Annotated in this window: 51 protein-coding genes and 2 pseudogenes (1 of these 53 running past the window's edge); 29 read left to right on the top strand and 24 right to left on the bottom strand. The window is 61.8% G+C overall.

All coding sequences use genetic code 11. From position 1 onward, the window contains the following. The 9 genes and pseudogenes from EAH75_RS09635 to EAH75_RS09595 all read left to right on the top strand — a co-directional run. Positions 1-257 carry the end of an electron transfer flavoprotein subunit alpha/FixB family protein gene (locus EAH75_RS09635; protein WP_140805297.1) on the top strand. Its footprint begins 685 nt before the window's first position, so the window shows 257 of its 942 coding nt (coding positions 686-942); the start codon falls outside the window, past its left edge; it ends in the stop codon at positions 255-257. Between the two features lie 136 nt (positions 258-393). Beyond that, positions 394-534 (top strand): annotated as a pseudogene (locus EAH75_RS19930) (phosphomannomutase); the annotation flags it as partial. 181 nt (positions 535-715) lie between these two features. Beyond that, on the top strand, positions 716-1,501 hold the full coding sequence (locus EAH75_RS09625; RefSeq protein ID WP_140805293.1) for a transketolase: 786 nt from the start codon (positions 716-718) through the stop codon (positions 1,499-1,501). Further along, a complete protein-coding gene (locus EAH75_RS09620) occupies positions 1,498-2,406 on the top strand; it encodes a transketolase (RefSeq protein ID WP_140805291.1) in 909 nt (302 codons plus the stop codon). Before EAH75_RS09625 ends, EAH75_RS09620 begins: the two co-directional genes overlap by 4 nt. Position 2,407: 1 nt before the next feature. Further along, a complete protein-coding gene (locus EAH75_RS09615; RefSeq protein ID WP_140805289.1) occupies positions 2,408-4,372 on the top strand; it encodes an NAD-dependent epimerase/dehydratase family protein in 1,965 nt (654 codons plus the stop codon). Beyond that, a complete protein-coding gene (locus EAH75_RS09610) occupies positions 4,373-5,197 on the top strand; it encodes a class I SAM-dependent methyltransferase (RefSeq protein ID WP_140805287.1) in 825 nt (274 codons plus the stop codon). A gap of 178 nt (positions 5,198-5,375) precedes the next feature. Next, entirely contained in the window at positions 5,376-6,281 is a 906-nt protein-coding gene (locus EAH75_RS09605) for a class I SAM-dependent methyltransferase (RefSeq protein ID WP_140805285.1), read from the top strand. Further along, positions 6,274-6,735, top strand: a complete 462-nt coding sequence (locus EAH75_RS09600; RefSeq protein WP_161596298.1) for a GtrA family protein — start codon at positions 6,274-6,276, stop codon at positions 6,733-6,735. The genes EAH75_RS09605 and EAH75_RS09600 overlap by 8 nt, the downstream gene beginning before the upstream one ends. A 135-nt stretch (positions 6,736-6,870) precedes the next feature. Further along, positions 6,871-8,442, top strand: coding sequence for a hypothetical protein (locus EAH75_RS09595; RefSeq protein WP_140805281.1), 1,572 nt, complete (start codon positions 6,871-6,873; stop codon positions 8,440-8,442). Positions 8,443-8,648: 206 nt separating this feature from the next. On the opposite strand, the gene EAH75_RS09590 is transcribed toward EAH75_RS09595, so the two are convergent. The 9 genes and pseudogenes from EAH75_RS09590 to EAH75_RS09550 form a co-directional block, all read right to left on the bottom strand. Further along, entirely contained in the window at positions 8,649-10,556 is a 1,908-nt protein-coding gene (locus tag EAH75_RS09590; RefSeq protein WP_140805279.1) for a hypothetical protein, read from the bottom strand. Between the two features lie 174 nt (positions 10,557-10,730). Next, a pseudogene (gene tnpA / locus EAH75_RS09585) lies at positions 10,731-11,118 on the bottom strand (IS200/IS605 family transposase). A gap of 442 nt (positions 11,119-11,560) precedes the next feature. Then, positions 11,561-12,034, bottom strand: coding sequence for a hypothetical protein (locus EAH75_RS09580; protein ID WP_140805277.1), 474 nt, complete (start codon positions 12,032-12,034; stop codon positions 11,561-11,563). A gap of 154 nt (positions 12,035-12,188) precedes the next feature. Further along, on the bottom strand, positions 12,189-13,028 hold the full coding sequence (locus EAH75_RS09575) for a glycosyltransferase family 2 protein (protein ID WP_161596297.1): 840 nt from the start codon (positions 13,026-13,028) through the stop codon (positions 12,189-12,191). Between the two features lie 2 nt (positions 13,029-13,030). Beyond that, positions 13,031-14,173 (bottom strand): hypothetical protein, encoded by a 1,143-nt coding sequence (locus EAH75_RS09570; RefSeq protein ID WP_140805274.1) that lies wholly within the window; start codon positions 14,171-14,173, stop codon positions 13,031-13,033. A gap of 102 nt (positions 14,174-14,275) precedes the next feature. Continuing rightward, entirely contained in the window at positions 14,276-15,544 is a 1,269-nt protein-coding gene (locus EAH75_RS09565) for a hypothetical protein (protein WP_140805272.1), read from the bottom strand. Further along, positions 15,541-16,917 carry an ABC transporter ATP-binding protein gene (locus EAH75_RS09560; protein WP_140805270.1) on the bottom strand — a complete coding sequence of 459 codons (1,377 nt, stop codon included), beginning with the start codon at positions 16,915-16,917 and terminating at the stop codon, positions 15,541-15,543. The genes EAH75_RS09565 and EAH75_RS09560 overlap by 4 nt, the downstream gene beginning before the upstream one ends. Continuing rightward, entirely contained in the window at positions 16,907-17,755 is an 849-nt protein-coding gene (locus tag EAH75_RS09555; protein WP_241668925.1) for an ABC transporter permease, read from the bottom strand. The genes EAH75_RS09560 and EAH75_RS09555 overlap by 11 nt, the downstream gene beginning before the upstream one ends. A gap of 118 nt (positions 17,756-17,873) precedes the next feature. Then, on the bottom strand, positions 17,874-19,037 hold the full coding sequence (locus EAH75_RS09550) for a trans-sulfuration enzyme family protein (protein ID WP_140805268.1): 1,164 nt from the start codon (positions 19,035-19,037) through the stop codon (positions 17,874-17,876). 268 nt (positions 19,038-19,305) lie between these two features. Between EAH75_RS09550 and rfbB the strand changes: the two genes are divergently transcribed. The 6 genes from rfbB to EAH75_RS09520 all read left to right on the top strand — a co-directional run bounded on the left by rfbB (position 19,306) and on the right by EAH75_RS09520 (position 27,627). Continuing rightward, a complete protein-coding gene (gene rfbB / locus EAH75_RS09545; protein ID WP_140805266.1) occupies positions 19,306-20,376 on the top strand; it encodes a dTDP-glucose 4,6-dehydratase in 1,071 nt (356 codons plus the stop codon). After that, positions 20,373-21,260 carry a glucose-1-phosphate thymidylyltransferase RfbA gene (gene rfbA / locus EAH75_RS09540; protein ID WP_140805264.1) on the top strand — a complete coding sequence of 296 codons (888 nt, stop codon included), beginning with the start codon at positions 20,373-20,375 and terminating at the stop codon, positions 21,258-21,260. The genes rfbB and rfbA overlap by 4 nt, the downstream gene beginning before the upstream one ends. Further along, a complete protein-coding gene (rfbC, locus tag EAH75_RS09535; RefSeq protein WP_140805262.1) occupies positions 21,257-21,814 on the top strand; it encodes a dTDP-4-dehydrorhamnose 3,5-epimerase in 558 nt (185 codons plus the stop codon). Before rfbA ends, rfbC begins: the two co-directional genes overlap by 4 nt. Beyond that, positions 21,811-22,746, top strand: a complete 936-nt coding sequence (gene rfbD / locus EAH75_RS09530; RefSeq protein ID WP_140805260.1) for a dTDP-4-dehydrorhamnose reductase — start codon at positions 21,811-21,813, stop codon at positions 22,744-22,746. The genes rfbC and rfbD overlap by 4 nt, the downstream gene beginning before the upstream one ends. An 18-nt stretch (positions 22,747-22,764) precedes the next feature. Then, positions 22,765-24,177, top strand: a complete 1,413-nt coding sequence (locus tag EAH75_RS09525) for a mannose-1-phosphate guanylyltransferase/mannose-6-phosphate isomerase (RefSeq protein ID WP_140805258.1) — start codon at positions 22,765-22,767, stop codon at positions 24,175-24,177. A gap of 492 nt (positions 24,178-24,669) precedes the next feature. Continuing rightward, complete coding sequence (locus EAH75_RS09520) at positions 24,670-27,627, top strand: bifunctional diguanylate cyclase/phosphodiesterase (RefSeq protein ID WP_140805256.1); 2,958 nt, start codon at positions 24,670-24,672, stop codon at positions 27,625-27,627. A 24-nt stretch (positions 27,628-27,651) separates the two neighbouring features. Here the strand turns inward: EAH75_RS09520 and glmS are convergent, their stop codons facing one another. From glmS to EAH75_RS09495, 5 genes are all read right to left on the bottom strand, one after another. Next, positions 27,652-29,481 (bottom strand): glutamine--fructose-6-phosphate transaminase (isomerizing), encoded by a 1,830-nt coding sequence (gene glmS, locus EAH75_RS09515; RefSeq protein WP_140805254.1) that lies wholly within the window; start codon positions 29,479-29,481, stop codon positions 27,652-27,654. 136 nt (positions 29,482-29,617) lie between these two features. Then, positions 29,618-30,988 (bottom strand): pyridoxal-phosphate dependent enzyme, encoded by a 1,371-nt coding sequence (locus tag EAH75_RS09510; protein ID WP_140648391.1) that lies wholly within the window; start codon positions 30,986-30,988, stop codon positions 29,618-29,620. A gap of 160 nt (positions 30,989-31,148) precedes the next feature. After that, positions 31,149-31,376 carry a YdcH family protein gene (locus EAH75_RS09505; RefSeq protein WP_140648390.1) on the bottom strand — a complete coding sequence of 76 codons (228 nt, stop codon included), beginning with the start codon at positions 31,374-31,376 and terminating at the stop codon, positions 31,149-31,151. A gap of 366 nt (positions 31,377-31,742) precedes the next feature. Continuing rightward, positions 31,743-32,402, bottom strand: coding sequence for a hypothetical protein (locus tag EAH75_RS09500; protein ID WP_140648389.1), 660 nt, complete (start codon positions 32,400-32,402; stop codon positions 31,743-31,745). Further along, the gene (locus EAH75_RS09495) at positions 32,399-32,965 is read right to left on the bottom strand and encodes a DUF4398 domain-containing protein (RefSeq protein ID WP_140648388.1); all 567 of its coding nucleotides are present in this window, start codon (positions 32,963-32,965) and stop codon (positions 32,399-32,401) included. The genes EAH75_RS09500 and EAH75_RS09495 overlap by 4 nt, the downstream gene beginning before the upstream one ends. Before the next feature lie 81 nt (positions 32,966-33,046). On the opposite strand from EAH75_RS09495, the gene EAH75_RS09490 reads away from it, so the two are divergent. Further along, positions 33,047-34,159 (top strand): PilT/PilU family type 4a pilus ATPase, encoded by a 1,113-nt coding sequence (locus EAH75_RS09490; RefSeq protein ID WP_170212207.1) that lies wholly within the window; start codon positions 33,047-33,049, stop codon positions 34,157-34,159. A 167-nt stretch (positions 34,160-34,326) separates the two neighbouring features. Here EAH75_RS09490 and maiA read toward each other — a convergent pair whose 3' ends face one another. Next, complete coding sequence (gene maiA / locus EAH75_RS09485) at positions 34,327-34,998, bottom strand: maleylacetoacetate isomerase (protein WP_140805252.1); 672 nt, start codon at positions 34,996-34,998, stop codon at positions 34,327-34,329. Between the two features lie 186 nt (positions 34,999-35,184). On the opposite strand from maiA, the gene EAH75_RS09480 reads away from it, so the two are divergent. After that, a complete protein-coding gene (locus EAH75_RS09480) occupies positions 35,185-36,366 on the top strand; it encodes a phosphoglycerate kinase (RefSeq protein ID WP_140648386.1) in 1,182 nt (393 codons plus the stop codon). Next, entirely contained in the window at positions 36,366-37,004 is a 639-nt protein-coding gene (locus tag EAH75_RS09475) for an HAD hydrolase-like protein (protein WP_140805250.1), read from the top strand. The genes EAH75_RS09480 and EAH75_RS09475 overlap by 1 nt, the downstream gene beginning before the upstream one ends. A gap of 62 nt (positions 37,005-37,066) precedes the next feature. Here the strand turns inward: EAH75_RS09475 and tkt are convergent, their stop codons facing one another. Further along, positions 37,067-39,076, bottom strand: a complete 2,010-nt coding sequence (gene tkt, locus EAH75_RS09470; protein WP_140805248.1) for a transketolase — start codon at positions 39,074-39,076, stop codon at positions 37,067-37,069. 228 nt (positions 39,077-39,304) lie between these two features. Here tkt and EAH75_RS09465 point away from each other — a divergent pair, with 228 nt between their 5' ends. Both EAH75_RS09465 and EAH75_RS09460 read left to right on the top strand, forming a co-directional pair. Next, on the top strand, positions 39,305-39,958 hold the full coding sequence (locus tag EAH75_RS09465) for an outer membrane beta-barrel protein (protein WP_140648383.1): 654 nt from the start codon (positions 39,305-39,307) through the stop codon (positions 39,956-39,958). A gap of 206 nt (positions 39,959-40,164) precedes the next feature. Next, complete coding sequence (locus EAH75_RS09460) at positions 40,165-40,764, top strand: porin family protein (protein WP_140648382.1); 600 nt, start codon at positions 40,165-40,167, stop codon at positions 40,762-40,764. Between the two features lie 92 nt (positions 40,765-40,856). Here the strand turns inward: EAH75_RS09460 and EAH75_RS09455 are convergent, their stop codons facing one another. The 4 genes from EAH75_RS09455 to EAH75_RS09440 form a co-directional block, all read right to left on the bottom strand. Further along, positions 40,857-41,861, bottom strand: a complete 1,005-nt coding sequence (locus EAH75_RS09455; RefSeq protein WP_140648381.1) for a class I fructose-bisphosphate aldolase — start codon at positions 41,859-41,861, stop codon at positions 40,857-40,859. A gap of 145 nt (positions 41,862-42,006) precedes the next feature. Beyond that, positions 42,007-42,447 carry an energy transducer TonB gene (locus EAH75_RS09450; protein WP_140805246.1) on the bottom strand — a complete coding sequence of 147 codons (441 nt, stop codon included), beginning with the start codon at positions 42,445-42,447 and terminating at the stop codon, positions 42,007-42,009. Positions 42,448-42,544: 97 nt separating this feature from the next. Further along, positions 42,545-44,014 carry a pyruvate kinase gene (gene pyk / locus EAH75_RS09445; protein ID WP_140648379.1) on the bottom strand — a complete coding sequence of 490 codons (1,470 nt, stop codon included), beginning with the start codon at positions 44,012-44,014 and terminating at the stop codon, positions 42,545-42,547. A 117-nt stretch (positions 44,015-44,131) separates the two neighbouring features. Next, entirely contained in the window at positions 44,132-44,950 is an 819-nt protein-coding gene (locus EAH75_RS09440) for a S1/P1 nuclease (RefSeq protein ID WP_140648378.1), read from the bottom strand. Positions 44,951-45,109: 159 nt separating this feature from the next. Here EAH75_RS09440 and gap point away from each other — a divergent pair, with 159 nt between their 5' ends. Continuing rightward, positions 45,110-46,111 (top strand): type I glyceraldehyde-3-phosphate dehydrogenase, encoded by a 1,002-nt coding sequence (gene gap / locus EAH75_RS09435; protein WP_140648377.1) that lies wholly within the window; start codon positions 45,110-45,112, stop codon positions 46,109-46,111. A 140-nt stretch (positions 46,112-46,251) separates the two neighbouring features. Here gap and fdxA read toward each other — a convergent pair whose 3' ends face one another. Next, the gene (fdxA, locus tag EAH75_RS09430) at positions 46,252-46,575 is read right to left on the bottom strand and encodes a ferredoxin FdxA (RefSeq protein ID WP_140649572.1); all 324 of its coding nucleotides are present in this window, start codon (positions 46,573-46,575) and stop codon (positions 46,252-46,254) included. A gap of 149 nt (positions 46,576-46,724) precedes the next feature. Here fdxA and azu point away from each other — a divergent pair, with 149 nt between their 5' ends. Both azu and EAH75_RS09420 read left to right on the top strand, forming a co-directional pair. Then, positions 46,725-47,171, top strand: a complete 447-nt coding sequence (gene azu / locus EAH75_RS09425; protein WP_140648376.1) for an azurin — start codon at positions 46,725-46,727, stop codon at positions 47,169-47,171. Between the two features lie 84 nt (positions 47,172-47,255). Beyond that, a complete protein-coding gene (locus EAH75_RS09420) occupies positions 47,256-47,675 on the top strand; it encodes a group III truncated hemoglobin (protein ID WP_140648375.1) in 420 nt (139 codons plus the stop codon). A 7-nt stretch (positions 47,676-47,682) separates the two neighbouring features. On the opposite strand, the gene tpx is transcribed toward EAH75_RS09420, so the two are convergent. Together tpx and EAH75_RS09410 are read right to left on the bottom strand one after the other, a co-directional pair. Continuing rightward, entirely contained in the window at positions 47,683-48,183 is a 501-nt protein-coding gene (gene tpx, locus EAH75_RS09415; protein ID WP_140648374.1) for a thiol peroxidase, read from the bottom strand. A gap of 27 nt (positions 48,184-48,210) precedes the next feature. Then, positions 48,211-48,648 carry a CopD family copper resistance protein gene (locus EAH75_RS09410; RefSeq protein WP_140648373.1) on the bottom strand — a complete coding sequence of 146 codons (438 nt, stop codon included), beginning with the start codon at positions 48,646-48,648 and terminating at the stop codon, positions 48,211-48,213. Between the two features lie 256 nt (positions 48,649-48,904). Between EAH75_RS09410 and EAH75_RS09405 the strand changes: the two genes are divergently transcribed. The 6 genes from EAH75_RS09405 (at position 48,905) to EAH75_RS09380 (ending at position 57,101) form a co-directional block, all read left to right on the top strand. Continuing rightward, positions 48,905-51,223: a nitric-oxide reductase large subunit gene (locus EAH75_RS09405; protein ID WP_140648372.1), complete on the top strand. Its 2,319-nt coding sequence runs from the start codon at positions 48,905-48,907 to the stop codon at positions 51,221-51,223. An 80-nt stretch (positions 51,224-51,303) separates the two neighbouring features. Beyond that, positions 51,304-51,708, top strand: a complete 405-nt coding sequence (locus tag EAH75_RS09400; protein WP_140649570.1) for a SirB2 family protein — start codon at positions 51,304-51,306, stop codon at positions 51,706-51,708. After that, a complete protein-coding gene (locus EAH75_RS09395) occupies positions 51,705-53,669 on the top strand; it encodes a pyridoxal phosphate-dependent decarboxylase family protein (RefSeq protein WP_140648371.1) in 1,965 nt (654 codons plus the stop codon). Before EAH75_RS09400 ends, EAH75_RS09395 begins: the two co-directional genes overlap by 4 nt. 17 nt (positions 53,670-53,686) lie before the next feature. Beyond that, on the top strand, positions 53,687-54,805 hold the full coding sequence (locus EAH75_RS09390) for a PLP-dependent cysteine synthase family protein (protein WP_140805244.1): 1,119 nt from the start codon (positions 53,687-53,689) through the stop codon (positions 54,803-54,805). Beyond that, on the top strand, positions 54,802-55,617 hold the full coding sequence (locus EAH75_RS09385) for a prephenate dehydrogenase/arogenate dehydrogenase family protein (RefSeq protein ID WP_241668924.1): 816 nt from the start codon (positions 54,802-54,804) through the stop codon (positions 55,615-55,617). The genes EAH75_RS09390 and EAH75_RS09385 overlap by 4 nt, the downstream gene beginning before the upstream one ends. Further along, positions 55,614-57,101 (top strand): UbiD family decarboxylase, encoded by a 1,488-nt coding sequence (locus tag EAH75_RS09380; protein WP_140805240.1) that lies wholly within the window; start codon positions 55,614-55,616, stop codon positions 57,099-57,101. The genes EAH75_RS09385 and EAH75_RS09380 overlap by 4 nt, the downstream gene beginning before the upstream one ends. Positions 57,102-57,134: 33 nt before the next feature. Here EAH75_RS09380 and EAH75_RS09375 read toward each other — a convergent pair whose 3' ends face one another. Beyond that, positions 57,135-57,632 (bottom strand): DnrO protein, encoded by a 498-nt coding sequence (locus EAH75_RS09375; RefSeq protein WP_140648367.1) that lies wholly within the window; start codon positions 57,630-57,632, stop codon positions 57,135-57,137. Positions 57,633-57,671 lie beyond the last annotated feature (39 nt).

Below are 57,671 nucleotides of genomic sequence, written 5' to 3'. Positions count from 1 at the left end.
GTGCCTCACGCGCTGCCGTCGACGCCGGCTACGTGCCCAGTGAGATGCAGGTCGGCCAGACCGGCAAGATCATCGCCCCCGAGCTGTATATGGCTATCGGCATCTCCGGCGCCATCCAGCACCTCACCGGCATCAAGGATGCCGGCACCATCGTGGCGATCAACAAGGATGGCGAGGCACCGATCTTCGAGATCGCCGATTTTGGGCTAGTCGGCGATCTGTTCAAGATCATTCCGGAGCTCGAACAGGCGCTCTAGATGCCCGTCAAGTCTGATTTGAGAAGCTCTACAGGACGAGGCTCTTCCCCTCGCCATGAAATACACTCAAACCTTCGATGAAGACGATATCGTCCTCAACCGAAATTGAACAAGAACGATCCAGAGCAACTGAGCAATGCAACTTCCCTGCTTCAAAGGTTATGACATTCGCGGTCGTGTTCCCCACGAACTTGACGAGGCACTAGCCCGCAAGATCGGCTTCGCGATGTCGAGCTTGTTTGGATCTGGACCCGTGGTGTTGGGCAGGGATGTCAGGTGTATGGATGATCTGACGTACATTCCGATACATCGACCTCTTTGGCATGTGGCCGAAGCCGTGACCGCGGCACATGCAACGGAAAAGTATGCAACGACACTTGGAACTTGAATTCAGGGAAGCCCGAACGTAAAGACAAAGTATAAGCGTTTTGGCCATCTGAAGATTAGAAGGAATTATCATGAAAACGAGAACTACCTTGGCATTCAACGACTTTTCGAATGCACGGAAACGTCTCCTTCAAATGCACTTCGAAAGTGGCGTCGGGCATATTGGAGGAAATCTGTCGGCGCTTGACGCCATGCTAATTGTCTTCCACGAATATCTTGGTGCGAAGGACAAGTTCATATTATCAAAGGGGCACTCTGCTGGTGCGCTCTACATTGCCCTGTGGAGTGTCGGACGCCTCCAAGATCAGGACCTGAAGTTATTCCACAAAGACAATACGTTGCTGGCGGGCCATCCCCCAGCCAAGGGGATCACGGACATACCTTTCGCCACAGGCAGTTTGGGACATGGCCTGTCGCTAGCCGCGGGCACCGCGCTTGGCTTCAAACTGAAAGACAACGACGCGAAGGTCATCTGCATGACCTCGGACGGGGAATGGCAGGAAGGGGCAACGTGGGAGGCCCTCATATTTGCCAGCCACCATCAATTGACAAATCTCACTGTTCTGGTGGATCACAATAATTTCCAAGGATTCGGCTCCACCGCTGACGTTGCCTCAATGTCGCCCCTATGGGACAGGCTCAAAGGGTTCGACGTTGATCTGCAAGTAATCGATGGCCATGATCCCGATGCCATTCGTACCGCGCTTTCAGGTGAGAGGCCGCGTCTCAGGATCATCATGTTGCGTACAGTAAAAGGTCGAGGTGTCAGTTTTATGGAGAACCGCATGGATTCGCATTACCTGCCGCTCACCGAAGACAAGTTTCTCAAAGCCATCAAGGAGATTGATTCGCTATGAGGAAACAACTTTGTGATGCTCTGGTGGCGCGGTCTAAAAACCCCGAAATGGTATTCCTGACGGGTGATCTGGGATTCATGGCACTGGAACCTCTGCAGGCGGTTATGGGATCACGATTCATCAATGCCGGCGTAGCAGAACAGAATATGATCTCGGTAGCTGCTGCGCTTGCGCAACAAGATCTTGAGGTCTGGGTTTACAGTATCGCGCCATTTGTATACGCACGACCTTTCGAACAGATCCGAAACGACATTACCTTTCATAACCTGCCAGTAAAGCTAATTGGCAACGGTGGCGGTTATGGTTACGGAGTGATGGGACCTACGCACCACGCCATCGACGATTACGGCGTACTGCTGACCTTGCCCAACATATCTGTCTATACCCCAGTGTTTGACGAGGATATGGATGCCGTCATTGCACGCGCTGGTTCCTCCAGCCACCCGGTATACATAAGGATGGGGCGAGGCGAGCCGCCAAAGGGTTACGTTGTGCCGACGTATGCACCATGGCGGCAACTGACCCATGGAAATGGTCCGGTGGTGATCGCCGTGGGGCCGCTGGCGGGGACTTATATTGAAGCTTTCGAACGTCTGCTCGTAGAACGCCGCCCCAATCTCTGGGCGGTCTCCGAGCTGCCTATCGAGCAGTCTCCGCTACCAGATGAATTGTTGGCACAGATCGAGGCATCTCCCAGTTTGTGCGTTGCCGAAGAGCACGTACGCTGTGGTGGATTCGGTTCCCAACTACTGCTCCACTTAGCCGATCGGGGCACTGCAGTGCGTCGCTTCCACCATCTCTACGCCCGTGCACACCATTTTGAACGGTACGGCTCACAGACATTTTTGCGACGACAGTCCGCGCTTGATGCCGACAGCATGCTCGTTGCTCTGGAAGGCGCCTAACATGCCGGACATTCAAGCTTATATTCGTGCTCTGCACGGGCCGATCTTGGTCACTGGTGCCGCAGGTTTCGTCGGTGCCAACTTGTTCAAGACTCTCGCGTCCGTCCGTGACGATGTCTACGCAGTTGTGCGCCGCGACAAAGGCTGGCGCCTCACTGAGGTTAAGGACGATCGCGTTATTGCGGTAGACCTCAACGACTATGCTGCAACAAAGAACCTCATTACCAGTGTTAGTCCTCAAACAATATTCGATTGCATGGCTTATGGTGCTTACTCATTCGAGAAAAACGCCAGTCTGATTTATCAGACGAATTTTCAGTCCATCGTCAATCTTGTCGAGCTGCTTGCAGAACAACCTTTTGCAGCCTTTATTCATGCAGGAAGCTCGTCTGAGTATGGTACGAATTGCGCCGCACCCATCGAAGACAGCCCGTGCGAGCCTAACAGCCCCTATGCGGTATCCAAGGTCGCAGTAGCAAGTTATCTACGTTTCATGGGTAAGCAGCGCAGCTTCCCTTGCGTGAATCTCCGTCTGTATTCCGTTTATGGTCAGTTGGAAGACACCTCGCGGTTGTTTCCAAATCTTCTGCGACAGGCGCTTGCAGGAAAGTTGCCCCCATTAGTCGATCCGCGCACATCACGCGACTTCATTCATGTGGATGACGTTTGTGCCGCTTTCATCATGGCCGCAGCAAAGATGCATCCAGGCTTGTACGGCGAAAATTTCAATATTGGCACCGGTACTAAAACCACCATAGCCGAACTCGCTGATACTACCCGACGCGTGTTCGATGTCGCCGCTGAACCCCAGTTCGGCACCATGGAAGGGCGTGCCTGGGACTTGGCAGACTGGTATTCCAATCCACGCAAGGCGACCGAGCAACTTGGCTGGAAACCTCTCGTCAAGTTGGAGGATGGACTGCGCTCCATGGCCAAGTGGATAACGCAATTGACCGATAGCGAATTGGTTGCGGCCTCCAAGAAGAACATCTACACACACAAAGGCAGCGTCTCCGCGATCATCGCCTGCTACAAGGACGGTGAAGCAATCCCCGTCATGCACCGTCGTCTAACCGATACTTTCAAAAAGATCGGAATAGATTATGAGATAATTTTCGTGAATGATGGCAGCCCGGATGACAGCGCGGACGTGATTCGTGGCATTAGTGCCAAAGACCCCTGTGTAATCGGCATTTCCCATTCGCGTAATTTTGGCTCACAGATGGCCTTTCGCAGCGGCATGGAACTCTCCACCAAGGACAGCGTTGTCCTGCTTGACGGCGATCTTCAAGACCCTCCAGAGTTGATCGAATCGTTCTACGCTCAGTGGGAAGAAGGCTACGACGTCATTTATGGTCGTCGTGTCAAACGTGATATGCCTTGGCATTGGGGCATCATGTACAAGTTGTTTTACCGCGTCTTCGCGATGTTTAGCTACGTCAACATACCCCTCGATGCCGGCGATTTTTCGTTAATGGATCGACGTGTAGTTGGTTGGTTGCTCAATTGTCCCGAACGAGACCTTTTCGTACGCGGCCTGCGTGCCTATGTCGGGTTCAAACAAACTGGTGTCGATTACGTTCGACCTGAACGCATGTTTGGCCGTACTACCAACAGCTTCTTCAAGAATATTGATTGGGCAAAGAAGGGCATTTTCTCCTTTAGTAATGTGCCACTCACCATGCTTACAACCGCAGGTGTGATTTCGCTTGCGCTTTCCACATTAGCTGCCATCGTGGTGGCCTTGCTGCGGGTATTCACGCCAGATATTGCTCCGCGCGGTGTCACAACCTTGCTGATCACGATTCTGATGTTCGGCTCGTTCAATCTCTTTGCTATTGGGCTCGTAGGGGAATATGTCGCTAAGATCATGGCAGAGGTCAAGCGAAGGCCGCGTTTGATACGCGCCGCCTTGATCAGGAATGGCGAATCCACTCAGTTGCTCCCAGATGGGAAGGCCGTCTAAATGAATGACAAGAGGCTTGCAGATACGATTGACAGCGAGTTTAGGCGGGAAGGCTTTCAACCCATTTCGGTCAAACCTGCTGCCGATCATCCATATTTGTTCTGGCTGCGCTGTGTTGTTGATCTTCAGCTGGGAACCATTGTAAAGAATCTTCGTCCGGCACTTGCACAGTTGACGGGTAGAGTCCTTGACGTGGGTGCTGGCCAGTCGCCTTGGCGCGCTTGGCTGCCAAGGGCAACCAGCTACCAAGGTCTCGATGTTGGCAACGCCCATGAGTTTGGCATGGATCACGACCGACCGGACATCGTCTATTACGACGGGAAACTGATGCCGTTCGACGACTCCACATTCGATAGCGCGCTCTGCATCGAGGTACTGGAGCACTCGGAAGATCCACAGCTTCTTATCGCTGAAATTGCGCGAGTAATCAAGTCCAAAGGGACGCTGCTTTTGACTGTGCCATGGTCAGCAAGGCTGCACCATCTACCCCATGACTACCATCGATTCGCGCGTGGACGTCTGCAAGCCCTTCTTATGCAAGCCGGTTTCGATAACATCGAGATTCGTGAGCGCGGCAACGACGTCGGGGCAATCGCTAATAAATTGACGGTTCTGACGATAAGGCTGTTTCGACCCGATCGGGCAATACACATGTTGTGGGGATTCCCTCTCGGTCTCATCTGCGCAGTGCTCGCAGCTGCATTTATCGTCGCAGCCCATTGCTCCGACGCGCTAGCAATGGGCTCAAGAGAAGACCCGCTTGGATATTTCGTGCGAGCCACACGGAACCGCGATTTGAACCCTTTTCGCCCCACTCCCTCATGAGCCGAATGGCAGTCTGCGTTGTCACCGGTGGTATTTTTTTGCGTCATGCCGGCAAGCATGAGGCAACGGGGCCTGCGTCCGATTGCCGTCAGAACACGGCAACACAATGGAACCAAGTCCGCCTTAGGTCGTTAATATGTGAGGCGCAACGTTTCACGGTACTCAAGGACTCTCCACCATGATTGAGACCAGATCCTGTCCGGTCTGCCACACTGATTCAGCGATAGCAAAACTGTTTCTTGAAAAAAATATCGATTCGACCAAACTATCCGAGTTCAGTTTTGCGTCGCGCAAGACTCCGGAATTCATGTGTCATCGGCTGGTCCGGTGCCCCGCCTGCGACTTGGTATATGCCAATCAACCACCGGGTGAGAATGAGCTTGCACATGCCTACCACGTAGCCGAATACGATAGTTCGGAAGAAGCTAACGACGCAGCAATGGCCTACATTCGCGCCATTCGGCCAGTGTTGAGCAAGCTTGCTCACCGCCGAAGCGCACTGGAAATCGGAACCGGTACGGGAATCTTCCTCGAGCACCTGTCGCACGAAGGCTTCGCCGGGGTTGTCGGCGTCGAGCCGTCATCGGCCGCGATTGCGGCTGCTCCAGAGCATCGTCGGACATGGATACGCGAAGGCATGTTTGAGGAGAGCTGCTTCGCACCATCATCATTCGATCTGATTTGCTGCTTCATGACAATGGAGCATGTGCGTGATCCCAACGTCATCGCCCAAGCTGCCCTTCGATTGCTACGCCCTGGCGGTGCATTCGTCACAGTGACCCATGACTACCGAGGACTGATCAATCGAATGCTGGGCAAGCTGTCGCCCATTATCGATATCGAGCACCTTCAGCTATTTTCCGAACGCAGTTTGCGGCATCTTTTTGAGAGCGTTGGTTACGCGGACATCATGATCAGTCCGTTCGTCAATACGTATTCACTGCAATACTGGACCCGCCTGTCACCATTGCCCGCGGGTATCAAGAAGCCTCTAGCGGGATTGATGGCGAAGACGGGATTAAATAATGTCAAACTTGGGGTGAATGTCGGCAATCTCATCACTGCCGGCTTCAAAAATGCCTAGCTTGTATCGCCGGTTTGTGACCGCGGTGACCGGCTACGATAGGGCAACCCACTGTGTCAATCTCAATCCGCGCACAAACACATTCCTACGCTTCCTGATCGCAGGAGGCCTCAACACGCTCTTTGGCTTTGCGATCTTTAGCGCCGTGATCGCCGTCGGGGCAGTCGCATGGCTTGCCTTGTTGATCGGTACAGTTGCTGGAACCTTATTCAATTTCTTTACCACGGGTGGTTACGTCTTCCGCGAGTTATCATCTGCCCGCTTCCCCCGCTTCATCTTTTGCTACTTTTTTGTTTACGGTATCAATCTAGTGATGCTTGAGACACTATCAATATGGGTAAGCAACAAGACGCTCTCACAATTCATCCTCACACTCCCAATAGCCGTCTTGTCCTACTTTCTCATGGCCCGGTTCGTTTTTGCGCCAAAGAAGAAACCGGAAGATTGGGCATGAGACAAATCGCATTCCTCGGGGTAATCCCGGGCCCGTTAGTGCATAGTGGCCCCTGTTTCTTTCCCCCCGTTTTTCGCGTCACCAAGCAGTTAGCGCACGAAAGGCCAACAAAAAAATAGCGGCAGGAGTCGGCTTTTGAAAGATTTCCACATGTATGCAAGATACCCGCCGATAAAATCCACATGTGCCGCTGTCATTGGCATCATCTCGGTTGCAATTTCCTTCATTTGGGAAAGACGGCAAGGATTTAGCCTAGCGGACGAAGGTTATCTCTGGTATGGCATTCAGCGTGTTCTGAGCGGTGAAGTCCCGATTCGAGATTTTCAAGCCTACGACCCCGGCCGCTACTACTGGAGTGCGTTCCTGATGTGGCTCTCTGGCACAAATGGAATCGTTGCGGTTCGCGATACCTTGGCGATACTGCAGGGGTTTTCTCTCGCGGTAGTGCTGTGGTGGCTCGCCATAACAGACACTCGACAAAAAAGCGTCGGCGTCGGCGTCGGCTTCATCATCATCGCCGCGCTAGTTCTGGTCGCCTGGATGGGTCCACGTCACAAGCTGTACGACATTTCAATCTCGATCGGCCTGATTTGCGTGCTCGCGAACCTGGTTCGTTGTTCTTCACGAATCAACTATTTTTCTGCTGGTCTATTTACGGGGCTAGCGGCCTACTTTGGTCGGAACCATGGAGTCTATGGTGCCGTCGCTGCCTGTGGTGTCTTTTTCTACTTGTCCATTGGCTGCATCGATTGGCGAAGTTGGCGTCAAGGGATAGCCCTCTACGTGGTCGGCATTATCGTCGGTTACCTGCCGATGCTGGCTACCATGCTTCTTGCTCACGGCTTCACTACTGCATTCATCGGCAGCATCGAATTCATATTCAAGGTCAAGGAAACCAACCTGCCGTTACCAGTGCCGTGGCCATGGCTGGCCTCATTTGGAACAGCTCCGCCAGCTGAGGCACTGCGTGCACTGTTGCTTGGACTGTTCTTTGTGGCCATCGCTTTCTTTGCTTGCTTGTCGATCTGCTATGTACTGTGGGCTCGCAAGAAGGGGCGTGCCATACCGCCATTACTGGTCGCCTGCGCGTTTTGCGCCGTTCCCTACCTGCATTACGCGTATTCGCGGGCGGATATGTCGCACCTCGCGCAGGGCGTGTTCCCGGCGTTGATCGGCACGCTTGCGCTGATCGTGTCGGTTCCATCTAAGCCACGTGTTCTGGCAGCAGGGGCGCTATGTATCGCCAGTTGGTTCACAACCGCGCAAATGCACCCTGGTCTGCAGTGCCTGGAAAGAGGGGCGTGCGTGCGGGTCACTGTTGGTAACGACGCGTTACGTATGGACCAATCGACCGCGCGCAACGTCGAGTTGCTGCGCCAGTTGGCGAACCAATTTGCCCCTGTTGGGCAGAGTTTTTTCGTAGCTCCATTCATGCCTGGCGCATACGCCCTATTCCGGGCGAGATCACCGACATGGGAAATATATACGGCTTGGCCACGCAGTGATGCATTCCAGAGGGAAGAAATTGCACGAATCGCAGCGTCAAAACCTGGATTTATCCTTATCGACGATGACTCGTTGGACGGGCGGGACGCTCTTCGCTACCGCAATACCCACCCGTTGATCTACCAATACATACAAACGAATTGTGAGCGCGTCAGAAATTTTTCTGACGAAACTGTCTATCATATATATCGACCACGGTGAAAGTAGGCTAAGTGCTAGCTCCATTTTTTCTGCTTGCTGAAATTGCGAGCCACCACCAGCTCTACTCCCTAGCGATGGCTCGCAGTGAAAACTCACCCTGTATTTAGCACCTAATTCGGTAGCGATCATCTTGGCTCAAGTGTGCGTCACTCATGGGCAGTTCCATTTTCCATTGAAGCTGCACAGGCTAACGGACTTGCGCTTCTTCAGGTGCTCAGGTGTTGCACGTCGGCATTGAATCCGCCTACGGACTTCGGCGGCCTCCTCCAACGATGTCTCTGAACTGTCGTCATAAGAACTACCAGGTTTACGAAATTGGTATACAGAAAAAGCCGGGTGTCTGCGGCGTTAGCAAATAGGAATAAGCCACCCGCATAGAAAACTCCAGAAACGAAAAGGGCCAAACAACCAATTTCAATGCGACGCTCGCGATACGACAGAAATATCAGTAAAAATACTGCCAAGATGTATATAAACCACGGTCTAAATAAAAACAAATTGGACGCATCTCTAATATAATTTTCTAAATAAGTTCTTATCGAACTTGCGGGCAAATAGTATCCAAATTGATTCGAGTCAACTTGTGGCGATAAGAGTAAAAACTGATCCCCGCGGTTTGCACCAAGCATGTAGGTTGCTACTTGAACTTTATTATTCCAGAAGCATATCGGATGCTCTTTCAGCGCGTTCCACCAGGCTTTATCTATATCCGCAGTCGGCGGAATTTTCTTCAAGACGCTTAACGAATCATTTGAGTGACGAGCATCATAGCCCGCTTTCATATCGCCGAGTGTCAATCCGGGCGCAACGCCTTTAAGGAGGTTCTCATTAGCGCAAATAGAAGCGCCGATAATATCCATCCTTCGCACGACTGGTTCAATGCTTGACACTCCGGCTATCGGTTCAAATCCAGGAAGTGCGTATCTGTCGAGCAGAATCTTGATTCCGAAAATGCACGCAATGGAGGTGATCCCCATAATCATGGTACCGAAAATCTTGCGCTTAAAACCAAGTGCCTGAGTAGTCAACCAAGCGAGATAAAAAGCAAGCGGTACAGTTGCCGTGACAGCATTATGGCGCGCGGCAGTCCCAAAAAATAGCGACGCAAGTGCTAAGGTTGCATATACAATTACTCTGCGTTTTGTTTGAGCCTTCTCGATCTGCAGCATCGTAGCAAACGAGAAGAGGAAAAAAGATGCCATCAGCACATCCTTCCAAATCGCCGCAACCGTTCCGAGCACGACAGGAACCAGCAATATAGCACACAGCGAAAATGCAACAGAACGCGCGCTCCCCACGTAGTGGAAGAGAATTGCGGATGTCGACACGAACAATAACAAGAGTTGCGAAAATAACATCGCGGACGGATGTGAATCTACTTGGTCCACGACGCGCCAAACATAGCTAACCATAGGTGGCCACGCAGAATCAGTAACGCCGTCCCGGGCCCCAATCAGCGCATGAAAAGAGTCATAGGTCATATATCCGGGATAGAAGACCCATGTAATGAATATCGTGATTGCAAGTGGTATAACAAAGACCGCCAATCTGCGTCGTAGCGCAAGGGATAGCCGAGCCCCGAAAAGGCAGTACCCGCCAGCGGCAATTAAAATGACGAATGCAATGTAACTCAATATGTCATATTGAAATGCCAAGCCTGTAAGGTCCATTGCCATGATTGGATCCACGCCATTGGCGTGGATGAATAGCTTCCCTTCCGACATGTCGATACGGTCGATATTCTGTTTTGCGCTCAGCCTTGACTTCACATCCTCAGGCCGCAGCACCGCCTTCGAGAACAAACCCGTGATCTCAATATCTCTCAGCTTCATGCTACCCGCCTGGTCGAATGGATCAATTCTGACCAGACTCGGCACAGGGCTCGGAAGAAGAAAAGCAACGCTGTGAATGCCCCCAGCGTCGTAAGCATGTCGTTCGGTTTTTTCCGCCGTGAACTCGAAATTTTTATTAACAGGGTAGTAAACCTGCAAAAATTCAGTTTGCGCTGCATCGAAAGAGATAACGAGATTTTTCCCCTGAACCATACTCGCGAGCTGCACGATCAACAACGCAGTAATAATCCAAACAAAAAATATTACAATCTGCTTCAACATACTCATTCCATGAAAGCTAGTAAGAATCCCGGCAAAGCCGGGTGGCTTTAGTTATGTGAGCCACTCGAAGCGGCTTGGGTGGGGTCGCTGGTGCGACCCCTCTCATATGGCCACCCTACGGTGACCGGCCTATCTCTGTAGTTGAAGCTGCTCCAGCCGTCGACCCTCTACTTCTTAATAACGGATGTACGCTCGGACCATTTTTTCGTCTCGCCCCACGGTCGAGACGAAATACCCTCGCGTCCAGAAGCTCTGTCCCTCGAAGTTGCGTTTGCGTTCCCAGTACACACGCGCCAGGTAGATCGCGCTCATTCCCTCGATGAAACCCGCGGCCTCCGACACGACGTACTTCGGCGGAATGCGCAGCATCATATGTACGTGATCCGGCATCAAATGGCCTTCCTCGACCTGGCTTTCCCTTGCTCCGCCAACCGGCGAAACACCTCTCACAGATACTTCCGCAGCTAAACGTACAACGTGCGGCGACGACACTTCTGGATGAACACCACATGGCACAGGAACTCCACTGCGTGTGGTCTAAGCTTTGATGATACTCGTCCATCGGAGATTCTCCTTTGTGTGCTTGGCGGCTCACGAGTGGAGCTTCCCGATGGACCCAGTAAACGTCAAACTTCTACTGTCTCCCTGGCAGAACCGAGGGAGGTCTCGATTGGTTTAGGCAGGAATGCAGCGAAAAATATCAATCCCCAGCCAACCGCTACATCTGTCATGTCTCATATAGTGCCGTCACTGAATCTACCGACAATTGTTCGAGGTGTAAAACGCCGCCAAGGTCACGGCAATCACCGCGAATAGTTCAAAATTTAACCTACGGCAGAGCCGAATACACAATCTCACTTGATAACTATGTAACGGTTTCTCGACACGCTAAACTCAAGAAAGTCCGCGGATTGTCATTCAATCGTCAGTGTTTTACCTGTGTCGCAAAAAATATGTATGACCGGAATTCTTGGTCATATATATATGACGTGATATTCCCCCGCCTATACCGGAGCAAGAATCAATGAGAAATTGAAGCCAGCATCACTCAACGTCGGATCCTTGAAAAACTCGCCCACATCTGCGCGGGCAGCACCCGTTGACACTAGGATCGCAAAATTCTTTGCATCTTTCAGCACTAGACTGAACTGTCCCGCAGGATGTTTGGCTTCATCCAGCAACCATCGCTGAAATACTTGTAACTTTCCTTTGGGCAATTTCAGCTGACCCTTCAAGTAGTTTCCATCAACCAAATCAAGCGAACATGTACCGCCCGTTCGCTGCACGGCAGCAAGTACATCCGCGCCAATCGACTGGATCTTGTCTTCGGCTACAACCGATGTCACCTCACGTGCTGTAGCGCTCGCTGAAGCTGCAGTACTCTTCGCTCCAGCCGCAGTCTGTTGATCATTATTTCCACCTCCCCCAAGCGTGAGCATGCCGATCAAGATGAAGGCCACGAATACCTTCATAGTCATGCTTTTCTCCTGAAGTAAATACCAGTGGTGCAAATAATGAATGTGTTTCCAAAGCAATCGGTTTTAATCGAGAAGTGCAGCCATGCTTGGGTAACTTACACTTACATTTGACCCGTGCGCTCGAAGCGAGCACAAAATCATAATCCTGATGTCGTCAATATCTGCAAATCCTTTTCAGCTGCCTGCCGATTTTCAATAGCGTTGGATGGCGGTTGAAGAATGCGTCCAGCCTTCCATAACGCGAGCGCCAATACCCCAATTCGTCATATAGCCCGAACCTGTGCTCGTAGATAACTTCTGCATGCTCAGCGTAGAAGGCGATATTTGAACGAAAGATCTCGGCGTAGGTCTCCACGACGGCCGCTCTACCGTCCTGAAAAGAAGTGGTTCTTGATTTCTGTTGAATGCGGTAATTGAAAAGGTTTTCATCGAGTTGCACGACCTCTCGACCCAAGTGAACGATCTTCACCCAGAACTCGTAGTCCTCGACGCCATGGCGCAGCTTTTCGTTGTAGCCACCCACGGCTACCCAGTCCGCCCTGCGATAAAGAGCAGTCACGAAGATCACGTTGTCGATCACCAGCTCCTGCAGCGAGTAGGTCGGCAGGTTCCACGGCCCCTCCTCCGCCCCGAACTTTCTCGCCTTGCAATAGACAATGCCCACCTCCGGGTGTGCGTTGAGTATGGCCACTGCCTTGGCAACATATTCCGGTTCAATGGTGTCGTCCGCGTCCAGCGGCAGGATGTATTGGCCCGTCGCTATCTCGATTGCGCGGTTGCGTGCGGCGGAGGGCCCTGCGTTGGCTTGGCGAACTATCCGGGTCCGCGGCCACGATGCCTGCTCGATGATCTTCTGCGTGACCGGATCGGTCGAACCGTCGTCGACGATCACGACCTCCAGATCTTGCCAGGTCTGGGCAAGCGCGGATTGCACTGCCTCGGTCAGCAGCTCACCCGCGTTGTAACACGGGATGATGATCGAGACCTGTGGCACGGTCAGGCCCCGTTGCCCGAACGGGTGATCTTGCGGAATGCCTTGAGCATGGTCGGGCCCAGCCCGATCTGCCGGCTCGATCGGGCGAACCGATCGAGGATGCCGTCGGACACCGTCGGCGCCGCCGCATCCGCTTCGGCGATCGCGCGCTCACCGCCTGCGGCCTGCAGGATCTGCACGTCGTCAACTTCGAACGGTGACGGGAACGCCTGCCAGAGCGCGCTATTTCGGTAGGCAATGCGTGCCGCCTTTGCCACCGGGCGGCCGTCTGCGTAGGTGGAATAGCTCCAGGGCAGCTTGCCAAGCTTTTCCTGCCCATGCTGCGCCAGCAGGCCCAGGTACTCCTTGTACAGCGCGACAAACGTGCCCTTGTTGTCATCGGTCAACCACCAGCCGATGGCCTTGTCGATGGTGCCCGAGTCCAGCCCGGAAAAGTGGATGAAGCGCAGCGGATCGCCATTGATCATGTAACGGCCATCTACCTGACGCATGTCGCTGCCGAGCAGCGACCAGGTTGCGAAATCGTAACCGTGATGTTTGAGGATGTACGCGTCGAAGAAACTCGGCACCAGATCGATCCACTTCTGGTCGGTGAAGATGCCACGGCTCTTGTCGTCATAGCAGAAGAGGAACAAGCGCTCCGCCCACCAGTCCAGGAAATCGATCGCATTCTGCGCCCGGCTCACCGCGAGGAAGCCGAGGTTGTAGCTGCCGTGGGCCAGCGAGCTGATCTCCATGTCGATGTTGCCCGGACGCAGCAGGTGCGGGCAGAGCACGATGGACTGATGGTCGAGCAACGCCTCAAGTTCCGTCAGGTCGCTGTAGACGAGCACATCGGGATCCAGATACACGAACTTGGACTCTGCCTGGTATCGCTCCACCAGATGCTGCATGAAACGTGGTTTGACTGCCGTGGAGGCCTCCACGATGGAATGACGGAACATGAAGCTGTCGAAGTTTTCCCAACCCGCATCTTTCGCAAGAATGATCTCGTCAAAATGCGGATACGCTGCGGCCACCTCGGGCACCTGCCTCTCGACCAGACAGAGCACGAAGTATGCATTAGGACAGTGACGCTTCACCGATTCCGCCAGCGCCATCGCCTTGGGCAGGTAGTTGGAACAAATCGAGGTATAGAAGATCACGAGGACACCCTGAGTCAGAATTCTGTTGCGCGGCCCCACACCGGAGCCACCATGATAGCGATGATGTTCAAATGCCGTGCAGGGATCTGAGCCCGCGCGGGTTCAACGGGGGCCGGTCTTGGGGGTGAGGAATCTCGCCAGCGCGCGCATGGGTCTGGTGACCTTCCATGAGCGGGACTGCAGCATTTCTTCGATCGTGGCCGCAAACGAGCGCGCTTCGGCCTGCGAATCCTGTAATTGCTTCGTCACTCGCGCCGATTCGACTTGAGCAATGGACAACTGGGAATGCGTTTGCGCCAACTCCCCCATCACCTGCCGAAGCTCGGCGGAAAGTCCATCACGTTCGAGTGAGATGTGCTGCGCCTTGACGGCCAGTTCGTCGTGACTCGCCTGCAGGGCCGAGCGTATTTGTACGGCCTCTTCCGACCACCGGATTTGCGCATTCAGGTCACTGGCGAGCCGGCTAGCTTCGATGCCTGCGGCGACCTCGTTGGCGCTGAAGCGATGCGCCATCTCGGCCACCGCTTCTATGCCCGGACCGCAGTGCTGCCATTCCACCTCGAATCGAGCTGCACATTCCCGCAACTGATGCCAGCCATCACCGCCGTGCGCAATTCCAGTCAGCGAGGCATAAGCCGTGTCGGCTATCAGTGTCAGCGCACTGGAGGCGCCTTCGGCGACCGGATGCGCATGATGCCGGTCAGCGCTGTCCACGAACTTTGCAAGGGCGTCCTGCACTCCCCCGGTAGGCCGCGAAATCACCACATCGAGTCGTGCCAGCGCGGTGGCGACGGTTGCGGCCGGGTCTGCCAGAAGATCGTCATAAATGACTGCTGTACGTGGCATCGACCGACTGGCAGTTTCCGCTTCAAACACATGTCGCAGCCACAACATTTCGCTGACAGGTGCGGACCAGTGGTTTCGGGCAGCTATCGATGCCGACACCTCACTTGGCTTGCGGGCAGCAAACAAAACCACCGGCCGAATGCCTCGGGCCTGCAATGCCTCGATCCAGAGCGGTAGAAACCTGCATATCCGCGGGTCTTTCACTGCCCATACTGGCGCCGCCACAAATTCCCGCGAAATCAGATCATCAATTTCCGCCAGCGCCGTCCGTGCGGCATCGCTGGCAAGCCATGCGTCCGGTAGTGGCCTAACGTCGTCCCAACGCCGATCCAGCGTCACCAGCAGTCGTTCGTGAATCTCGACAGCGCCCTGATGCTCCCAGTATCCCTTGGGGTTGTCACCGCCGGGGGCGAGCAGATGGTCACCCAGCGATATGCCAAGCACTTTCAACGCACCCGTCAGCGCCGAAGTGCCACTGCGATGCATGCCTGCAACAAGAATGGCGGTGGAGGTACCTGCGTTCATGGGGCAACGGACAACTGCGGCACAACGTCGAGGTCGACAAAGCCGGTGGCAAGCCGATCTGCGGCAGGCATCACCCGAAACATGGCTACGTCAATCTGGCGGTCAATGTATTCCTCGCCTTCGCCAAGCGTCGCGAGCACCCCTGCACTCAGAAAATAGCTGCCGGGTGTCAGCAGGCACCTGAAGCGGAAACGGACATTGAGCATTTTGCCCGCCTCGACTACCGGCACGCCGCCCTGCGGCGTCGAGGTGGCTGCGCCGCCTACTTCGATGCCTGTAATGGAACGGATCATCATTCCGCATCGCACGTTCACCAGTGCACGCTCCAGCCGAACCTTATAGGCATAGACGTAGGTGCCTCCGGGAACCAGCACATTGACCTTATTTCCGTCGAGCGTCTGCAGATGCGGATCCTCGATCACCGCGCCACGATTTTCGTAGACGACCGTGCTCGAAGAAACCATGCCCTCTTCCCAATAGGCCTGGCTTTCCTCTTCCCGTGGCGCGACAGATGGTGAATCCGATGCTGACACCACGCCAGGCTCCGCGTGGCTGGACAACCGCCGGGACGCCCCGGCAGCTTCTGCGGACGATTCGCGAATCTCCTCGCGAATCTGCGCCACCCGGTCGGTCGGCGCGTACAGCAATTTCTGATAACGCGACACCACATACTTGGGCGTACCCTGAGCCAGCAACTCGCCCCGGTCAAGCAGGATCGCGCGGTCGCACAGATCCACGACGGTACTGGCGGAATGAGAGACAAACAGCACTGTTGCGCCCGAATCGCGGATCGCATCAATGCGAGCAAAGCACTTCCGCTGGAAACCTTCATCGCCCACGGACAGTGCCTCGTCTACCACCAGGATCTCCGGGGAGACATTGATGGCGACTGCAAAAGCCAGGCGCACATACATGCCGCTGGAGTAGCTCTTTACGGGCTGATCGATGAAATCCCCGATATCGGCAAACGCAGCAATCTCGTCGAATTTTTCGACGATTTCTGCGTGCTTCAATCCCAGCACGGTGGCATTGAGAAAGACATTCTCGCGCCCGGTGAATTCGGGATTGAAGCCCGCCCCCAGTTCCAGCAACGCGGCGATCCGTCCGTTGACCTGGATCTCGCCGGCACTTGGCGTCAGCGTCCCGCAGATAAGTTGCAACAGCGTCGACTTACCGGAACCGTTGCGTCCCACAATTCCCACGGTCTCGCCGCGAGAGATATTGAGATCGATATTGCGCAAGGCACGAAATTCGCGATACCAGCGATCTTTCGGGCCCGGTGAAATCATCTGAAGCAAGCGGTGATGCGGCTTGCTGTAGATAGGAAAGGCCTTGGACAAACCACGCACTTGAATGGCAGCTTCAGAGGACATCCGCGAATCCTTTCCGGGTGGCCATGAACCACGCACGGCCGAGATACATCACGGTCAGCGCGACCAGCAGGTAGATGCCCAGCCCAGCCCAATCTGGCATGCGATCCCACAGCATGACATTGCGCGCCTGATCGATGATGAAAGTCAGGGGATTGGCTGCATACACCCAGCGATACGATGCAGGCACTGATTCGAGGGGCATCATCGCGGACGAGAGGAAAAGGAGTGCCATCGTCAGTACCCCCGTCACCTGACCAATATCACGCATATAGACACCCGCCGACGCGAGAAACCACGACACCCCCAAGGCCAGGATAATCAGCGGAAGCATGACCAACGGAAGCATGACAATGGTCCAGGAGAACTGGCCGTCCATGAACAACCGAAGTGCGATGAACACGACGACATTCATGAAAGTGTGAAACAACGCTGAAAGCACCATCGGCCACGGCAGAATTTCCAGGGGGAAAATGACCCGCTTCACGAAGTTGGGGTTGCCGATGATCAGTTGCGGCGAGCGATTTATGCACTCGGATAGAAAGCCGTGAACAATCATGCCGGCAAAGAGAATGATCGAATAATGTGCGTGGCCATTGCCGATCTGAGGCCAGCGCCCACCCATGACCGTCCCGAAGGCAAAGGTGTAAACGCATAGCAGGAGGAAGGGGCTGATCAATGACCAGAGCAGGCCGAAACTGGCACCTCGATAGCGCCCAAGCACGTCGCGCTTGGTCAGCTCGAACGTCAGCGACCGGTATTCCCTCAGTGCCGCAACGGGTTTCAATAGCCAACTCATTTGCTCAAATATCCTGTCTGGCGTTTCGAAGACGGCCGGCATGTTTCAGGCATGCCAACCCATGCCGCCGCCTCGCTTACACGGCCCACGATGTGATTGCATCTTGTTGCTGCGTGTCGAAAGCACCTGGCTGAATAGCACAGACTTTTCAGCGCGCCCGTCATGCAAGCGCAACATCCAATTCTCGACGAAGATCTTCCACATCCTCCACCCCCACCGACAACCGGATCAGCCCATCACTGATGCCCAGCCGCTTGCGGTTGGCCGCCGGGACCGAGGCGTGGGTCATGATGGCGGGGTGTTCGATCAGGCTTTCGACGCCGCCGAGGGATTCGGCCAGTGCGAACAGTTCGCAGCGTTCGAGCATGCGACGGGCCTTTTTCAGGCCACCTTTCACTTCGATCGTGATGATGCCGCCGAAGCCGTCCATCTGGCGCTTGGCCAGGGCATGCTGCGGATGGCTCTTGAGGCCAGGGTAGATCACGCGCTCGACCGCCGGGTGCTTTTCCAGCCACTTCGCCAGCTCCAGCGCGCTTTCGCAGTGCGCCTTCATGCGCAGGTGCAGGGTCTTCAGGCCTCGCATGGCGAGGAATGAATCGAAAGGTCCGGCGACGGCGCCGACCGAGTTCTGCAGGAAGCCCATCTGCTCGGCGAGCTCCTTGCTGCCGGCAACCACGATGCCGCCGACCATGTCGGAATGCCCATTGAGGTACTTGGTGGCCGAATGCAGCACCAGGTCCGCGCCATACTCCAGCGGACGCTGGATCATTGGCGAGCAGAACGTGTTGTCCACCACCAGGATCAGGCCGTGCTTCTTGGCGAACGCGGCGACCTTGGCCAGGTCGACCAGCTTCAGCATCGGATTGGTCGGGGTCTCGGCCCAGATCATTCGCGTACTGGGTTTCAGCGCTGCCTTGAGCGCCTTGCCATCGTTGAGGTCGACGAAGCTGAAGTCCAGCCCGGCCGAACGCCGGCGCACTTTCTCAAACAGGCGGTAGGTGCCGCCATAGAGGTCGTCCATGGCAATCACGTGGCTGCCCGAATCGAGCAGGTCCAGCACGGTCGCCGCCGCGGCCAGGCCTGAGGCAAACGCAAAGCCGGCCACACCGCCTTCCAGGTCGGCCACGCAGCGCTCGTAGGCCATCCGCGTCGGGTTCTGTGTGCGCGAGTATTCGTAGCCCTTGTGCTTGCCCGGGCTCTCCTGCACGTATGTCGAGGTGGCATAGATGGGCGTCATGATGGCGCCGGTGCTGGGGTCGGGGTGTTGTCCGGCGTGGATCGCGCGGGTGCCCATGCCATGGACTTGCTTTGCGGCAGCTTTCATCGGCTTCCTCACAGCCCGCGTGGCGGGGTGCGTCTACGTTGTAAAGTCGCTCATCTTAGCCTTTACGCAGACACTTGCCGACCGTGCAGGAATTTGGCGTTCAGATAGTCCTGCGCAAAATGCGCCGTTAAACGCCGCGTTTTTTTGCCCTTGCGTCGTCGCCTGCATGGCCCTGCGCTTGGCCGCGGTGCCCGGAACGGGCATCATTTGCCGGCTGCCGGGCCATCGCATCGCCCGACCGTCCCCTGCCCTCTCATGGACGTACTTGATGAATCACTCCCCCGCAGGCGTCAAAACCCTTCTGGTCACCGGTGGCGCCGGCTTTATCGGCGCCAATTTCGTACTGCAGGCGGTGGCCGACGGGCTGCGCGTGGTGAACCTGGACAAACTGACCTACGCCGGCAACCCCGACACGCTGGCCTCGCTGGCCGGCCATGAGCGCCATGTGTTCGTGCACGGCGACATCGGCGACCGCGCACTGGTAGCCCGGTTGCTGGCCGAGCATCGCCCCGATGCCGTGGTCAACTTCGCCGCCGAGTCGCATGTGGACCGCTCGATCGATGGTCCGGCCGAGTTCGTGCAGACCAACGTGGTCGGCACGCTGGGCCTGCTGGAGAGCTCGCGCGACTACTGGCGCGGGCTCGAAGGCAGCGCCCGCGACGGATTCCGCTTCCTGCACGTGTCGACCGACGAGGTCTACGGTTCGCTCGGTGCCGAAGGCAAGTTCACCGAAACCACGCCTTACGCGCCGAACTCGCCTTACTCCGCGTCGAAGGCGGCATCCGACCACCTGGTGCGCGCGTTCCAGCACACGTACGGCCTACCCACGCTGACCACCAACTGCTCGAACAACTACGGGCCGTACCAGTTTCCGGAAAAACTCATCCCGCTGATCATCCAGAAGGCGCTGACCGGGGAACCGCTGCCGGTGTACGGCGACGGCCGGAACATCCGTGACTGGCTGTTCGTGGGCGACCACTGCGGCGCGATCCGCCGCGTGCTGGACGCTGGCCGCATCGGCGAGACCTACAACGTGGGCGGCAATGCCGAGCGCGAAAACATCGCCGTGGTGAAGGTGATTTGCGCGCTGCTTGATCAGCGTCAGCCGCTGACCGACGGGCGTCGGCGCGAGTCGCTGATCACCTACGTCAAGGATCGCCCCGGCCACGATCGCCGTTACGCGATCGATTCCAGCAAGCTGCAGGATGAGCTGGGCTGGCGGCCCACGCACACGTTTGAAACCGGCATCGCGCAGACGGTGGACTGGTATCTTGCCAACCAGCCATGGAGCCAGCGCGTGCTGGACGGCAGCTATCGGATGGAGCGCCTCGGCTCATGACGACACAGAAAGGCATCATCCTCGCCGGCGGTTCCGGCACCCGGCTGTATCCGATCACCCGCGCGGTCAGCAAGCAGCTGCTGCCAGTGTACGACAAGCCGATGATCTACTATCCGCTGGCCACGCTGATGCTGGCCGGCATCCGCGAAGTATTGATGATCAACACGCCGCACGAGCAGGAGATGTTCCAGCGCCTGCTGGGCGACGGCTCGCAGTGGGGCCTGGACATCCAGTACGCCGTGCAGCCCTCGCCTGACGGCTTGGCTCAGGCGTTCACCATCGGCCGCGATTTTGTCGGCGGCCAGCCCAGCTGCCTGGTGCTGGGCGACAACATCTTCTACGGCGTGGGCCTGACCGAGCGACTCAAGCGCGCTGCCTCGCGCGAACACGGCGCCACCGTATTCGGCTACTGGGTGAAGGACCCGGAACGCTATGGCGTGGCCGAGTTCGATGCCGCCGGACGGGTGATCGGGCTGGACGAAAAACCGGCTCAGCCGAAGTCGAACTACGCCGTCACCGGCCTGTATTTCTATGATGGCCGCGTCTGCGATTATGCCGCCTCGCTGAAACCTTCAGTGCGCGGCGAACTGGAAATCACCGACCTCAACCGTTGCTACCTCGACGACAACTCGCTGCACCTGGAACAACTCGGCCGCGGCTTTGCGTGGCTGGACACCGGTACGCACGATTCATTGATGGAGGCGGGAAACTATATCGAGACGATCGAAAACCGACAGGGGCTCAAGGTGTGTTGCCCGGAGGAGATCGCCTACGTCAACGGCTGGATCGACACCGAGCAGTTGCTCGCGCTGGCCGCGCCGCTGGCGAAGACCGGCTACGGCCAGTACCTGCAGCAGCTGACCCGGCAGGGCCACGTCCGATGAAAGTCATTGAGACCGCCCTGCCCGGTGCCTTGATCCTCGAACCGCAGGTGTTCGGCGATGCCCGCGGCTTCTTCTATGAGAGCTACAACGAGGCAAAGTACCGCGCGGCCGGTGTCGACCACCGCTTCGTGCAGTCCAACGTCTCGCGCTCGGCGCGCGGTGTGCTGCGCGGCCTGCATTACCAGTGGCCGAATCCGCAGGGCAAGCTGGTCAGCGTGCTTGAAGGCGAGGTGTATGACGTGGCCGTCGACATCCGCCGCGGCTCGCCCACGTTCGGGGAGTCGGTCGGTGTGATGCTGACCGCCGACAACCATCGCCACTTCTGGGTGCCGGAAGGTTTTGCCCACGGTTTCTGCGTGCTGTCCGAATTCGCCACGTTCACCTATCAGTGCACCGCGTTGTACGACGCGAAGGCCGATGCAGGCATTCGCTGGAATGACGCTGAGCTGGGCATCGACTGGCCGCTGAGCGATCCGCTGCTGTCGGACAAGGATGGCAGGACGCCGTTGCTGAAGGATGTCGCACCCGAGCGGCTGCCGGTCTTCGTGCCGTGAGAATCCTGCTGCTGGGCGCCAATGGCCAGCTGGGACGCACGTTTCTGGAGCACGCCGGACTGGCCACACGCGGCGAGCTGATTGCCGCCAGCCGCGATGGCGTGCTGTGGCATGGTGGTCATGGTGAAGTCGCCGACCTCGCCGACCCGGCCAGCCTGCCGGCATTGCTCGACCGCGTGCAGCCGCAGTTGATCATCAACGCCGCCGCCTATACCGCGGTCGATCGCGCGGAACAGGAAGAAGCGCTGGCCACCCGTGTCAATGGCGAAGCGGTTGGAGTGCTCGGCACCTGGGCGGCGGCACACGCTGCGCTGGTACTGCACTACTCGACCGATTACGTGTTCGACGGCAGCCAGTCACAGCCCTACGCCGTCGATGCACCCACCGGCCCGCTGGGTGCCTACGGCCGCAGCAAGCTGGCCGGCGAACAGGCGTTGCGCGGCAGCGGTGCCGATCACCTGACCTTTCGCACGGCGTGGGTGTATGCCGCGCACGGCCACAACTTTCTGCGCACCATGCTGCGCCTTGGCGCCGAGCGCGAGGAACTGCGCGTGGTCGCCGACCAACACGGCGCACCGACCGACACCGCGCTGATCGTCAACGCCAGCCTCGCTGCGCTCGATCGCTGGCAACTCGCCAGCGCCACGCAGCGTCGTGAACTCGTCGGCACGCATCACCTGGTTGCCAGCGGCGCCACCAGCTGGCACGGCTTCGCCAGCGCCATTTTCGAGCAGGCCACCGAACAAGGTCTGCTCGCGCGCGCGCCGCGGGTGGTCGCTATCGGCAGCGCCGAATTCCCCACCCCGGCCGTGCGCCCGGCCTGGTCATTGCTGGACAATCGCGACTTCCAGCAGCTATTCGATTTTCAGCTGCCCGACTGGCAACATGGCCTCCACGACGTGATGCACCGGCTCGCTACCGCCGCGCACTGAACCCAAGGACCCAGGCCCATGTTGATTCCCCTCATCCTCAGTGGCGGCAGCGGCACCCGGCTCTGGCCGGTATCACGCAAGAACCTGCCCAAACAATTCCTCGCGCTGGCCGGCAAGGGCACGCTGTTTCAGCAGACGCTCGCTCGCACCCGGCAGTTGCCGCAGGTGGCTGCACCGATCGTGGTGGCCAGCGAAGACCATCGTTTCCTCGCCGCCGAGCAGTTGCTCGAAGCCGGTGTCGGGGGCGCCACCATCGTGCTGGAGCCACTGGCGCGCAACACGGCACCGGCCATCGCCCTGGGTGCGCTGCAGGCGCTCGAACGCGATGCCGATGCGCTGTTGCTGGTGCTGCCTGCCGATCATCTGATCGGTGACACCGCGGCGTTTGTCGATGCGGTGAAACAGGCCATGCCACTGGCCGAACAAGGCTGGCTGGTGACATTCGGCGTGCGTCCGGACCGGGCGGAAACCGGCTTCGGCTACATCCGTCGCGCCGAAGCCATCGATGGCCACGGTTACCGGGTGGAACAGTTCGTCGAGAAGCCCGACCTGGCTACCGCCGAGTCGTACCTCGCCGATGGCGGCTACGACTGGAACTCGGGCATGTTCCTGTTCAAGGCCTCGCGTTATCTGGAGGAACTGCACGCCCACGCGCCGGCGATGCTCGCCGCCGTGCGCGATGCCCATGCGAAGGCGTCGGTCGATCTCGACTTCGTGCGCATCGACCACGATGCATTTGCGCAGGCAGCGGACAAGTCGATCGATTACGCGGTGATGGAGAAGACCACACGCGCCGCGGTGATTCCGGTCAGCTGCGTGTGGAGCGACATCGGTTCGTGGGCGGCGCTATGGCTGACCGGCGACCGGGATGCGCAAGGCAACGTGCGCGAAGGCGACACCATGGCGGTAGACACGCGCAACTCGTTGCTGCGCTCGCACGACCGCCACCTGCTCGCCACCGTCGGCGTGGACGACCTGATCGTGGTGACCACGGCCGATGCCACCCTGGTGGCACACCGCGATGCCGCCCAGGACGTCAAGAAGATCGTCGAACAGCTCAAGGCCGCCGGCCGTAGCGAGCATTCGCTGCATCGGGTGGTGCATCGGCCGTGGGGCAGCTACGACTCGCTGGAATCGGGCGAGCGTTTCCAAGTCAAGCGTATCGTGGTGAAGCCCGGTGCCAGCCTGAGCCTGCAGAAGCACCATCACCGCGCCGAACACTGGATCGTGGTCTCCGGCACCGCCGAGGTGACCTGCGACGACAAGGTGTTCCTGCTTGGCGAAAACCAGAGCACCTATATCCCGCTCGGCAGCAAGCATCGCTTGCGCAATCCGGGCAAGGTGGCGCTGGAGCTGATCGAGGTGCAGTCCGGCAGCTATCTGGGTGAGGACGACATCGTGCGCTTCGACGACGTCTACGGCCGCGCCTGACTTCGGCAGATTCGCGGGAGCGCACTATCCGCCGTGCACGTTTTCGCCGGCTGACCGGAAACGGCCGCTGGCATCCACGCCTCTTCGTCTCCCATCTCAAGCTCGCTGCGCGCACGCCGCCGCAGCGGGCTACGCCGCCAATCCGGTCTGCATGTAGCCGCTGCCTGCGCAGCAGTAAGCAGGCGTGGCTGCCCAGCGTTCCGCGAAACATCGGTCAGTCAAAGCGTGACCTCCTGCGCGCCGTCGCACTCCGCGGTCGTACCTGCAGCGCATGGCTGCGGCCTGACGCGATAACTCCGGGCCGATTCCGCGCAAACCCCGCCAACCGGTGGTCGCGCAGCCCCTCCGGCTTGCGACACCTACGGATAACCGTCACCCTGCCGATATTCTGCCTATGGATATCAGAAATCCACCTCGTACCTGCCGGTCAGCCCGCGGAGTCGATCGGGCCCCCGCCGCGGCGTATCTGTTCCCAGCGGGAGCTGTGTTGCCGTGAGCCACCCCTTTCCCAGCGGCGCCCATGCACGCGAGAACGCCCCTTCGCTGGCGTGGCTCGGCCGCTTGATCGATGCCACCACGCCCGATGAAGTAGGCGAGCTCATCGTGGAACTGGCCGAGGCTCAACCTGGCTGCAGCAAGGCAACCGTGCTGTGGACAGCTTCCGATGGCGGCTGTCTGCACAGCATTCCACCTGCCGCGCCCAGCGCCGATCGGCTGGCGCAAGCCCACGCTGCCCTGGCCGCCGCCGACGGCCTGCAGCTGTCGCCTGCCGATCCGAGCCATCTTGCCTTTTGCCTGTTGCAGCAGGAACGCGTGGTGCTGTTGGTGGCACTGGTTACCGGGGCGGACGCAAAAGCGTGGCTGACACTGGTTGAGCCTGGCTTGCAGTTGGCTGCCCGTCACCTGCATCACGCCATGAAACTGGCCGACCTGTACGACTCGCATAGCCAGCTGGAGCATTCCGAGAACCTGCAGAGCGCCCTGTTCGCGATTTCCGACCTGGCCAGTTCCGAGCTGGACATGCCAGAGATGCTGCAAAGCATCCACCGGATTGTCAGCACGCTGATGTATGGCGAGAACTTCTTCATCGTGAGGCATGACGCCGAGCGCCGCACGATGCGTTTCCTCTACTACGCCGACATCAAGGACCAGGATGTACCCGATACCACCCGGGAACTGCCGCTGGAGGATCGACAGCACACGCTGACCTGGCATCTGCTCACGAGCGGCATGCCGTTGATGGGCAATAACGAACAACTGCTGGAACAGGTGAACGGGCCGTTGATCCTGTCGGGGCCGGACAGCGATGACTGGCTCGGCGTACCGATATTGCGCGAAGGCCAGGTACATGGCGCGCTGGTGGTACAGAGTTACGACAAGGGCAACGTCTACTCACACGATGACCTGGCGCTGCTCGAGTTTGTCGGCAGCCACATCCTGACGGCACTGGAGCGCAAACAGAGCAAGGAGCGCCTGGAAGACAGCGTGCGCAAACGCACCCAGGAACTGGCCCAGGCCAATCACGACCTGCAGCACAACATCGTCGAACTGCAGCGCGCCGAACGGTTGCAGGCAGCACTGTTCCAGCTTGCCCAGCTGGCCACCGCCGACATCGACGAGAACGAGTTCTACAACCGCGTCCATACCGTCGTCGGCGCACTGCTCAATGCGGAGAACTTCTTCATCGCCTTGCTGGCGGACGATCACGAGACGCTGGAATTTCCCTACTTTGTGGATGGCACCGAGCGGTACAGGGACCGGCGAACACTTGGCCGTGGCCTGACCGAGTACGTGCTGCGCCGCGGCCAATCGCTGAGGGCTGGCCTGCCGGACATCATTGAGCTGGAAAGACAGGGTCAGGTTTCCTTGAAGGGCATGGGCAACCCCGCGCTGTGCTGGCTCGGTGTGCCGCTGATGGTGGGCGACGAAGTGACTGGCCTGGTGGCAGTGCAGAGCTACACCGAAGCAGTTGTCTACAGCATCGCCGACCAGGAATTGTTGAGCTTCGCCGCCCTGCAGATTGCCAACAGCATTCATCGGCGCCGCGCCGCCGCTTCACTGCATCAGGCCAACCTGCAACTGGAGCATCGGGTAGAAGAACGCACGCTGGAGCTGCGCCAGCAGATCGCGCAGCGCGAGCAGATCCAGCGTCAGCTCAAGCACCAGGTGATGCACGACTCGCTGACCGCGCTGCCCAACCGCGGCTTCCTGCGCGACCGCATCGAACGCGTACTGGCCCTGATTCAGCGCCATCCAGATCGCCGCTGTGCCCTGCTGTACCTCGATGTCGACCGCTTCAAGGTAATCAACGACAGCCTCGGACATCTGGCCGGCGACGCGTTCCTGAAAGCCATCGCCAGCCGCCTTCAGCGATGTGTGCGCGAGCCGGACATGGTGGCGCGACTGGCCGGCGATGAATTCGCCATCCTGCTGGAGGACATCGATTTCCCGGCCGCCGCCATCAACGTGGCCCAGCGCGTGCTGGCCACCCTGGGCATGCCGCTGAAGATCGCCGGCAAGGAGCTGGAACCTTCCGTCAGCGTAGGCATCGCCTGTGGCAATGCCCATTACGTGGATGCCGACGAGTTGCTGCGCGATGCCGACATCGCGCTGTACCGCGCGAAGGAACTGGGCCGCAAGCGCTACGTGGTATTCGACGAAACGCTGGCCAAGGGCATGGTCGACGTGCTGGCAATGGAAGGGGAATTGCGGCAGGCATTGCAGCACGACCAGTTCCAGCCGCATTTCCAGCCGATCTGCCGCCTCGGCGATGGCAGGATCGTGGGCTACGAGGCGCTGATCCGCTGGAATCACCCGCAGCACGGCCTGCTCAAGCCATGCGAATTCCTCAAGGTCGCCGAAGACAGCGGACTGATCGAAGCCATCGACTGGCGCATGTTCGAGCTCAGCTGCAGCCTGCTGTCACGGCACGGCGTGAAAGACACCTTCATGACGTTCAATGTCTCGGCACTGCACCTGCGCCATCCGGATTTCGACGCCCGCCTCATCCGCATGGTCGAAGCGATCGGATTGCCGCCCTCGCGGCTGGTCGCCGAAGTCACCGAGGGCGCGCTGCTGGACAATCCTGAAATCGTGCGCGCGACGCTGGACCGGCTGCGTCAAGTCGGTGTCGGTGCTGCGCTCGATGATTTCGGCACCGGTTACTCGTCACTCAGCTACCTGCATTCGCTGCCGCTGCGCATGCTGAAAATCGACAAGGCTTTCGTGCATGAACTCGACAAGGCCGGCAACACCAACAGCACGACGGTCGTGGCCGCCATCCTCGCCCTCGCCCACGCGCTGAATATCCAGGTGATCGCCGAAGGCATTGAAACCCAGGCCCAGCACGACGCGCTGATGGCGATGGGATGCGAGATGGGGCAAGGCTATCTGCTGGGTCACCCGGCACCCATCGAGTACTGGCTGGAGCCGCACTCGCAAACGGCTTGAGACAAACCGCCGCAGTTGCGGGGCCTATTCCACCGTCACCGACTTGGCCAGATTGCGCGGCTGGTCCACATCGGTACCGCGCAACACGGCGACGTGGTAAGCGAGCAGTTGCAGTGGCACGGTGAACACGGCGGGCGCGATGAAGGAGCCACCCGACTCCACCCGCAGCATCGCGCCGTGACCAGCCATGTCGTCCATGCCGGCGGCGCCATCGGCAAACACGATCAGACGGCCGCCGCGGGCGCGCACTTCCTGCAGGTTGGACTTCAACTTGTCCAGCAGCGGGCCGTTCGGCGCCACCGCGATTACCGGCATGTTCTCATCGACCAGGGCCAGCGGACCGTGCTTGAGTTCGCCGGCCGGATAGGCCTCGGCGTGGATGTAGGAGATTTCCTTGAGCTTCAGCGCGCCTTCCAGCGCGACCGGGTATTGCACGCCGCGGCCGAGGAACAGCGCGTGCTGGCGATGGATGAATTCGCCGGCCAGCTCGACGATCGCCGGCTCCAGCTTCAAGGCGTTCTCGATCGCACGCGGCAGATGTTGCAGATCGGCACAGAGGGTGGCGTAGCGTTGCGGGTCGAGCCCGTTGCGGCGCGCCAACTCCAGCGCCAGCAGGGCCAGGCCGGCGAGCTGGGTGGTGAAGGCCTTGGTCGACGCCACGCCAATCTCCGGACCGGCACGGGTCATCAGCTTGAGATCGGCCTCACGCACCAGCGACGACTCGGGCGAGTTGCAGATGACCAGTGTGCCGAGGTAGCCGCGCCGGCGCGACTCGCGCAGCGCGGCCAGCGTGTCGGCGGTTTCGCCGGACTGCGAGATGGCGACGAACAACGTGTTGGCCGGTACCACGGCGGCGCGATAGCGGTACTCGCTGGCCACTTCCACGCTGACTGGCAGGCGCGCGTATTCCTCGATCCAGTATTTGGCGACCAGGCCGGCGTGATAGCTGGTGCCGCAGGCAATGATGTGCAGGCCGCGCGTGCCTTGCAGCAGCGTATCGCTGTCGATGCCGAAGATGTTCGGCAGCACGCCATGCGGGCCAATGCGCGCCTCCAGCGTGTCGGCCACCGCGCGCGGCTGCTCGAAGATTTCCTTCTGCATGTAGTGGCGGTACTCGCCGCGCTCCACCGCATCGGTGGACAACTCGCTCTCGTGCAAGGCGCGTTCGACCGGCTGCCCGTCCAGGCCGTACACCTGCACGCTGTCGCGGGTGATCTCGACCACGTCGCCCTCATCGAGATACAGCATCTTGTTCGTTACCTGGATCAGCGCCTGCGCATCCGAGCCGAGGAAGTTCTCACCGATACCGATGCCCACGAGCAGCGGCGCACCACGGCGCGCGCCAACCACGCGGCCGGGCTCGTCACGGCTGATCACGGCGATGGCATAGGCGCCTTCCAGTGCGCGCACGGTGGCCAGCACCGCGTCGCGCAGGTTCGCGCCATGGCTGATGCGCTGGTCGATCAGCGCGGCCATGACCTCGGTATCGGTTTCGGAGGTGAATACGTGGCCGCCCGCCTGCAGGTCGCTGCGCAGGCTGGCGTAATTCTCGATGATGCCGTTGTGCACGATGGCGACGCGGCCGGCGATGTGCGGATGCGCGTTGGCCTCGTTGGGCACGCCATGCGTGGCCCAGCGCGTATGGGCAATGCCGGTGCCGCCGGGGAACGGGTTGGCGAGATACAGCGCTTCCATCTCGCGCACCTTGCCCTTGGCCCGCACGCGCTGGATGGTGCCGTGATCGAGCACGGCCACGCCGGACGAGTCATAGCCGCGATATTCCAGCGCTTTCAGGCCTGCAATCAGCAATGGCGCCACATCGCGCTGGGCAGCGGCAGCAACAATTCCGCACATCGGCAAAGCTTCCCTTGATGAATGCGGAGCCTGGTGGAGGCTCCGTCACTTCGGCCATTCTGAGGCGGCCGCATTACTGCAAACTTTCGTGACATGGACCGGCTGCCGCTGCGACGCGAACAACCGGAGGAACTGCTTAGTTCACCTTGCGCCGCAGATAGTTCAACAGGTCGATGCGGGTGATCAGGCCGAGGAACTGCTCGCCGTCGACCACGATGGCCACGTGGCCCCGCTCGAACACCGGCAGCAGCGCCTCGATCGTCTCGCCAACCTGGAGCTTCTGCAAGCTGGTCATCATGGCGGTGGAAACCGGGTCGCGGAAACGCGTTTCATCGGCATGCACGTGCATCAGCACATCCGACTCGTCGACGATGCCGACCAGCTTGTGGCCGTCCATCACCGGCAACTGCGACACGTCGTACAGCTTCATGCGGGTATAGGCCGTGATCAGCAATTCTTTCGGGCCGATCACCACGGTGTCGCGCTGGGCGAACGGACGCAGCAACAGGTCGCGCAGATCACCGTGCTGTTCGCGTTCGAGGAAACCGTTGTCGAGCATCCAGTAGTCGTTGTACAGCTTGGACAGGTACTTGTTGCCGGTGTCGCAGACCAGGGTGACCACGCGTTTCGGCGTAGTCTGTTCGCGGCAGTAACGCAGCGCCGCGGCGACCAGGGTACCGGTGGACGAACCGCCCAGGATGCCCTCCTTCGCCAGCAGCTCGCGCGCGGTGAGGAAGCTTTCCTTGTCGGGGATCGCGTAGGCCTTCTTCACCCGGGTGAAGTCGCTGATGCTGGGCAGGAAATCCTCGCCGATGCCTTCGACCATCCAGCTGGCCGACTTGGTCGAGAGCGTGCCCTCGTTGATGTACTGCGCCAGGATCGAGCCGACCGGATCAGCCAGAACCAGTTCGGTCTGCGGCGAATGTTCGGCGAAGAACTTCGACAGGCCGCTGAGCGTGCCGGACGAGCCGCAGCCGACCACGATCGCGTCGACCTTGCCGTCCATCTGCTCGAGGATTTCCGGCCCGGTGGTGGCGATGTGCGCGGCCGGGTTGTCCGGGTTGCCGAACTGGTTGATGAAGTAGGCGCCCGGCGTTTCGCGCGCAATGCGCTCGGCCATGTCCTGGTAATACTCCGGATGGCCCTTGGCCACATCCGAGCGCGTCAGCACCACTTCGGCGCCCATCGCCTTGAGGTTGAAGATCTTCTCGCGGCTCATCTTGTCCGGCACCACCAGGATCAGGCGGTAGCCTTTCTGCTGAGCGACCAGCGCCAGGCCCAGGCCAGTGTTGCCGGCGGTGCCTTCGACCAGAATGTCGCCCGGGCGGATGCGGCCATCTTTCTCGGCGCCCTCGATCATCGACAGACCGATGCGGTCCTTGATCGAGCCGCCGGGGTTGGCGCTCTCGAGCTTGAGGAACAGTTCGCACGGCCCGGTATCCAGACGCTGCGCGCGCACCATCGGGGTACGTCCAATCAGTTCGAGGACACTCTGGTGGACCGTCATGGGGGCTCCGTTGCAGGGGACGCCAGTGGTGTGACGCATCCAACCGGCAGGATCGCCATGATAACCGAGCCGCTCCGCACTCACCGGAAACGCGGCGGCCCCGGCACTCTTCCGACAATGCGGAAAAGCCCGGGGCCGCGCTTCACGCGAAATCGCAGACTCAGTGGATGAGGTGCACCCGATCTGCCCACATGCGTTCGAGTCGCGCCTTGGCCAGCAGTTTCTCCTTCTTCATGCCGGCGAGGGTGACATCGTCGATGGGAAGCACGCCGATATCGGCGTCGTGTACCTTGCTGTCGAGTTGCCTGTGATGCTGGTAGAGCCGACGAAATTCCGCATCCGCCTTCATCAATGCCTCGACATCATCACGCTGCTGGTTTTCAAACATGATCCGACCTCCTCGAGAGTGGACTGGCGGACACCGTGACAGGAGGTGTCCGCAGACGATTGAACACATGCGCACAGGCACGACCCACGCCGGTTGTCGGAACGCGGGTAGAGCGGCGAGCGTGGGATGGGCGCATGGTTCAGGTCAGTAACCCACAAGGCATGGGTGCCTCGTGGGACTTTGACCCTACTCCCCCGATCCGGGGGGTGCAAGCCTGCGATGTGGCCTTCACGATGACCGTCACGCTTTGACAAATAACCTGTCAAAACAGTATTTTACGTTTACGTAACCGAAAGCGTGGCAACCCTCGCCAACCGCCGCCGACGGATCGTCAGCGGCTCGTTCCAGACGTGAAGCCGGGACGCTTCAGGGGTGGCCGGGATGCTTCTTGGCGGGATTTTTTGGCGCAACCGGTGCCGTCTCGGCAGGGTTGCCGTCCTGCATCTGCGAACGCATCGCCTTAGCTGCCTGCGCCGCCAGTGTGGCCTCGCGGCGAGCCGCCTTGGCTACCTTGCTCTGGGCCGCTGCCAGCTTCTTCGCCTGCTCGGCCTCGGCGCGCGCCTGGTCGGCCGCCTGTGAGTATTCCTGCCCCTGCTGCTGCAGACGCGCGGTCTCTTCCTGTGCCAGCTGGTATTGCAGACGCTGGCGCTCCAGTTCGCGGCGCGCCATTTCGGCATCGCGGCGGCTGTTGTCGAGCAGGATCTGGTCGTGTTCGCGATCGAGCTGGGTCAGCTTGAGCTGGGCGTCCTGCAGCTGCGCGGCAGCCTTGGCCAGATCCACACGCCTTTCCGCCAGATACAGGTCATGTGCGCGTTCGCGTGAACCTGCCTGTGCCAGCCGGTTGATGGCATCGCGCGCGCGCGCCTGCTCGGCCTGCGCATAGCTACCCAGGCCGGGGTCGTTGGCGAGCTGGTCGAGACTGCTGTTCAACCGGCTGATGTCGATATCGTCCTGACGGGCATGCACTGACCCCGCAGCGATCAGGGCCAATCCGACCGAGGCGACGGTGAGGGTGAATCGCTTCATGGCTGCACCTCCTGAATGCTGGAGCTGGAGGCCGGTTGCTGGCCGTTGTCGGGCAGGGTCTGGAAGCCGGCACCCGGCAGGGGCGCAGACAACTCGGACGAGTCCGGTGCGGGCATGTCTTCGGTGGGGGCTGAGCTGGGAGCTACTGCTGCCGCCGGTGCCGGCTCGGCGGCGGCAGCCTGTTCGCCCTGGGCGCGCAGGCGCGTGTTGTCCTGCACCTTGCTCTGGATCTGCGCGCGTGCCGCACCCAGCCGGGCCTTGGCCCGCGCCAGTTCGGCATCGGCGCGCGACTCCTCGGCCAGGTTGGCCGCGTCGGCATACTTGCGCGCGGCCATCGCTGTCTGAGCCTGCTGGAACTTGTCCTGCGCGAAGCCCAGGTCGACCGGCGCATAATCCGCCGCGCCGGCATCGCGCGCCGCCTGCAATTGCGTCTGCGCCAGATTCATCGAATCATCAGGCGGGGGTACCGTGGCGCAGCCGGTCAGCGCCAGCGTCAGTACCAGGACAGCCGTTGCCGTGCGAATGCGGCCAACGGATCCGGCCAGCGGGGAAAAGATGTGCATCACATTCCTCATGGTGTGTCGCGACGTATTGTGGGCAGGCATAATCCATCATTGCAACGCGCATAGAAACAGGGGTCATTCGTGGACATCGGTTACTTCCTCAAGCTTATGGTAGACAAGGGCGCGTCGGACATGTTCCTGACCACCGGCGCCCCGGTGAACATCAAGGTCGAGGGCAAGCTGTATCCACTGGGCAATACCGGCCTGCCTGGCGGCATGGTCAAGAAGATCGCCTACTCGCTGATGGACGAGGGCCAGGTGCCGCAGTTCGAGCGCAACCTGGAACTGAACATGGCGCTGGCGGTGAAGGAAGCCGGCCGTTTCCGCATCAACGTGTTCAAGCAGCGCGGCGAAGTGGGCATGGTGATCCGCGCGATCAAGAGCGAGATCCCCAGCATCGACCAGCTGCAGCTGCCCGGCATTTTCCGTGACCTGATCATGGAGCCGCGCGGGCTGATCCTGGTGGTCGGCGCCACTGGCTCGGGCAAATCGACCACGCTGGCGGCGATGATCGACCAGCGCAACTCGCATACCCCCGGCCACATCCTCACCATCGAGGATCCGATCGAATACCTGCACCGGCACAAGAAATCCATCGTCAACCAGCGCGAGGTGGGGCTGGATACCCACAGCTACCACGAGGCGCTGAAGAACGCGATGCGCGAGGCGCCGGACGTGATCATGATCGGCGAGATCCGCGACACCGACACGATGGAGGCGGCGATCGCGTTCTCCGAAACCGGCCATCTGTGCCTGGCCACGCTGCACTCGAACAACTCCGACCAGACCTTGGAGCGCATCCTCAATTTCTTCCCCGAATCGGCGCACAAGAACGTGCTGATGAACCTGGCCCTGAACCTGCGCGCGGTGATCAGCCAGCGCCTGGTGGTGGGCAAGGACGGTCGGCGCATTCCGGCGGCGGAAGTGCTGCTCAACACGCCGCTGATCCGCGACATGATCCGCCGCGGCCAGATCCACGAGATCAAGGAAGCGATGGACCGCAGCCTGCAGGAAGGCATGCAGACGTTCGACCAGTCGCTGTACCGCCTCTACAAGGAGGGTCGTGTGGAGCTGGAGGAAGCGCTCAGCAAGTCCGATTCGCGCGACGGCCTTGCGCTGAAGATCCGGCTGGCCGAAGGTGGCAGCAGCGACCAGGAACTGGTCGGCAACGATCCATACGGCATGGGTTTCTAAAACTCGCGGCTACCAGGCGCTCTACAACCACTTCCCCTGCAGAGTGACAAATAGTCGGGCTGGCCGATTTGCACGGCGACAACCGCCTGAAGGTCGAGAATCGGGGATGGCCTGAATGCAGGCAGCCCAAAGGGCCGGATGAGGGGCATTCTCGCGAAAGACTTTTCTCAGACTGCCGCCGGCGCATCCGGCTGTGCTTCCGGCGCCGCCTGCCGGAACGCCTCCAGCTCGTTGCACGCCTGATAGATCCGCCACACGGTCGGATAGTCGTCCAGCGGCAATTTCCAGCGCAGCGCGTTGTAGACCTGCGGCACCAGACAGGCATCGGCCATGCTCGGCGTCTCGCCGTGGCAATAGCGACCCGTCGCGGCATTGTCGACCAGCATCGCCTCGATCGCCTGGAAACCCAGCGCTATCCAGTGCCGCGACCATTCGGCACGTTGCGCCTCATCGGCACCGAACTGCGATTCCAGCTGTTGCAGCACGCGCAGATTGCCCAGAGGGTGGATATCGCTGATCACCATCATGACCAGCGCGCGGACCTGCGCGCGCCCGCGTGCGTCGACCGGCAGCAAGGCCGTCTCCAGCTCCGGATGCATTTCGTCGAGATATTCCATGATCGCCAGCGACTGGGTGATCACCCGGTCACCATCGAGCAGACAGGGAACCATGCCCTGCGGATTGAGCGCGCGGTAATCCGGCGCATGCTGCTCGCCGCCGCCGCGCACCAGGTGCACTGGCCGCGTCTCGTAGCTCAAGCCCTTCAAATTCAGCGCGATGCGCACGCGATACGCGGCACTGGAACGCCAGTAGCCGTAGAGCACCAACCCGCTAGCCATGAGCCACTCCCCCTGCACGGATAGGCGCAGTTTTACCACAATGTGACCTCTGCACACTGGTGGCTGGCATGCCGCCTTCCGGCGCAGGAGCAGCCGGATCGCGTTTGCATCGGCACCCGGTGCGCCGGACAATAGGCGGTTGCCGCCCAACCGGGCCGATCCCAAACCCCACACCGGAGCTCCGCCGTGTCAGTCATCCGCATGAGTGACCTCGATTTGCGCGATCAGCGCGTGCTGATCCGCGAAGACCTGAACGTGCCGATCGACGACCACGGCCAGATCACCTCGACCCAGCGTCTCGGTGCCGCCCTGCCGACGATCAGGGCCGCCCGCGACGCCGGCGCACGCGTGCTGGTGCTGTCGCATCTGGGCCGACCGAAGGAAGGCCAGTTCGACGCCGAGTCCTCGCTGGCACCGGTCGCCGCCTGGCTGCGCGAGCAGCTCGGCACGCCGGTACGGTTGGTGGCCGACTATCTCGACGGTGTCGAAGTCGCTGCCGGTGAAGTGGTGTTGCTGGAAAATTGCCGGATGAATGTCGGCGAAGGCAAGGACGACGAGACGCTGGCAAAGAAGTATGCCGCGCTGTGCGACATCTTCGTGATGGACGCTTTCGGCACCGCGCACCGCGCACAAGCCTCGACCCATGGCGTGATCAAGTTCGCCCCGATCGCTGCGGCCGGTCCGCTGCTGTGCGCGGAACTCGACGCGCTGGGCAAGGCACTGGAGCATCCGGCACATCCGCTGCTGGCGATCGTCGCCGGCTCCAAGGTGTCGACCAAGCTGACCCTGCTAGACAACCTGATCGGCAAGGTCGACCAGCTGATCGTCGGCGGCGGCATCGCCAACACCTTCATCGCCGCGATGGGCCACTCGGTTGGCAACTCGCTGTACGAGCCCGACCTGATCGACGCGGCGAAAAAGGTACTGGCCGATGCGAAGCGCCGCGGCGCCGCGGTGCCGATGCCGGTCGACGTGGTGGTGGCGCCGGCGTTCTCCGCGCAGGCTCCGGCGACGGTGAAACCGGTCGACCAGGTCAACGACGGCGAGATGATCCTCGACATCGGACCGCGCACCGCCGAACTCTATGCCGGACTGATTGCCAAGGCCGGAACGGTAGTGTGGAACGGTCCCGTCGGCGTGTTCGAGTTCGACGCGTTCGGCAAGGGTACCGAGACGCTGGCTCATGCGATCGCCGAGTCGAATGCGTTCTCGATTGCCGGCGGCGGCGACACGCTGGCCGCGGTCGACAAGTACGGCATCGCCGACAAGGTGTCGTATATCTCCACCGGCGGCGGTGCCTTCCTTGAATTCCTCGAAGGCAAGGAACTGCCGGCAGTCACCGCGCTGAAGGCACGAGCCGCGAAGTAATGCTCTGCCTGTTCGACCTCGACGGTACCCTGATCGATTCCGAGCACGGCATCACCGCGTGCGTGAAACATGCGCTGGCACGGCTGGATGTTCCCGCGCCGGCGCATGAAGAACTGCGTGGCTGGATCGGCCCCCCGCTGCGGCACAGCTTCGCGCCGCTGCTGGATCACGACGCCGCGCGAATCGAGGCCGCCGTGGAGTACTACCACGAGCGCTTCAACACGCACGGCTGGCGCGAGCATGAGATCTATCCGGGCATCGAAGCGCTCATCGAACAGCTGCTCGGTGCCGGCCACCAACTGGCGGTGGTGACCAGCAAGCCGCACCGGCACGCCGCGCCAATCATCGCCCACCTGCCGTTCGGCGAGGCATTCCTGCGCCTGTACGGCCCGCATCCTGACAGCCCGCACAGCGAGAAGGCCTCGATGATCGCCGAGGCACTGGCTGACTTCGATTGCAAACCGGACGATGCGGTGATGATCGGCGATCGCCACTTCGACATCGACGGCGCGGTGGCCAATCAGGTTCGCGGTTTCGGAGTGCTGTGGGGCTTCGGCAGCCGCACGGAACTGGAGCTGTCTGGTGCCCACGCCATCGCCGCGACGCCGGACGAATTGGCCACATTGCTGCTCACCTGAATTCAATGTCTCGCATAAAAAAGCCGCGGCATGGCCGCGGCCTTTTTATCTGTCGAGGATGCTCAGCGGATAACGCGTTTCACCGCGTCGACCACGTGGGCGACGGTGAAACCGAAGTGCTCGAACAGTTGCGGCGCCGGAGCCGAAGCACCGAACGTCGTCATGCCGACGACTTCGCCGTCCAGACCCACGTATTTGCGCCAGAAGTCGGCAGTGGCGGCTTCCACCGCCACGCGAGCACGGCACCAACCGGGTAGCACGCCTTCACGGTATTCCAGCGGTTGTGCATCGAACACCTCGGTGCATGGCATCGACACTACGCGCACGGCCACGCCCTGCTGCGCCAGCGCGCGCATCGCCTCCATCGCCAGCTCCACTTCCGAGCCGGTGGCAATCAGGATCGCCTGGAACTTCGTATCCAGCGGATCGGACAACACGTAGCCGCCGCGCATGATGTCGGCGACCTGCTGCTCGCTGCGCTGCTGATGCTTGAGGTTCTGCCGCGAGAAGATCAGGCACGACGGCGCGCCCTTGCGCTCGATCGCCGCCTTCCACGATGCGGCCGATTCCACCGCATCGCACGGACGCCACAGCTGGTTGTTCGGGATGTAGCGCAGGCTGGCCATGTGCTCGACCGGCTGGTGGGTCGGGCCGTCCTCGCCCAGGCCGATCGAATCGTGGGTGTAGACGTGAATCGCGTGCGCCGGGATCAGCGCGCTCATGCGCACCGCGTTGCGTGCGTAATCGGAGAACACCAGGAAGGTGGCGTCGTACGGAATGAAGCCACCGTGCAGCGCGAGACCATTAGCGATCGCGGTCATGCCGAACTCGCGCACGCCGTAGTAGACGTAGTTGCCCTTGCCGTCCGCACTGTTGCCGGTGGCAGCATCAAGGCTGCCCTTCCACTTGGTCAAATTGGAACCGGCCAGGTCGGCCGAGCCGCCGATCAGTTCCGGCAACAGCGGGCCGAATGCATCCAGGCTCATCTGCGAAGCCTTGCGCGAGGCGACTTCCGGACCTTCGGCCTGCAGCTTCGCAATATACGCCTGCGACTTCGCGGCCCAGTTGGCCGGCAGTTCGCCGGCGAGGCGACGCTTGAATTCGCTGGCCAGTTCCGGATGCGCAGCAGCGTATTTCGCGAATGCATCGTTCCAGACCTGCTCGTGTTCGGCACCGGCCTTTTTATGATCCCAAGCGGCGTAGATCTCGGCAGGAATCTCGAACGGTGCATGGTTCCAGCCCAGCTGCGCGCGGGCTGCGGCGATCTCTTCCTTGCCCAGCGGCGCACCGTGGCTCTCTTCCTTGCCCTGCTTGTGTGGCGCACCGAAACCGATGATGGTCTTGGCACAGATCAGCGTCGGTTTGTCGCTCTGCGCGGTAGCGGCGGCAATCGCCTTCTTCACCGCCTCGGCGTCATGGCCGTCCACACCGCGGATCACATTCCAGCCGTACGCCTCGAAGCGCGCCGGGGTGTTGTCGGTGAACCAGCCGTGCACTTCGCCGTCGATCGAGATGCCGTTGTCGTCGTAGATCGCCACCAGCTTGCCGAGCTGCCAGGTGCCGGCCAGCGAGGCGACTTCGTGCGAAATGCCTTCCATCAGGCAGCCGTCGCCGAGGAACACGTAGGTATGGTGATCGACGATGTCATGCCCGGCGCGGTTGAAATGTGCCGCCAGCACCTTCTCCGCCAGCGCGAAGCCGACCGCATTGGCCAGGCCCTGGCCGAGCGGACCAGTGGTGGTTTCCACGCCTGGGGTTTCGCTGGCTTCGGGATGGCCGGCGGTCTTCGAGTGCAGCTGGCGGAAGTGCTTGAGTTGATCCATCGGCAGGTCGAACCCGGTCAGGTGCAGCAGCGCGTACTGCAGCATCGATCCGTGGCCGTTGGAGAGTACGAAACGATCGCGGTTGGCCCACTTGGGATTGGCCGGATTGAACTGCAGGAAGTCGTTCCACAGCACCTCGGCGATGTCGGCCATGCCCATCGGCATGCCCGGATGACCGGACTTGGCTGCCTCCACGGCGTCCATGGCGAGGGCGCGCACGGCGTTGGCAAGTTCGCGGCGGGTGGTCATCGGGCAGTCTCCGGAGGGTGCAAAAGCGCCCATTGTCGCCGATAAGCCAGCCCGCTGTCGCTCGCGGCGCCGGGATTAATAACTGCTTAACACCAGCCCATCCGGTTCAGCGAGCTTCAGCATCGCCCCGCTAGTAATACGCCCCGCAGAGCCATCCCCAGGCGCTGCCCGACCGCATGCATCGTCCCCACGATCGACGGCCCGGTTCAATTAGAAGAGGAGTTCCCCATGAAAAAGACGCTCATCGCTCTCGCCATCGTCTCCACCGCCCTGTGCACCCTGCCCGCCCTGGCGCAGGACGCCACACCCGCTCCGACCACCAGCGACAACACCGCCTCGACTACCGGCAACTACCAGCCGGGCCAGGCGATCGGCAGCGGCAACTGGTTTGTCGATGGCCGCGTGGGTCAGGCCCACGTGAACAAGGGACCGTACAACGACCATCCAACCACCTATGCCGTCACCGGTGGCTACCGCTGGAAGGTGGGTGAGGATCTCGGGCTCGGCGTGGACGCGGGCTACAACGATCTCGGCAACTTCAAGCTGAAGAATGCATTCAACAGCAATGACGTCAACCTGAAGGATCAGCGCAATGCCTTGCGCGGCTGGACCGCCGGCGTGAATGGCAAGATCAATGTCTGGCAGGGTCTGTATGTCAGCGGACGCGCCGGCGTGTATGGCTGGAAGGGTCACGGCTATGCCAACCAGGACATCAACCGGCATAACCTCGACAAGGTCGACTACTACGCCGGTGCCGGCGTGGGCTACGACATCAACAATCACTTCGGCGTTGGCCTGGCGTACGACTACTACCACGCCAAGAAGGACGGCATCAGCCTGTCCACCGACACGGCATCACTGACGGCCGAATATCGCTTCTGACCTGGATACGGCGGGATGACGCGGGTTTCCGCGTCATCCCGCTCCGGATTAACGTCGGCTTAATACTGAACTTATTGGTATTGAATCTTCCGGCCGGCGTCCCATCTAAGTGTTCAAGTGTCGCCGCCTGATTGGGCAGCGCGCTTTCAGCAGCGGCCACTCCCCCTCTGGGCCGACTGCCATGACAACAACCGGAGAAGCTTCCCATGAAAATGAAAAAGACCCTGTTTGCCCTCGCCCTGACTTCCGCCGGCCTGCTGGCCGTTCCGTCCGTGTTCGCGCAGAGCGCGCCGACCCACAACGACGGCTGGTTCGTCAACGGCAATGTGGGCCAGACCTCGATCAACCACGGTGCCTACAACGACAACGATACCGGCTATGGCATCAACGGTGGCTACCGTTGGGCGCTGAACCCGTCCGTCGCGCTGGGTGCCGAGGTGGGTTACAACGACCTGGGCAACATCCACGCCAAGAACATCTTCAACAGCCAGCCGGTCGTGGCGGACAACAAGTCGCAGCTGCATGGCTGGACTGCCGGCGTGAACGGCCATTTCAACGTCAGCCCGAACTGGTACGTCAGCGCACGCACCGGTATCTACGGCTGGAAAGGCCACGGCCTGAGCAACGACGCCAACCCGGTCCGCAAGGGCCTGGATAACACCAGCTGGTACGCCGGCGCCGGCGTGGGTTACGACTTCAGCAACAACGTCAGTCTCGGCCTGAACTACGACTACTACGACGCGAAGAAGGATCGCGTGAACCTGAGCACCGACATGGTCTCGGTCAGCGCGGAATACCGCTTCTGATCGCGTAGCAGACGATGGCAACACAAAAAAGGGCGCCTTCCGGCGCCCTTTTTTGCTTGATCGCTCGCGTCGTCATCGACGCACTCTTGCGATCAGCCGTTCCATTGGCCCAGTGCCGCCAGGCCGTTGTCGCGCGCGCGGGAGTACACGGTCTTCTGCGCTTCGGCGTAGTTCGCCTTCATGTCCTTCGCCCACAGCTTCAACGCCGCCTGCTGCATGGCGCGACCGTACGAGAACGACAGCGGCCACGGGTGCGGGCCGATCTGGTTCATCGCGTTCAGATGTGCGGTGGACTGCAGATCGGTCTGGCCACCGGAGAGGAACACGATGCCCGGCAGCGAGGCCGGCACGGTGGTCTTGAGCACACGCACGGTGGCCTCGGCCACTTCCTCGACGTCGACCTGCTCGTCCGAGTCCTTGCCCGGGATCACCATGCTGATCTTCAGGATGGTGCCTTCCAGCATCACGTTCTGCTCGTACAGCGCGTTGAACAGGCTGCGCAGCACGGCTTCATGCACTTCGTAGCTGACCTCGATGCTGTGGTCGCCGTCCATGATCACTTCGGGCTCGACCATCGGCACCAGACCCGCTTCCTGGCACAGCGCGGCGTAGCGCGCCAGCACGTGGCAGTTCGCCTCGATCGCGGTGGAGCTGGGGTTGTCTTCGCTGATGTTGATCACCGCGCGCCACTTGGCGAACTGCGCGCCGAGCCTGGCGTATTCCTGCAGGCGCTCGCGCAGGCCATCGAGGCCTTCGGTGACCACATCACCGGGAAAGCCGGCCAGCGGCTGCGGGCCCTTGTCGACCTTGATGCCGGGGATGATGCCGAGCTTCTTCATCAGCTGGGTGAACGGCACGCCGTCCTTGGTCGACTGACGGATCGTCTCGTCATAAAGGATCGCACCGGAGATGTGCTCGTTCAGGCCCGGCGTGGTGAGCAGCAGCTCGCGGTAGGCGCGACGGTTTTCCTCGGTATTCTCGATGCCGACGGCCTCGAAGCGCTTCTTGATGGTGTTGGTGGACTCGTCGATGGCGATGATGCCCTTGCCGGGCGCAACCATCGCCAGGGCGATGCTTTCGAGATCTTCAATACTCATGACGACTCCGTGGTGCGGGGGCATGGCCCGCCAGCACAAGGTTGAAGCCGCCTCGAGACCGAAGCGGCATGGTTCAAAACGTCAATTATAGGCCAGATTGGCGAGCCGGATGCTCAGGCTCGCGCCACGCCGGGTCGGTGTCGACTCAGGCGCCGTAGCCGGGCAATTTGCAGGCAGCCATCAGCTGCTGGCGCTGCGCCGGGTCCTTGGGCGCGTTGAACGGCACGATGTAGTAGGTCGCCACCGGTTCACCGATGCGGTTGCTCAGCGATGGGCCGTAACGAAAATTGGACACCGCGCTGCGCGCCACCGGGCCCAGGTCGCTCTTGGGCACCACCTTGACCACCTGCACATCCATCGGCACACCATCGGAGCCGACGGTGTAGGTCACCGCCGCGCAACCGGGCTTGTCTAGGTTCAGTCCACTGTTGGGCGCATCCATCTGTACCTTGGTATTGAGCAGGATCCAGGAACGGTAGAGATCCTGCTGATCGACCATGCGTGACTGCGCAAATGCTGGCGCCACAAGAGCCAGCGAGAATGCCAGCAGCAGACCCTGGCGAAGCGGGCGAAAGATGGATTTCATGATGATCTCCTGGGCCGGATGGCACCTGTCCAGAGTGTAGCCGCCCTTCGTTCGCGCAGCACTTCACGCGTACCCGGCGGACAGCCGCGCGTCAGCATCAAAGGTTGCGCAGGCTCTCCACCATGCCGTCGGCACCCACCGAGAGCAGCTTCAACGTATTGGTGCCGCCGCCTTGGCCCACGTGATCGCCGTGGGTGAGCACCACGCGGTCGCCTTCGCTCAAACGACCTTGCGCAAACAGCTGCTGCACCGCGGCGCGGGTCGTGGCTGCCGAACTCAGACCCTCGTGCGAAAACGCCACCGGCCGCACATCGCGCAGCAGCAGCATGCGCCGGCGGGCATCGGCCAGAGGCGACAGCGCGTAGATCGGTATGGCGGTGCGATAGCGCGACAGCCATTGCGCAGTGGCGCCGGATTCGGTCAGCGCCACGATCGCGCGAACACCGAGTTCGCCGGCCAGCAGCATCGCCGCCAGCGCGATCGCCTGGTCGGTGCGGTCCAGCCGATGGCCGCCCGCGGCAAGATCCTCCTTCGGCTCGAACTGGCGCTCGGCGCCGAGGCATATCCGGCGCATCGCCGCCACCGCCTTGTCCGGATGCGCACCGGCGGCGGTTTCCTCCGACAGCATCACCGCGTCGGTGCCGTCGATGACGGCGTTGGCCACATCGAGCACCTCGGCGCGGGTCGGGATCGGCGAGCGCACCATCGACTGCAGCATCTGCGTGGCGGTGATCACCGCACGGTTGCGCTGCACCGACTCGCGGATGATCTTCTTCTGCAGGCCGGGCAGTTCGGCATCGCCGATCTCCACGCCCAAGTCGCCGCGCGCCACCATCACCACGTCGGACGCGTCGATGATCTCGCCCAGCACCGGGATCGCGTCGGCGCGCTCGATCTTGGCCACCAGCGCGGCGTTGCCGCCGGCCTCGTGCAGCAGGCGGCGGGCCTGGTGCATGTCCTCGGCCGAACGCACGAACGACACCGCCAGGAAATCCGCGCCGATTTCGGCGGCCAGCTTGATATCGGCCTTGTCCTTGTCCGACAGCGCCGTCACCGAAAGCCCGCCGCCTTGCCGGTTCAGCCCCTTGCGGTTGGATAGCTTGCCGCCGATCAGCACCTGGCAACGCACCTCGACGCCGACCACGTCCAGTACGGTCAACGCGACCAGGCCGTCATCCAGCAACAGCACATCGCCCGCATGCACGTCCTGCGGCAGGCCGTAATAGCTGACGCCGACGCGGGTGACGTCGCCCGGTGGGGCATCGGGGCGGCAATCGAGCACGAACAATGCGCCGTCAACCAGTTCCACCGGCCCGTTCGCAAATGTCTCGATGCGGATCTTCGGGCCCTGCAGATCGGCCAGCACGCCGACTTCGCGCCCGGCTGCCGCCGCGGCGGCACGCACGGCATTCGCCCGTGCGCGATGGTCGTCGGGAACGCCATGCGACAGGTTCAACCGAACCACGTCGACGCCTTCGGCGATGAGTTTTTCGAGCATGCCCGGCGCGTCGGTGGCGGGGCCGAGCGTGGCGACAATCTTGGTGCGGCGCAGAGTGGTATCGGTCATGCAGTCGAGGCTAGCAGATGTAGGCCTCGGCGCCAGCGCTGCAAACGTATGCAATGGACGTCTGGATGCCCGGATTCGACCCAGCGCACGGATTCATCCGCTGGATGCCGCCGCAAGTCAGCGCATCAACGCCAGGTTGAGTACATCGGCCAGGCGCCGGCCGGCCTGGCGCAAGCGCAGCTCGGCCTGTGGCAACTGCGCCTTGACGTACGCCGGGTCGATCGCGTGGCCATCCGGATAGAACCCGGCTTGCGCGGTGATCCGGCAGGACTCTTCCGCCCATTGCGCGTAAGGATTGTCCAGCGGCGCGATCGGCAGGGGCACCGCCACCGGAACCGCCGAGTCGAGCTGTTGCGCATAGGCCTGCCAGTCGAGCCCGCGGCTGTACAACATGCCCGAGTCCCACACCTTGTGCAGGTTGCTGCCCTTGCCGTCGAACTGCACCTGATACGTGTTGCCGCCCTTGTCGTCGCGATCGCCGGCGTGCAACGGCTGATGGATGTCGCCGACAAAATGCACCACGAATTTCAGCGCCTCGCGACGTGCACCATCGGGCTGGCTGCGATCGCCCAGCACACCCACGTAGTACTGCAGTGCCGCCACCACGCAGCGACCATCGCGACAATCGCGCGGCGGCTCGTAATCGCAATGGCTGCCACCACGAAAATTGATGTAGTGCTGGCCGCGGGTCTGCTTCCACAGGGCGGCACGCGCCGGATCGTCCTGGATCTGATCGGGCCAGTTGGCGATGTCGGCCAGCGACCTGGTGTGTTCCGGCGCCAGCAGGCGCTCGACCTCGACCTCGGCCGCCGGGCTCAGGTGACGCTGTGCCAGTTCGGCCACCACGCTGTGGCCAAGCGGCCCCCATGCCCCGGCCTGCGGCACGACCGCGAGCAGGGCCAGGACGAAGGCGATCGAACGGCTTGGGCGGGACATGGCAACTTCCGACATAAAGGCCGCAGTCTGCCATAGCGACGATCGGACGCGGGCGGCAACGGTGCTTTCATTGTAAGATTTCACGGTTGAAATACCGGCGCCGCAGCCCCGTGGTAGCCCATTCGCGACATCCCATCATCCTCAGGAGGACGTTCCCTCATGACCATCAAGGTCGGCATCAACGGCTTCGGCCGCATCGGTCGCAACGTGCTGCGCGCTGCCGTACAGAACTTCGGCAACGATATCGAGATCGTGGCGATCAACGACCTGCTTGAGCCGGACTACCTTGCCTACATGCTGCGCTACGACTCGGTGCACGGTCGCTTCAAAGGTGACGTGAAGGTGGAAGGTGGTCATCTGGTCGTCAACGGCAAGACCATCCGCCTGACCCAGGAGCGCGACCCGGCGGCACTGAAGTGGAATGAGGTGAACGCCGACGTGGTGATCGAATCCACCGGCCTGTTCCTGGACAAGGTCACCGCGCAGAAGCATCTGGATGCCGGCGCGAAGAAGGTGATCCTGTCCGCACCGTCGAAGGACGACACGCCGATGTTCGTCTATGGCGTCAACGACAAGAAGTACGCGGGCGAGGCGATCATCTCCAACGCCAGCTGCACCACCAATTGCCTGGCACCGATCGCCAAGGTCATGCACGACAAGTGGGGCATCAAGCGCGGCCTGATGACCACCGTGCATGCGGCAACCGCCACGCAGAAGACCGTCGACGGCCCGAGCAACAAGGACTGGCGCGGCGGCCGCGGCATCCTGGAAAACATCATTCCCTCCTCCACCGGCGCCGCCAAGGCCGTCGGCGTGGTGATTCCCGAGCTCAACAAGAAGCTCACCGGCATGAGCTTCCGCGTGCCGACCTCGGATGTGTCCGTGGTCGACCTCACCGTCGAGCTGGAAAAGCCGGCGACCTACGCGGAGATCTGCGCGGAGATGAAGGCGCAGAGCGAAGGCGCATTGAAGGGCATCCTCGGCTACACCGAAGACAAGGTCGTGGCGACCGACTTCCGCGGCGAGACCTGCACCTCGGTGTTCGACGCCGACGCCGGCATCGCGCTGGACAGCACCTTCGTCAAGCTGGTCAGCTGGTACGACAACGAGTGGGGCTACTCGAACAAGTGCCTGGAAATGGTGCGAGTCGTGGCGAAGTAAGCCGCCGCTCCTGTGGGAGCGGCTTCAGCCGCGATGCCTTTCCGTTTCGTGGTGGAAGAGCATCGCGACTGAAGTCGCTCCCACTATAGAGTCGCTGCCGCAAAAAACGGAAAGCCGGGCGAATGCCCGGTTTTTTTTGCTCAACGCTTCAGCAGCGGCAACTTGTCCGGCACGCCATCCCACTTGGCGGCATCTTCCATCGCGGCGATCTTGCTGGTCAGTACCGGCCATTCCCTGGCCAGCTCCGCGTTGATCGACATGAAAATCTCCTGCCCGGCCGGGACATCGAGCTCGGGGAAGATCGCGCCCACCGGACATTCCTCCACGCACAGGGTGCAGTCGATGCACTCGTCCGGATCGATCACCAGGAAATTCGGCCCGGCGTGAAAGCAGTCCACCGGACACACCTCGACGCAATCGGTGTGCTTGCAGTTGATGCAGTTGTCGGTGACGACGTGCGTCATCATGCCTCCTTCGGCGACAGCCGGGACATGCGTACAGTGTCGGTGACAACGGTAGACACAGCTCTGACCCAGATCAGGGCTGGCCGCGCCAGGCTGCCGCACAATCATGTTGCAGCTTACCCCCACACTAATTCACTGGAGTTGTTCCCATGCGCAAACTGATTGCCCTCGCCCTGCTCGGCCTGCTGTCCACTCCGCTGATGGCCGCCGAATGCGCGACCACCATCGAAGGCAGCGATGCCATGCAATACAACCAGAAAACCATCACCGTGCCGAAAACCTGCAAGACCTTCGCGGTGACCCTGAAGCACACCGGCAAACTGCCCAAGACCGCGATGGGGCACAACTGGGTGCTCGCCCACAGCACCGACGAATCCGGCGTGGTGGCCGACGGCATGAAGGCCGGCGCGGCCAACAACTACGAGAAGCCGGCGGACACCCGCATCATCGCGCACACCAAGCTGATCGGCGGCGGCGAGTCCGATACGGCTACCTTCAACGTGGCCATGCTCAAGGCCGGCGAAGCCTATGCCTACTTCTGCACTTTTCCCGGCCATGCCGCGCTGATGAAGGGCACGCTGAGCCTGGGCAAGTAAGCTTGACCCGCCATCACGCGCCCGGCCGCCATCTGCCGGGCGCGTGACCGGCCAACCTGCAGATCAAACGCCGACCGATCCACGATGCCAGAAATAAACACACCGGCGCCCTTCGACGAGCACGCCATCGCCACCCTGGTCGACCGCTTCTACGAGAAGGTGCGCATCGATGCACAGCTCGGGCCGGTGTTCAACGCGGCGGTGCACGACTGGGACGAGCACAAGGCCCTGCTGACCTCGTTCTGGTCATCGGTGGCGTTGCGCACGGGCAGCTACCGCGGCAACCCGATGGCGGCGCATCGACCGCATCCGATCCGCGCCGAACACTTCGATCACTGGATCGCGCTGTGGCTCGAAACCAGCACCGAGGTGCTGGACGAAGCCAGCGCTGCGCAGATGGTGGAATACGCCCAGCGCATCGGACGCAGCCTCAAGTTCGGCCTGGGCCTGAATCCGCAGGCACGCCCCTTCGGCGTGCCGATCGTCAGCATCGGACCGGCATAGGCTCGCTTCAGCCCAGCGCCTTCAGCGCCGCGTCGTAATCCGGCTCATGGCCGATCTCGCTGACCAGCTCGGCGTGGATCACCTTGTCGTGCTCGTCCAGCACCAGCACCGCGCGCGCAGCCAGGCCAGCCAGCGGGCCGCTGGCGATGGCCACGCCGTAATCGTTGAGAAACTGGCGCCCGCGCATCAGCGACAGGGTTATCACCTGATCGAGCCCCTCGGCGCCGCAGAAGCGGGCCTGCGCAAACGGCAGATCGGCCGAGATGCACAGCACCACCGTGTTGCTCAAGCCGCCGGCCAGCGCGTTGAAGCGGCGCACCGAGGTGGCGCATACGCCGGTATCCACGCTGGGGAAGATATTGAGCACCTTGCGCTTGCCGGCATAGCTCGACAACGCGACATCGGACAGGTCGCTGCCGACCAGGCGGAACGCCGGCGCCTTGCTGCCGACCACCGGAAACTGGCCATCGACGCTGATCGGCTGGCCCTTGAACGTGACATCGGACATCGCACTACCTCGTAGTTGAATGGACGGCTACAAGTAGAACATGGTCTTGGCCAGAAACACGATGCCCACCATCAAGCCCAGCACGACCCGGTGGGTATGCCGGAAGCGGCAGACATCCATCACGCCGCGGCGCATCGCCCACATCGCGTTGACGAACACAGCCAGCACACCGAACGCCAGCAGCACCTTCAGCAGCAACAGGTCGCCGAAACGCGAACCCACGCAGGCGATCCCGCCGCAGCGGATGTCGAACAACACCCCGCCGCTGACGAACAGCGCGATCACCACCACCGGCATGAACCGGCGCACACGCGCCATCACCGCCTGCTCGATGCGCTGCATGGTGGCGCCGTCGAAGTGTTTGTGCAGCGACTCGACCACCAGCACCTCGAACACCACCGCGCCGACAAACACGATCGCGCAGGACAGGTGCAACAGGACAATCCATGGGTACCAGGCAGTCACGGCGAACCTCGGTGCAGGTCAGGTGGACAGACTCCGCTGCAACGGACGCGGCGGCCATGACCTGCATCAAGTGCGGTCGCTCCACGCCTGCAGCGTTGACGACATGACCGCCCTGCGCGAAGCCGAGGAGATCCAGCCGTCCGCGCGGTCGTCTGCGACAATTCGTGCAGCACCGACGCAGCACGACCTGACCTGCATCAAGAGGATCGACCGGCGTTGCCGCCAGCATGCGCGCATCATTGAAGGGAGATGCGCGATGAGTACCACCCGAAAACTCTGGCTGGGCCTGGCGGCCTTGCTGATCGTCTCGTTCAGCGTGCTGCTGTGGGTCGGCTACGAGGTGCACCAGCAGGCGCCGCCGCTGCCCACCGCGGTGGTCACCAGTGACGGCCAGACGCTATACACCAAGGCGGACATGGAACTGGGCCGTGAGGTCTGGCAAAGCATCGGCGGCCAGCAACTGGGATCGATCTGGGGCCACGGTGCGCTGCTGGCGCCGGACTGGAGCGCCGACTGGCTGCATCGCGAAGCCACCACGATGCTGGAGCTGCTGGCGCGCGACGAAGGCCTCGGGCCGTACGCGTCGCTGGATGCGCCACGGCAGGCCGCGCTGAAGGCGCGCGTCATGCAGGAGCTGCGCACCAACACGTATGACGCAGGCACCAACACGATCACCGTGTCGGACCTGCGCGCGCACGCGATGGAAGCGGTGGCGGCGCACTACATGAGCCTGTTCAGCAACGATCCGGCGACCAAGAAGCTGCGCGAAGACTATGCGATGCGCGAGAACACCATCGCCGAGATGCCCCATCGCCGCGCGGTCACCGCGTTCTTCTGGTGGACCAGTTGGGCGGCCGCCGCGCAACGCCCGCACGAGACCATGAGCTACACGCAGAACTGGCCGTACGAGCCGCTCGCCGGCAACACGCCGACCTCGACCGCGTTCCTGTGGTCGATCTTCAGCGTCCTGTTCATGATTCTCGGCATTGGCCTGCTGGCCTGGCACCACGCGGTGCACGGCAGCGAGGAGAAGCCGGCGGTGCCGCCACTGCGTGATCCGCTGGCCGACCTGAAGCCGACACCATCGATGAAGGCCACCGCGAAATATTTCTGGACCGTGCTGGCGCTGTTCCTGGCGCAGATCCTGCTGGGCGCCACCACCGCGCACTATCAGGTCGAGGGACAACAGGCCTACGGATTTGCACTGGCCAATTACCTGCCCTATGCGCTCACCCGCACCTGGCATACCGAGCTGGCGGTGCTGTGGATCGCCACCGCGTGGCTGGCCACCGGCCTGTATATCGCGCCGATGATTTCCGGTTACGAGCCGAAGTTCCAGCGGCTCGGGGTGAACTTTCTGTGGGTCTGCCTGCTGGTGATCGTGGTCGGCTCGTTTGCCGGCCAGTGGTTCGCGGTGATGGACAAGATGGGCCTGCAGTACAACTTCTGGTTCGGCCATCAGGGCTGGGAATACACCGACCTCGGCCGCTTCTGGCAGATCTTCCTGTTCGTCGGCCTGATGCTGTGGGTGTTCCTGGTCGGCCGCGCGCTGTGGCCGGTGATGCGCAGCAAGGGCGAAAGCGCCTCGATCGTCGGCCTGCTGTTCATGTCCACCGTGGCGATCGGCCTGCTCTACGGCGCCGGCCTGATGTGGGGCGAGCACACCCACATCGCGATGGTCGAATACTGGCGCTGGTGGGTGGTGCACCTGTGGGTGGAAGGCTTCTTCGAGGTGTTTGCCACTGCGGTGATCAGCTACCTGTTCATGAAGCTGGGCCTGATCCGCGTGCACACCGCCACCGTCGGCGTGCTGTTCGCCACCATCGTGTTCATGGCCGGCGGCGTGCTCGGCACGCTGCACCACCTGTACTTCAGCGGCACCACCACCGCGGTGATCGCGCTCGGCGCCAGCTTCTCGGTGCTGGAAGTGGTACCGCTGGCGCTGATCGGGCTGGAAGCCTACGGCACCTGGAAGCGCCAGCACTCCGCGCCGTGGATGGCGCGCTACCGCTGGCCGATCATGTTCTTCGTGGCGGTGAGTTTCTGGAACCTGGTCGGTGCGGGCATGTTCGGCTTCCTGGTCAACACGCCGATCGCGCTGTACTACATGCAGGGTCTCAACCTCACCGCGCTGCACGGCCACACCGCGCTGTTCGGCGTGTACGGCATGCTCGGCATGGGCCTGATGCTGTTCTGCCTGCGCGGGATCAAGCCGCAGGCGATGTGGCGCGAGGGCCTGCTGCGCGGTTCGTTCTGGAGCCTCAACATCGGGCTGTCGCTGATGGGCATCCTGACCCTGCTGCCGCTGGGCCTGCTTCAGTTGCGCGCGGTACTTGACCACGGCTACTGGTTCGCCCGTTCGGCCGAGTTCATGGACCGCCCGCTGATCCACATGCTGATCTGGATGCGCATGCCTGGCGACGTCTTGTTCGCGATCGGCGCGCTGCTGATCAGCGTGTTCGTCGCCTCGCTGTGGCTGGCGCAGAAGCTGCCGGCTCGCACGAAAGTGCTGGCGCGGGCATTGCCCGAAGGTGCGCCGCCGGCCCGCGCCGAGGCTATCGTCGAAACGGTGTGAGTCCTGGCGGGGCGCGCGTGCCGTGCGCCCCGCTCTTCTTCGCCGGCACCGCCGGCCATCATGCGCGCGACGGGATCACGATGTTCGAGTTCTATCCGCAGATCAAATGGGTGCACATCGCCTGCGTGCTGGCCAGCGGCTCGCTGTTCGCGCTGCGCGGGTTGCTGGTGCAGTTGGGGCACGCTGGCGCCGCGCAATGGACGCCGCTGCGGCTGCTCAGCTACAGCATCGACACCGCCCTGCTCACCGCGGCGCTGATGCTGCTGACGATCCTGCCCGGCGCGATGTTCGCCAACGGCTGGCTTACCACCAAGCTGATCCTGCTGGTGCTGTACGTGCTGCTCGGCACGCTGGCGCTGAAACGCGGACGCACCCCGCGCATGCGGCAACTTTGGTACGTCGCCGCACTGTGCACCTATGTGTTCATGCTGGGTGTCGCCCGCATGCATCATCCGCTGGGCTGGCTGCATGGGTGGCTGGCATGAGCGCGGCCGTGCCGCTGCCCGCGCCGGTGCCGCGTGACCACACGCTGGACGCCTGCTTTCTCGGCCCCTATGGCGAGAACGACGCGCTGCTGGAAAAGCTGATGGTGGAATTCCTGCGCGACCACGTGTACTGGCGGCGCAACTTCCATCCGGAGGATCCACCGGCGATCGCCACCGCCGCCGTGCACCATCCGGATTACCTCGCGTTCGAATCGCGCATGCGCCGCGAACTGCATCTGCTGTCGGCCGCGTTGAAGAAATCGGTGCCGTTCCACAGCCCGCGCTACATCGGCCACATGGCCTCGGACCTGCTGCTGCCGGGGCTCGCGGCTCAGATGCTGACGCTGCCGTACAACCCCAACAACGTCAGCGAGGATGCCGCGCCGGTCACCGTCGACATGGAAGTGCAGGCGGGCCTGCAGCTGGCGCGCATGCTCGGCTATCCGCACGACCCGGCGGTGCCGGCTTGCGCGTTTGGCCATCTCACTTCCGGCGGCACCCTGGCCAACTACCAGGCGCTGCGGCTGGCGCTGGCGCTGAAGGCGTTTCCGGTGGCGTTGCGCGCGGCGAAGGTGCCCGAGATCGAGCTGCCTGCGGACGACTGGAGCGCCTTCAACCTCTCCCACGCCGACGGCATCGCCATGCTGGAGGCATGGCAGCACTGGCTGGCCGAGCAGACACCGGCCGCGCGTGCGCGCTGGCTGCAACAGGTGGAGGCCGAGCGCATCGAGCAGCGCGGCATGGTCGGCTTCTTCGCCGCGCATCCGTCACTGCGCGTGCCGCTGGTGCTGGCACCGGTCACCGCGCACTACTCGTGGAGCAAGGGACTGAAACTGCTCGGCCTGGGCCGCGACCAGCTGGAACTGCTGCCCACCGATGGCATGCGGCTGGACCCGGCCGCCCTGCGCGACACGCTCGCCCGCTGCGCGCGCGAGCGGCTACCGGTGCTGATGTGCGTGGCGGTGCTTGGCAGCACCGAGTACGGCACCATCGATCCGATCCACGAGGTACTCGCCGCGCGCGACCAATCGCGTGGACGCGGACTCGACTTTGCCGTGCATGTGGACGCCGCCTGGGGCGGCTACCTGGCCACGCTGTTCCGTCACGAGGATGGCTCGCTGCGCACGCGCGCCGAGGTGGCCGCCGACTACGTGCAGTTCCCCACGCCGGCGGTGCACGCGGCGTTCGCGGCGCTGGGCGACACCGATTCGGCCACGGTCGATCCGCACAAGCTGGGCTACCTGCCGTACGGCACCGGCGCCTTCATCTGCCGCGATCACCGGCCGATGGCGCTGCTGGCCGAGCGCGCCGACTATGTGTTCCATGCGGCCACGCCCGCCGGCTACCTGGCGCGCTACCGCAGCCTGGGCCAGTTCATTCCGGAAGGTTCCAAATCCGGTGCGGCCGCGGCGGCGGTGTACGTCACGCACAAGGTGCTGCCGCTCGATCACCGCCACTTCGGCCACTTGCCGCGCGCCACCGTGCGCGCGGCCGAGGCGTTCCATGCGCGCGCGCGGCGGTTCGCGCTGGAACTGGCCGACTGCGTGCACGCACTCGTACCGTTCGCACCGGACAGCAACCTGGTCTGCCTCGCGCTCAATCCGTGCGGCAACGCGTCGGTGGCCGGCGCGAATGCGTTCGTGCGCGCCCTGCACGACACGCTGCGCTGCGACCCCGCCCAGCCGCTGCAGCTGAAGGAATTCTTCGGCTCGGTGACCAGCCTGCGACCGGAAGTGCTCGGTGCCGCAGAGACCGCGCGCATCCTCACCGGACTGGCACTGGACGGCAGTACGCTTGAATGCGACGGCGACGACGATCGCCTGCTGATCCTGCGCCACACCTTGATGAACCCGTACCTGATCGACCATGAAAACGGCATCAGCTACATCGACCGCTATTTCGAGTTCCTCGGTCGCCGCGTGCGCGCGCTGACCGCCGCGGGCGGGTACGCCCCACCATGATGATCACGGAGCCTTCGATGGACAGCATCCTGCGCCTCGTCAATCCGCAACGCGAAGCCGAACGCCGCTGGGTGCACAGCGCGCTGGCGAAGCTGCAGCAGGAGTCGGCGCGCTCGGCCGACACGCATCTGCTCAAGCTGAATTTCCCCGGCTTCCACGGCATCGACTTCTATTTCAAAGACGAGGCCTCACATCCCACCGGCAGCCTCAAGCACCGGCTCGCCCGCTCGCTGTTCCTGTATGCGCTGTGCAACGGGCGCCTGCGCGACGGCCAGGCCGTGGTCGACGCCTCGTCCGGCAGCACCGCGATTTCCGAGGCGTGGTTCGCGCGCATGCTGGGCTTGCATTTCATCGCGGTGATGCCGGCATGCACGGCGCCGGGCAAGATCCGCGACGTGCAGGCGCTGGGCGGCGAATGCGATCTGGTCGACGACCCCGCCCAGGTGCATGCACGCGCCGCCGAACATGCCGCACGCGGTGCCTGCCATCTCGATCAGTTCGGCCTCGCCGAGCGCGCCACCGACTGGCGCGGCAACAACAACATCGCCGAGTCGATCATCGGCCAGCTCGCGCTGGAGGCGGAACCTGAGCCCGAATGGATCGTCTGCGGCGCCGGCACCGGCGGCACCTCGGCCACGATCGGCCGCTACCTGCGCTACCGCCGATTGCACAGCCGCCTGTGCGTGGCCGAACCGGCCGGCAGCGGCTTCGTGCATGGCTGGCGTACGCGCGATCCGCTCGCCGTGGCCAGCCAGCCGACCCTGATCGAGGGCATTGGCCGGCCGCGGGTCGAACCCGGCTTCCTGTTCGACGTGGTCGACCGCGTCGTCGAGGTGCCCGACAGCGCGTCGATCGCCGCTGCGTGGCTGCTGGAGGAACTGCTGGGCCGTCGCTACGGCGGCTCGTCCGGCACCAACTTCGTGGCCTGCCTGCAGCTGGCTGCGTCGATGCGTGCACGCGGCGAGCGCGGCAGCATCGTCAGCCTGCTGTGCGATCGCGGCGAACGCTACGCGCAGACGTTGTTCGATCCGTCGTGGCTCGCCGCCCACGACATCGATACCGCGCCATGGGACGCCGCGCTGCGCGCGAGCCTGGCCACCGGCACCACACCGATGGCAACCAGCCCCACCGCATGAGCACCATCGCTCCGCACCACGTCGAAAAATCGGCGATGACTTTCGCCGTACTGGGCTATGGCCGCTTTGGCCAGGCCTTTGCCGGGTTGCTGCTGCAGGCGGGACATCGTGTTCGCGCGTTCGATCCGCACGCTGAAGTCCCCGCCGCGCTGGCCGCCGCGTCGATGTCCGCCGCGGTCGACGACGCGTCATGGATCGTGCTGGCGATGCCGGTGCCGCAGATGCGTGATGCCTTGCGCACGCTACGCCCGCAACTGCGTGCGGGGCAGACCGTGCTCGACGTGGGCAGCGTCAAGATGCATCCGTGCGCGATGATGGACGAACTGCTTGGCGCGGAGATTGCGCATGTCGGCACGCATCCGCTGTTCGGTCCGCTCAGCCTGGCCCGCGACGAGCGCCCGCTGCGCACGGTGATCTGCGCCAGTGCGCGCCACCCGCAAGCCGCGGCGCGGGCACGCCAGCTGTTCGCCGGGCTCGGTTGCGACGTGATCGAGCAGGACCCGGACAGCCATGACCGCGCCATGGCGAACACCCATGCGCTGGCGTTCTTCCTTGCCAAAGGTCTGGTCGATCTGGGCGTGGATGACGACATCACGCTGGCACCGCCGTCGTTCCAGGGCCTGAAGCACATGCTGGCGGCAGTGCGCGGCGATGCCGGCCACCTGTTCGCCGCGATCCAGCGCGAGAACCCGTATGCCGCCGAGGCGCGCGCACGGCTGATCGGATCGCTGGAATCGATCCATCGCAAGCTGCTCATCGACAGCGATGACGAAGATGGCAGCCTGGCCATTCCCAGCCGCCCCGTCCCGTGAGCTTTCACGACCTGCGCAGTTTTCTCGCGTCGCTGGAGCGCGACCACCAACTGCAGCGCGTCGCTGCCGTGGTCGATCCGCACCTGGAATCCACCGCACTGAGCCTGCGCGCGCTGCGCGAGGGTGGACCGGCGCTGTTGATGGAACAGCCGGTCGGCGCAACGCATGCATTGCTCGGCAACCTGTTCGGCCATCGCCGGCGGATCGAGCTGGCACTGGCCGGACGCCCGCTGGCCTCGCTGCGCGAGCTCGGCCAGCTGCTCGCGGCGATCAAGGAGCCACGCTGGCCATCCAGCCTGCGGCAGGCCTTGTCCACCTGGCCGGAGCTGGCCCAACTTGCACACGTGGCGCCGCAACGCGTACGCGAAGCCGCGTTTGAACACGAGACGCTGCAGGGCAGCGAGGTCGACCTGGCGCACCTGCCGATCCAGCACTGCTGGCCCGACGACGCCGGCAAGCTGATCACGTTCGGCCTGGTGGTCACGCGCGGCACCAGCAAGCCACGCCAGAACGTGGCGATCTACCGCCAGCAGGTGATCGGCCCGAACCGGGTGATCATGCGCTGGCTGCCGCATCGAGGCGGCGCGCTCGACTACGCGGACTGGTGCGCCGCGCATCCGCAGCAACCGTTTCCCGTGCTGGTGGCGATCGGCGCCGACCCGGCGACGATGCTGGCAGCGGTGGCGCCGGTGCCGGACAGCTTGTCCGAATACGAATTCGCCGGCTTGCTGCGCGGCCAGCGCACGCGTGTGTGGCGCAGCGAGATGACTGGCCTCGACGCGCCGGCCGGCGCGGAAATCCTGCTGGAAGGTTTCATCCATCCCGGCGACACCGCGCTGGAAGGCCCGTTCGGCGACCACACCGGCTACTACAACGCGCAGGATCACTTCCCGGTGTTCACCATCGAGCGCATGCGGCTGCGTCGCGAGGCGATCTATCACGGCAGCTACATGGGCCGCGCGCCACACGATGAGCCGTCGGTGCTGGCGCTGGCGCTGAACGACATCTTCGTGCCGATCCTGCAGAAGGTGTTTCCGGAAATCGTGGACTTCCATCTGCCGCCGGAGGCGTGTTCCTACCGCATCGCCGTGGTCAGCATCCGCAAGCAGTACGCCGGCCACGCGCGCCGCGTGATGATGGGCGTATGGTCGTACCTGCGCCAGTTCACCTACACCAAGTTCGTGATCGTCACCGACGACGACATCGACGTGCGCGACTGGTCTGCCGTGATCTGGGCCGTGTCGACCCGCGTCGATCCGGCGCGCGACACGATGCTGGTGGAGAACACCCCAATCGACTACCTCGACTTCGCCAGCCCGGTCGCCGGGCTCGGCTCCAAGCTCGGCATCGACGCCACCCACAAATGGCCGTCCGAAACCACGCGCACCTGGAGCCGGCCGATCGTGCCGGATGCCACGGTGGAACGGCGCGTCGATGTGCTGTGGGCGGCGCTGCAGGCCACGCGCACACCGATGGCAACGTGATACGCGGCAGCCACGACCTGCCGCCGCCACGACTCAGGGCTCGTCGTGCATCACGTGCTCGACCGGTGCCGGCTGGTCCCAGCCCGGGTCGTTGAAGTACTGCGGATAGTGCGCGATCGCCGCGCGCATGTCGGCCACCGCCCCGACCTTCTTCGGATCGGCCTTCAGCGTCTGTGCCGCGCTCAGCAGCGGCACCAGGATGCCGTGCAGCGCCGCATCGGGCTCGGCTGCCAGCTTGCAGTGGGCGAACATGAAGGTCACCGCCTCCTCGACGCTGGTGGCCCGATCCACCGCCATCGGCGCGCTCATGTGGCCCATCTCGTAGTGGCGCAGCTCGTCGACCGCGGCATGCACGCGGCGCATGCCGTCGCGCAGCGACGCATCGGGTGTCCAGCGCTGCGCCGGTGTCGATACGGCTGTCGTGGCGGCATGCGCCGCATGGCTCTCATGGACGTGCCCGGGAGCAGCGTAGGCCGTCATGGCCAGACTGAGGCCACACGCCAGGGCAAGAACGGCTTTCATGAATTTCATGCAGGAAACTCCAGCAGGCGGCGCGGACTCCGCGGATGG

Origin of the sequence: Rhodanobacter glycinis, assembly GCF_006438785.1 — a bacterium.
Classification (GTDB): domain Bacteria; phylum Pseudomonadota; class Gammaproteobacteria; order Xanthomonadales; family Rhodanobacteraceae; genus Rhodanobacter; species Rhodanobacter glycinis_A.
This window is presented reverse-complemented; position numbering and strand designations above follow the sequence as displayed.

Coding starts and splice junctions, on each gene's coding strand:
- EAH75_RS09625 (WP_140805293.1), top strand. CDS start 716: ATGAAAACGAGAACTACCTTGGCATTCAACGACTTTTCGAATGCACGG.
- EAH75_RS09620 (WP_140805291.1), top strand. CDS start 1,498: ATGAGGAAACAACTTTGTGATGCTCTGGTGGCGCGGTCTAAAAACCCC.
- EAH75_RS09615 (WP_140805289.1), top strand. CDS start 2,408: ATGCCGGACATTCAAGCTTATATTCGTGCTCTGCACGGGCCGATCTTG.
- EAH75_RS09610 (WP_140805287.1), top strand. CDS start 4,373: ATGAATGACAAGAGGCTTGCAGATACGATTGACAGCGAGTTTAGGCGG.
- EAH75_RS09605 (WP_140805285.1), top strand. CDS start 5,376: ATGATTGAGACCAGATCCTGTCCGGTCTGCCACACTGATTCAGCGATA.
- EAH75_RS09600 (WP_161596298.1), top strand. CDS start 6,274: ATGCCTAGCTTGTATCGCCGGTTTGTGACCGCGGTGACCGGCTACGAT.
- EAH75_RS09590 (WP_140805279.1), bottom strand. CDS start 10,556: ATGTTGAAGCAGATTGTAATATTTTTTGTTTGGATTATTACTGCGTTG.
- EAH75_RS09580 (WP_140805277.1), bottom strand. CDS start 12,034: ATGACTATGAAGGTATTCGTGGCCTTCATCTTGATCGGCATGCTCACG.
- EAH75_RS09565 (WP_140805272.1), bottom strand. CDS start 15,544: ATGAACGCAGGTACCTCCACCGCCATTCTTGTTGCAGGCATGCATCGC.
- EAH75_RS09560 (WP_140805270.1), bottom strand. CDS start 16,917: ATGTCCTCTGAAGCTGCCATTCAAGTGCGTGGTTTGTCCAAGGCCTTT.
- EAH75_RS09555 (WP_241668925.1), bottom strand. CDS start 17,755: ATGCCGGCCGTCTTCGAAACGCCAGACAGGATATTTGAGCAAATGAGT.
- EAH75_RS09550 (WP_140805268.1), bottom strand. CDS start 19,037: ATGAAAGCTGCCGCAAAGCAAGTCCATGGCATGGGCACCCGCGCGATC.
- rfbB (WP_140805266.1), top strand. CDS start 19,306: ATGAATCACTCCCCCGCAGGCGTCAAAACCCTTCTGGTCACCGGTGGC.
- rfbA (WP_140805264.1), top strand. CDS start 20,373: ATGACGACACAGAAAGGCATCATCCTCGCCGGCGGTTCCGGCACCCGG.
- rfbC (WP_140805262.1), top strand. CDS start 21,257: ATGAAAGTCATTGAGACCGCCCTGCCCGGTGCCTTGATCCTCGAACCG.
- EAH75_RS09525 (WP_140805258.1), top strand. CDS start 22,765: ATGTTGATTCCCCTCATCCTCAGTGGCGGCAGCGGCACCCGGCTCTGG.
- glmS (WP_140805254.1), bottom strand. CDS start 29,481: ATGTGCGGAATTGTTGCTGCCGCTGCCCAGCGCGATGTGGCGCCATTG.
- EAH75_RS09510 (WP_140648391.1), bottom strand. CDS start 30,988: ATGACGGTCCACCAGAGTGTCCTCGAACTGATTGGACGTACCCCGATG.
- EAH75_RS09505 (WP_140648390.1), bottom strand. CDS start 31,376: ATGTTTGAAAACCAGCAGCGTGATGATGTCGAGGCATTGATGAAGGCG.
- EAH75_RS09500 (WP_140648389.1), bottom strand. CDS start 32,402: ATGAAGCGATTCACCCTCACCGTCGCCTCGGTCGGATTGGCCCTGATC.
- EAH75_RS09495 (WP_140648388.1), bottom strand. CDS start 32,965: ATGCACATCTTTTCCCCGCTGGCCGGATCCGTTGGCCGCATTCGCACG.
- maiA (WP_140805252.1), bottom strand. CDS start 34,998: ATGGCTAGCGGGTTGGTGCTCTACGGCTACTGGCGTTCCAGTGCCGCG.
- EAH75_RS09475 (WP_140805250.1), top strand. CDS start 36,366: ATGCTCTGCCTGTTCGACCTCGACGGTACCCTGATCGATTCCGAGCAC.
- tkt (WP_140805248.1), bottom strand. CDS start 39,076: ATGACCACCCGCCGCGAACTTGCCAACGCCGTGCGCGCCCTCGCCATG.
- EAH75_RS09465 (WP_140648383.1), top strand. CDS start 39,305: ATGAAAAAGACGCTCATCGCTCTCGCCATCGTCTCCACCGCCCTGTGC.
- EAH75_RS09460 (WP_140648382.1), top strand. CDS start 40,165: ATGAAAATGAAAAAGACCCTGTTTGCCCTCGCCCTGACTTCCGCCGGC.
- EAH75_RS09455 (WP_140648381.1), bottom strand. CDS start 41,861: ATGAGTATTGAAGATCTCGAAAGCATCGCCCTGGCGATGGTTGCGCCC.
- EAH75_RS09450 (WP_140805246.1), bottom strand. CDS start 42,447: ATGAAATCCATCTTTCGCCCGCTTCGCCAGGGTCTGCTGCTGGCATTC.
- pyk (WP_140648379.1), bottom strand. CDS start 44,014: ATGACCGATACCACTCTGCGCCGCACCAAGATTGTCGCCACGCTCGGC.
- EAH75_RS09440 (WP_140648378.1), bottom strand. CDS start 44,950: ATGTCCCGCCCAAGCCGTTCGATCGCCTTCGTCCTGGCCCTGCTCGCG.
- gap (WP_140648377.1), top strand. CDS start 45,110: ATGACCATCAAGGTCGGCATCAACGGCTTCGGCCGCATCGGTCGCAAC.
- fdxA (WP_140649572.1), bottom strand. CDS start 46,575: ATGACGCACGTCGTCACCGACAACTGCATCAACTGCAAGCACACCGAT.
- azu (WP_140648376.1), top strand. CDS start 46,725: ATGCGCAAACTGATTGCCCTCGCCCTGCTCGGCCTGCTGTCCACTCCG.
- EAH75_RS09420 (WP_140648375.1), top strand. CDS start 47,256: ATGCCAGAAATAAACACACCGGCGCCCTTCGACGAGCACGCCATCGCC.
- tpx (WP_140648374.1), bottom strand. CDS start 48,183: ATGTCCGATGTCACGTTCAAGGGCCAGCCGATCAGCGTCGATGGCCAG.
- EAH75_RS09405 (WP_140648372.1), top strand. CDS start 48,905: ATGAGTACCACCCGAAAACTCTGGCTGGGCCTGGCGGCCTTGCTGATC.
- EAH75_RS09400 (WP_140649570.1), top strand. CDS start 51,304: ATGTTCGAGTTCTATCCGCAGATCAAATGGGTGCACATCGCCTGCGTG.
- EAH75_RS09395 (WP_140648371.1), top strand. CDS start 51,705: ATGAGCGCGGCCGTGCCGCTGCCCGCGCCGGTGCCGCGTGACCACACG.
- EAH75_RS09390 (WP_140805244.1), top strand. CDS start 53,687: ATGGACAGCATCCTGCGCCTCGTCAATCCGCAACGCGAAGCCGAACGC.
- EAH75_RS09385 (WP_241668924.1), top strand. CDS start 54,802: ATGAGCACCATCGCTCCGCACCACGTCGAAAAATCGGCGATGACTTTC.
- EAH75_RS09375 (WP_140648367.1), bottom strand. CDS start 57,632: ATGAAATTCATGAAAGCCGTTCTTGCCCTGGCGTGTGGCCTCAGTCTG.